Genomic DNA, 57,671 nt, shown 5'->3' with positions numbered 1-57,671 from the left:
ATTGATTCCTTTCTCGTCCGAGACAGGAGAGGGCGTCGATGCAGCGTGGGAAGCGATTTATCGCTTATTGTAAAGATTAAAGCCTACGAAATCTGCAGGATTTCGTAGGCTTTTTTACTTTCTATACATAAAAAGTGCTTTGTGAAAAATCTATTATTTCGTAATATAGTGTGTAAGAATAGCTATAATGACTATGTAATAAATGGGAGTGTGAATGGTTTGGATTTGCTTCGAAACAAATGGTTTAAGGCATTAATCTGGGTATTAGTGATTTTTCTCGTTATCTGGGTCGGTACAAAGATCTCATTTTTATTCCAGCCGATTAAAGTCATGCTGGCATTGATCTTCCCGCCGCTGATCATTGCGGGGATTTTCTATTATTTCACGCTCGGTATCGTAGATGCATTGCAAAAACGCGTCAAGAAACGTGGTCTTGCCGTGTTGATCGTCTTGCTTGGTTTCATCACGGTTCTGACGATTGCTGTCGCTTCGATCGGACCAATCTTAGTCGAGCAGGTGACGGATTTTGCGACAAGCATTCCGACGCTCGTCATCGAATTACGCGATCAGACGTTAAACTTACGCGATCAATTGATGGACAATCGTTTCATCTCGACATGGGTTCACGAGAATACGGACTTATTTGACAAGTGGACGAATGAAGCGACGTCGTATATCGGTACAGTCTTTAAGTCTGTCTCGACGTCTGTCGGAACGATTTTCGGTGTCATCTCTTCGACCGTCTTAATCATTATCTTAGTGCCGTTCATCTTAGTTTATATGTTGCTTGACGGCTATAAGTTTCCGGATTCCGTCGTGAAGCTGTTGCCGAAAAGCTATGAAACAGAAACGCGTAAAATCTTGCACGATATGCACGTGACAGTGAAGCATTATGTCAATGGACAGGTTATCGTCTCAATCTGTGTCGGTCTCATGTCATTGATTGGCTTCTTCATCTCAGATATTCAATATGCGTTACTGCTTGCCTTATTCTGTACGGTCACGAACATCATTCCGTATCTTGGACCTTACATCGGTGCTGTACCGGCGGTCATCGTCGGGTTCATCGATGATCCGATCAAAGCCGTCTATGCGATCGTCACGATCGTCGTCGCGCAGCAAATTGAGTCGAACTTGATTTCTCCTTATGTCCAAGGGAAAACACTCAAGGTTCATCCGCTGACGATCATCATCGTCTTGCTCGTTGCTGGGAAAATCGGTGGAATCATTGGTGTCATCCTAGCAGTTCCGACCTATGCGGTCACAAAAGTCGTCATTCAAAATATCGCTCGGATCTATCGTTTACGTCAGCAACGTCTCGACGTACCGGACGTGACGGTATCACCTGAATCCTTGAAGTAAAGTGTAACCCTCTGACCTTTTTAGGAGCAGAGGGTTTGTGATTTTCATGAGAGAGGGATAAGGTAGAAGAAGAGAAAAAATGAAGAAGATTTCACAACTTCGACTCATTTTAGTTTATAAATTGATTGGAATCTTTTTTATAATGGTTATAATGTAGGATAGAGAACGAAAAGATAGATCGGAACGAAATCTTTGGACGTAAGGGGTAGAGCGCATGCATATCGTAGTGGTCGGCTTGAATAACAAAACAGCGCCTGTATCAATACGCGAACAAGTCTCATTTGGGGAGCATGAGATGAAGGGAGCGGTCGTCGCATTGCGCGATGAAAAAAGTATTTTTGAAAGTGTCATCGTCTCGACATGTAATCGGACGGAACTGTACGTCGTGACGGATCAACCACATACAGGACGGTATTATACGAAACGTTTCCTTGCAAACTGGTTCGGATTGACGATGGAGGAACTGGAGCCGTATCTCTTCATCCATGAAGGGTTCGATGCGATGAAGCATCTGTTCCGCGTGACAAGTGGACTTGATTCGATGATCGTCGGTGAAACGCAGATCCTTGGTCAAGTGAAGACAAGCTTCTTCATGGCGCAGAAGCTTGAAACGACAGGAACGGTCTTCAATAAACTCTTCAAAGAAGCGGTCACGCTCGCCAAACGGGCTCACGCAGAAACTGGAATCGGTGAAAATGCCGTTTCTGTCAGTGCTGCTGCTGTCACGCTTGCCGAACAGTTACTCGGATCGCTTGAAGATAAATCAATCGTCGTCATCGGTGCGGGAGAAACCGGTGAATTGACGACGCTTAACCTATATGAAGCAGGGGCACGTGATATCACGGTCTTTAACCGGACGTTAGCTAAAGCAGAAGAGGTCGCGAATCGGTTCGAAGGATCGGCACATTCGATTAACGAGATGCAGTGCGGTTTGCTTCGGGCAGACATCGTCATCTCTTCAACAGGTGCAAAACGTGCCATCATCAAACGCGAAGACATCGCGGCAGCACAGCTGTTCCGGCACGATCGTCCATTCCTGTTGATCGATATCGCCGTACCAAGGGACATCGAACCGACCGTCGGTGATTTACCGGGTGTTCATTTGTACGATGTCGATGATTTGACATCGATCGTCCAACAAAATATGGCGGAACGGATGAAGGAAGCGGCGAAAATCGAACAACGGATCGAAGCAGCAATCGCTGAGTTCGAAGGTTGGATGACGACACTTGGTGTCGTACCGATCATCACGGAATTACGAGACCAGGCGTTACGCATTCAACAAGAAACGATGCAAAGTTTGGAACGGAAGTTACCGGAGATGTCGAAACGTGAAAAAACCGTCATTGGCAAACACATGAAATCAATCATCAACCAGTTGTTGCGTGAACCGTTGTCTTATATTAAAGATGCGGCAGCGAAGCCAGATGCCGATGAACGGATTGCGCAGTTCATGGATACGTTTGCACTTAACGAAGACTTGTTCGAAGGGCTCGAAGATGACGTCATGACATCAGAAGAGACGACACCTTCCGCAAAAGCTGTGAACCGGTGAACAAAGCACGATTTGTGTTACAATAGAAAATGCATGGGGCGGACTTGTGCCGCCCCTTTATCATTGTACAGGGGGATTTTAGCATGCGAAAAATCATTGTTGGATCGCGAAGCTCGAAGCTAGCGATGACACAGACGAAATGGGTCATTGACCAGTTGAAACAAGCCGGCGCGCCGTATGAGTTCGAAATCAAGAACATCATCACAAAAGGGGACCGCATTTTGGATGTGACGCTCTCGAAAGTCGGCGGTAAAGGATTATTCGTAAAAGAAATCGAGCAACAGATGATTGACGAAGAAATCGATTTTGCCGTTCACAGCATGAAGGATCTACCTTCTGAATTACCGGATGGTCTCATCATCGGTGCCACACCAGCACGTGTCGATGCGCGTGATGCCTTGATCACGAAAACAGGCGAAGGTCTTGCTTCCTTGCCAGAAGGTGCAGTTGTCGGTACGAGTAGCTTACGTCGTGGGTCGCAATTGCTAAAACTCCGCCCTGATTTAAAGATCGAATCGATTCGCGGAAACATCGACACACGACTCGATAAATTAAAGAATGGTCCGTTTGACGGGATCCTGCTCGCAGCAGCTGGTCTACAACGGATGGGTTGGTCTGAAGACGTCGTCTCGGAATATCTCTCGACAGATGACATGATTCCAGCCGTCGGTCAAGGAATCCTCGGTATCGAATGTCGGGAACATGACCAAGAAGTACGTGACCTTCTGCACCTGATCCATGATCAGATGACGGAAAAAGTAGCTTACGCCGAGCGCGCTTTCCTAGCTGCAATCGAAGGCAGCTGTCACGTTCCGGTTGGTGGATTCGCAACGATCAACGAAGACATGTCAACGACACTCGTCGGATTCATTGGATCCGTCGATGGAGAGCAAATCCTACTCGAGCGCGAATCAGGTCTTGACCCGATGCAACTCGGTCAAGATGTTGCCGAACGTCTGCTTGCTTCGGGCGGTCGCGAGATTCTCGCGACACTTCCGGATGACTTGTAAGCAGGTACTCTTCACGGGCAGCCGACCACCGACGAACGAGCAGATCGCGCGATTGCGCGCCGTCGCGATCGAGTCAGTGCACTATCCTGTCATTGAAACGCGACCGGTTTCGTTTACATTGCCGAAGGGAATTGATTGGCTCATCGTGACGAGTCCGAATGGTGTCTACCGGATTGCTGATGCGTTGCCTGAATTAGCAGCAACGCGTATCGCGGTCGTCGGACGAAAGACGGCAGATGCACTTGCGAAGTACGGTCGAACAGCCGACTTCTGTCCGTCGACCTTTACAGGAGACGCACTCGTCGCAGAACTCGGACCACACTTGTCTGACGGCGATCATATCGTCTTTGCGCGAGGGAACCGATCGCGGCAAGCGCCGGTCGATCAGTTACGAAACCTGAATCGATATACGATCGAAGATATCATCACCTATGAAACCGTCACCCGTCGGCTACCTGAAGCACTTATCAGAACTGCCGCCTATATTGGACTGCAGAGTCCTTCCGCTGTCGAAGCGATTGCTCCACTGTCCCCGCTGGCGACGTTCATCGTCATTGGGACAATCACGGAGCAAGCAGCAAAAACAGCCGGACTTCAACCGATCCATGTCGCCCGTGAATTCACGATGGACGGCATGATTGATCGTATCATTGAGGAGGAATCAGCATGAACACATTAGAATACGCACGTCACCGTCGTTTACGTCATACCGCATCACTCCGGTCACTCGTCCGCGAGAATCAGTTGCATAAATCAGATTTGATTTATCCGATTTTCGTCGCTGAAGGCGAAGACATTAAACGCGAAGTCAGTTCGATGCCCGGCGTCTTCAACTTATCACTCGATCATCTGACGGCTGAGATTGAAGAAGTCGTCGCACTCGGAATCGAATCTGTCATTTTATTCGGTGTTCCGCACGACCACTTGAAAGACGAGCAAGGATCAGGTGCGTTTCACGATCACGGGATTGTTCAAGAAGCGACACGTCTCGTCAAGAAGGTTGCCCCGCAGCTAACGGTCATCGCCGACACATGTTTATGTGAATATACATCGACAGGTCACTGTGGAATCGTCGCTGACGGTACGGTCGATAATGATGCGTCATTACCGCTTCACGTCAAGACAGCGGTCTCACAAGCTCGAGCAGGTGCCGACGTCATCGCGCCATCATCGATGATGGACGGATTCGTCGCAGCGATTCGTCAAGGATTAGATGAGAATGGCTTCAGCCACATTCCGGTCATGAGCTACGGTGTTAAATATGCGTCTGCTTATTACGGTCCATTCCGTGATGCAGCGAACTCGGCACCGGGAGAAGGCGACCGGAAAGGTTATCAAATGGACCCGGCAAACCGTCGTGAAGCGTTCCGCGAAGCAACAGCGGACGTTGATCAAGGAGCTGACTTCATGATCGTCAAACCTGCGCTTGCGTTCATGGATATCATTCGTGATGTGCGCGAGCGAATCGATTTACCGATCGTCGCGTATAACGTATCGGGTGAGTATGCGATGGTCAAAGCCGCAGCCTTGAACGGCTGGATCGACGAAGAACGAATCGTCCTTGAGACGATGCTTGGCTTTAAACGAGCAGGCGCTGATTTAATCATCACCTATTTCGCAAAAGACATTTGTCGTTACCTGGAGGGGTCGAAATGAGCTTAATTAACCAGAATTCAAAATCAAAAGAAGCATTCGAGCGGGCACTCCCGCTCATGCCGGGTGGTGTCAACAGCCCGGTCCGTGCTTATAAATCGGTCGGGATGACACCGATTTTCGCAGATCATGCGAAAGGATCGAAGCTCTATGATATCGACGGAAAAGAATATATCGATTACGTCTTGTCATGGGGACCAATGATTCTCGGTCATGCCGATCCAATCGTCACGTCAGCGATCCAAGAACAAGCAACGCGTGGCTGGAGCTACGGGACACCAACGGAAATCGAATCAGCGATGGCGGAAGTCGTCATCAGCCGGGTGCCGTCGGTCGAAGTCGTCCGGATGGTCAACTCAGGGACTGAAGCGACGATGGCTGCCCTTCGTCTCGCGCGTGGCTATACAGGTCGGACGAAAATCCTCAAGTTCGAAGGCTGTTATCATGGTCACGGTGACTCGCTCTTGATCAAAGCAGGTTCAGGTGTCGCGACACTCGGATTACCGGATTCACCAGGCGTTCCGGCGCAAATCGCGAGCATGACGCTGACGGTTCCATATAACGATTTGGACGCTGTCCGGATCGCGTTCGAAAAACATGGCGACGATATCGCCGGTGTCATCGTCGAACCGGCTGCTGGGAACATGGGCTTCGTGCCACCAGAACCAGGATTCCTCGAAGGCTTACGGGAAATCACGTCAGAAAACGGCGCCTTATTGATCTTTGACGAAGTCATGACCGGTTTCCGTGTCGGATTCCACTGTGCCCAAGGACATTTCGGTGTCACACCGGATATCACGTGTCTCGGTAAAGTCATCGGCGGCGGAATGCCAGTTGGTGCTTACGGTGGACGTCGTGACATCATGGAGCAGATCGCACCACAAGGTCCAATCTATCAAGCAGGTACGTTATCCGGGAACCCACTCGCGATGGCAGCAGGTCTAGCGACATTGACACAATTGAAACCAGAACACTATGCAGAGTTCGACCGGAAAGCGAGCCGTTTGTCAGAAGGCTACCTGAACGCTGCGGCGAAGTATAACATTCCGTTGACGACGAACCGTGCAGGCGCGATGTTCGGTGTCTTCTTCACGGATGAGCGCGTCACGAACTTCGAAAAAGCGAAAACATCGAATCTTGAGATGTTCCGTTCGTATTATCAAAAGATGGCGGCGCGTGGTGTCTTCTTACCACCGTCACAATTCGAAGGTCTCTTCCTGTCAATCGCCCACACGGACGAAGACATCGAGCGGACGATCGAAGCCGTCGAATTGACGTTCCAAGAACTCCAAGTTGAATTTGGTCGTTAAGCAGTTCTTGACGATTGCTTGAACTCTCGGCTAAAATAAGTAAAGAAGAAAATGGCAACAGCGATGACGGGAAGAGTAGTCCTGTATTCGTACCGGTGTAGAGAACACATCCTTGGCTGAAAGATGTGACGGGCGAACAGGAGGAAGGTCACCCCACGAGCTGGTATCGTGAGTCTTACGAGCGATATCCGTCCTCCACACGTTACGTGGCTCGAGGGCATCCGATTGTGGATGAACTAAGGTGGTACCGCGGAAAAAAGCAACGGCTTTCTTTCGTCCTTAGCATAGGACGAGAGAAGCCGTTTTTATTATGGACAAAAAGGGAGCGATCAGGATGCAGGAATTATCAATGCCAACGAAGTATGATCCGCAGGCAACGGAAGAAAAATGGTACGACTTTTGGGTGAAAGGTGACTATTTCAAAGCCGATCAGGATCCAGAAAAAGAGCCGTACACGATCGTCATTCCACCACCGAACGTCACAGGTAAATTGCACCTTGGTCACGCGTGGGACACAACGTTACAAGACATGCTGACACGGATGAAGCGGATGCAAGGATTCGACGTTCTTTACCTACCAGGAATGGACCATGCCGGTATCGCGACGCAAGCAAAAGTCGAACAAAAACTGCGGGCAGAAGGACAATCACGTCTTGAAATGGGTCGTGAGAAATTCCTTGAGCAATCATGGGCATGGAAAGAAGAGTACGCGTCAACGATCCGTGCACAATGGGCAAAACTTGGTCTCGGACTCGATTATTCGCGTGAACGCTTCACGCTTGACGAAGGATTGTCAGAAGCGGTTCAAGAAGTCTTCGTGAAACTTTACGAAAAAGGCTTAATCTACCGCGGCGAATACATCGTTAACTGGGACCCAGCGACGAAAACAGCGATCTCGGATATCGAAGTCATCTACAAGGATATCGAAGGTGCGTTCTATCACTTCAGCTATCCACTAACGGACGGTTCAGGTCACGTTGAACTAGCGACGACACGTCCTGAGACGATGCTCGGTGATACAGCGATCGCCGTGAACCCGAAGGATGAGCGTTATGCTCACCTCGTCGGAAAAACAATCACGTTACCAATCGTTGGTCGCGAGATTCCGATTGTTGCCGATGACTATGTCGACATGGAGTTCGGTACAGGTGTCGTTAAGATCACACCAGCGCACGACCCGAACGACTTCGAAGTCGGTAACCGTCACGAGTTACCACGTGTCCTCGTCATGAATGAAGATGGAACGATGAACGAGAACGCAGGGAAATACGAAGGTATGGATCGCTTCGAATGCCGGAAACAAATCGTTGAAGATTTAAAAGCAGAAGGTGTTCTAATCAAAATCGAACCACACTTGCACTCTGTCGGTCACTCGGAGCGTTCAGACGCGATCGTTGAGCCGTATCTCTCACTCCAATGGTTCGTCAAAATGGAACCACTCGCGCAAAAAGCACTCGAGGAGCAACAAGGACCAGACAAGGTCAACTTCGTTCCACAACGCTTTGAGAACACGTATGTGCGCTGGATGGAAAACATCCGTGACTGGTGTGTCAGCCGTCAACTCTGGTGGGGACACCGGATTCCGGCTTGGTACCATAAAGAAACAGGCGAAGTATACGTTGGCAAGGAAGCACCAGCCGATATCGAGAACTGGGAGCAAGACAACGATGTTCTCGACACGTGGTTCTCGTCAGCGCTTTGGCCGTTCTCAACAATGGGTTGGCCGAACAAAGACGCAGCGGATTATCAAAAATATTTCCCGACGTCGACACTCGTCACAGGTTATGACATCATCGCTTTCTGGGTATCACGGATGATCTTCCAATCGTATGAATTTACAGGACAACGTCCATTCCAAGACGTCTTGATCCACGGATTGATTCGTGATTCGGAAGGACGCAAGATGTCGAAATCACTCGGGAACGGAATCGACCCGATGGATGTCATCGAGAAGTATGGTGCCGATTCTCTTCGTTGGTTCTTAACGACAGGATCAACACCAGGCAACGACCTCCGCTTCTACTGGGAAAAGATCGAAGCGACATGGAATTTCTCGAACAAATTGTGGAACGCAAGCCGTTTTGCCTTAATGAACATGGATGGTCTAACGTTTGATCAGATCGATTTGACAGGCGAGAAGTCACTCGCAGATAAATGGATCCTGACACGCCTACAGACGACGATTGACGACGTAACGCGTTTATCTGACAAATACGAGTTTGGTGAAGCGGGACGTATTCTCTATCACTTCATTTGGGAAGACTTCTGTAACTGGTACATCGAGATGGCGAAGTTACCGCTCAACGGGGAAGATGAAGCAGCAAAACAGACGACGCGTTCGGTTCTTGCCTATACGCTCGATCGGATCATGCGTCTGATGCACCCGTTCATGCCGTTCATCACGGAAGAGATCTGGCAACACTTACCGCATGAAGGCGAGACGATCACACGTGCTGCATGGCCAACACGTGAAGCGTCACTCGACTTCCCGGAAGCCGTTCCAGCATTCGAAGCGGTTCAGAACGTCATCCGTTCGGTTCGTAACATCCGCGCGGAAGTGAACGCACCGATGTCGAAACAGATCCAACTGTTCATCTCGACGAATGACGCACGTGTTCAAGACGACCTGTCGTCAAACAGCTCGTACTTGCAAAAGTTCACGAACGCGTCTGAACTCCGGATTGAAGAGCAGATGCCAGCACCAGAAAAAGCGATGAGTGCGATCGTAACGGGAGCAGAATTGTTCATCCCACTCGCGGACTTGATCAACATCGAGGAAGAAATCGCGCGCTTGAATAAAGAACTCGTCAAGTATACGAAAGAAGTCGAACGGGTCGAGAAAAAACTCAACAACCCTGGCTTCGTTGGCAAAGCACCGGCACATGTCATTGATGAAGAAAAGGCGAAGGCACTTGATTATACGGAAAAACGTCAAGCTGTCGAAGCACGCATCAACGAACTCTCACACTAATTACAGCAGTGGCTCAAGTTTCCTTGAGCCACTTTTTTTAAAGGAGCGAACAACATGAGGACGCGAGAAGATGTATTGGATTGGTTATCGAGCTTACTAGCATTTGGCGTCAAACCAGGTCTTGAACGGATGCAGGCGATGTTACTGGAATTACAGATTGACCCGGACGCGATTCCGACGATTCATGTCGCTGGCACGAACGGGAAAGGATCGACGGTTGCGTTCTTACGTGAGATGGGAATTGCGGAAGGATTACGCATCGGGACGTTCACGTCGCCGTATATCATTCAGTTCGAGGAACGGATTATGTTGAACGGGGTACCGATCGCAGAAGATGATCTCGTCGCCGCTGCGATCGCTGTTCAAGCTGCCATCCAGCATATCGATCCGGCACTCGGTACGGTCACTGAGTTCGAGGCATTAACGGGACTTGCTTTCTATTATTTTAATCAGATTCGTCCCGATTTCGTCATTTATGAAGTCGGACTCGGTGGATTGTATGATTCGACGAACGTCTTCAAGAAGCCGGTCGCAGCGATCATCACGTCGATCGGGCACGATCATCAAGCGATTCTCGGAGATACGCTCCAAGAGATTGCTTTACAGAAGTTCGGGATCATCAAACAAGGGACACCGGTCATCGCCGGAAAACTGCAGGAAGAGCTGACGGTACCGTTAATGGCGTATTGCGGTGACCGAAATGCGACGTTGAAATGGAGTCAGGAAGCGATCATCCGTTACCGTCTGAAAGAGACAGGAACTTGGGCGACATATGATGGGATTCCGGAGACACGCTTAGGTCTCGAAGGTCATCATCAAGTCCATAATGCAGCGAACGCCGTCATTTGTGCGCGACGACTTGGATGGTCGAAAGCGGCGATCCGAAAAGGGCTACGGGAGGCAAAACATCCGGGACGGTTTGAGATCATCTCACGCAAACCACGGATCATTCTCGATGGTGCGCATAATCCGGAAGGGATCACGGCACTTGTTGAACGGTTAAAAGAGGAATCAAAACCGGTGACGTTGCTCTGTTCGATTTTACGTGACAAAGACCGGACAGCGATGCTAGCGCAGTTACGTAGCATTACACCGGATATTTACGAGACGACGTTTGATTTCCCACGAGCTCGGACGCGAGAGGAGTTGCAGCAAGAGGGCGCGAACGTAACGACGGTCAAAGCATTCTTAGGTCACTTAAGCGCAAATCGAACATATGTCGTGACGGGATCACTCTATTTCATCAGTGAAGTGCGTCAAATGTACACAAACTCTTTTACAAAATAGGGAAAATGCGATTTCGCTCGTTATAATGAAATTGGGGAAGTATAGTCCCGGATTTCAAAGACATGATGAGGAGACGATGAGCGATGAGACAGTGGGTCCGTTTGTTAGTAGCAAGCTTACTGATTTTTTCAAGCTTTACGTATATACATGAACCGCATTCAAAAGCGGCGACAGGCGAGAAGTTTAAGATTTTAGAGATTCGTGATGATTGGTCGGCGACGAACCGGATTGATCCGGGAACGACAATCACGTCGTTATCATTGTTAAAAGAGTTGAATACCAGTCAATACGAAATCAAGATGATGACGGTCAAAGAGTTGAATGCGTCTCGTTTCTCACTTGATGGTGCATTTGATGCGATCGTCTTTGATCCATCTATTTTTACAGGAACAGACCGTTATTCGATTACAGTATCTGATACATCCAAAAAACATAATACGAGTAAAATTGAGAATGATATTACGCAGTTAAAAGCGAATGAGATTTTGACGAACTATATTCAAAAAGGATTACCCGTCTTTTTACACGCTGATGTGTTAACACATGCAACGAGTAATTTCACTTCGATTTTTAAGCCAAGCATGACGTCTGGTGCTGCGATTGCCTATACGGATTCAAAACAGGTCGTCTCCCGATTACAATCCGAAAAAATTGAACGACCTCGTTTAAGCAAAGTAGCGGTTTCGCAGGCTGGTCAATCGTTAACATCGGTGGATAAAGCAGCACCGGCTTCACCAGATAAACCAATTGATTTTAATTTTACGCTTGATCAAACTACGGCTAATACACGCGTTCAATTGTATATTGATTTCAATAGTAATGACCAGTTTGAGGAATCCGAAAAGGTCGATGAAAAACCAGCGACGATTTCTGGCTCCTTGTCCTATCAATTTGATGCACCGAGTTATACAGGACCACGGAACTGGATGATTAAAGTCGTAAGTGAAGACGGACTTTCGGATTATAAGACCGGTAGCTTCTTAATGAAGGATCAGGTAGCCCAAGCGAAGATTTTACAAGTCACGCGTTCGGGATCAACCGGCTCTATTAATGGATTCATGTCGGGTACATTGTTGAAACAAGACGGATTATATGACTTTAATGTCGAAGTATTATCTGCAACAACATTCAACTCGGACTTTCAAAAGAAAAATTTAAATACAAATTATGACATGTTGATTTTCGGGTTTCAAGATTCATATGGTGCTGCTGCACTAAGCGATCCTGCATCGAATGCAATCCTTGATTTTACGAATACTGGTCAAGGATTGATGTTGACACACGACACGATTTTCAGACCAGCTCAAACTGATAAACCTGAATTATTCTGGGAAACGAAATTTGCCGATCTCGCTGGTCAAAAGAACTTTACGAATATGGGATACGGGGCGCAACGACCATCAGGGCAGGCAGTCAAACAAAATGCCGGAGTCATGACTTCTTATCCATTTGCTTTGGCAGATACAGTAGCGATAGCAACGACCCACAATCAATACTTCGGCTTGGATCTTGAGCAACCGGACCTTATTCCGTGGTATAACATCCGTGAAAAAGATCTGAATACCTCGAACCAGGCTGCAGGTCGAACGATTGGGGACGCACGCAACCACTACTATATGTACACAAAAGGGAACGTTACGTATTCTGGAGCAGGACACACAACAAAATTTGATCAACAACAAGAAAAAGAATTGTTCTCGAATACGATGTATCGTGCTTTCATCGGTGCGAACCACAAGCCATTAATCAAGAATATCTTGCCAACGGACAAATCGAGCTATCTTGAGAATGAGCCGTTGACGATCTCGTATCAAGTCAACGACTATGATCTGCAAGACCGTGAGCTAAAGACACGGATCTATATTGATAATGAGAAAGTCTTTGAAAACAATAAGTTGAAGAATAACTCGTTCGTCAGTCAATCCTTCGAATCAAAATTAAAAGGTAAAACAAGTGTTACGATTCGAATCGAAGCAGAGGATCAGCGGGGAGCTAAGGCAATCGAGACACGGACCGTTCAAGTTGTTCGACCTGCTGTTTCTGCTCCTTTCGTATTATCTCGTTCTATTGATCCGGCTACTATTCCTAATGGTGAGACGGCTGAAATTTCATATACCATTAAAACAACACCTATGAAGCAACAAGAAGCTATTGGTGAGAATGGCTATATCAAAGGGAAATTTTCTGTGACGATGGAAAATATACTGTTCAATGAAAAATTACCGAGTAATTTAGAAGTGGTTTCAACTAGTGGGTTAAAGGATGCTATTATTTCTGGACAGTCTATAAAAGGCTACGCACCAAACATTGAATACGATGAAGCACTTGACGGCATTTACCAAGGGCAGTGGGTAGCTAAACAATCAGAAATAACATTTAAAGTAAAAGTAAAAGCTAAAGAATCTGCGGGCATTTACACGCTCGATAAAAAAGATAATGTGCTAACATCAACTAAAAATGTCTATAAAAATGAAACAAATCGTTCAGATAAACTAACGACAGTAAATAATGATCCACAAGCATTTCCGACACTTGGCTACGCATTGACACCGGCATTTGCGACAAGTGCGAAGATTCCATCCGTCAAGATGGATATCACGACACCATCGTATAAAGTCTTGCCAGAAATTAATCCGACAGGTAGCCAATACGGAACGTTGAAATGGTCGATCGTCGATCCGACGATTGCCTCAATCGATGAAGCCGGAGTCATTAAACCGAAAAAAGTCGGTACGACACAAATCAAATTAGTCGTTCCTGTAGGTAATGGAAAAGAACTCACGACGACATCTGATCTCGTGATCAATGATGTATTTGGTGGACTGATTGTAAGAAACGTACCGGATACACTGTACGTTGGTGAAACGAAATCCATGACGGGACTCGCTTCGATGATTTCAGGAAACGAGACACCGATTCAATGGATCATCACGAATGATTCGCATGTCAAAACGAATGGTTTATCGAAAAACACATTAGATTTGACCGGGAAAACACCTGGAACGATCACAGTTAAAGCTGTCGTTCCGGCAGAAGCGGGAAGCTCGACATATCTTGCTCAGTCTACGACCTATACGATTCAAGTGAAGCTACCAGAACTAGCGGTCGCTCCAAGTAATCTCGAACTCTGGGTTGGATCGAAACAAGATGTGACGGCAACATTCAAGCCGAATTACCCGTTACCATTTACGACATCTACGCTGAGTAGTGCGATTGAACTGACACCAACAGCGAACGGTTATACGATTACAGGTAAGACCGGTACTCCGAATGGAGCTGTCGAAGCATTACTCACGTTGACGGATTTCCCAGATACGGTAGCGAAGACACTCGTTCGAGTCCGTGAGAACCCGATCAATGTAACAGCTGATGATTTAATCATGACGATGAAGGACGAAAACAAACGGCCACTCTTAGGATGGTTCCCGGAAACGACGACTGAACGATTTTACCGGATGGAAGTGACGCAAGGGAAAGAGTACGTCAGAGTCGATCCGACTGGTCAAGCGTTGCAACCGTTACGCCCTGGTGTAGCTCGCATTAAAGTAATTGTGCTAAAAGAAAATAAAGATGTGTTGGAAGTCTTGAAAAATGATCAGAAAACACCTTTGAGTACAACATTTAAGGTGACAATTGGTTCAGATTCAGGATCAACCGACTTGGATGGAGATGTATATTAAAAAGTGGGGAAGTTGGATATGAAACGAAAACGCATCGTTGTCATCCTGTTGATCGTGATTTTGACTGGAGTCGGAGTTACAAGTTACGTCATCCAATCGAATCGAAAAACTGAACTAGAACAGGCGTTACGTTCAGAAAAGCCTATGGAATTAGCATCCGCGTTAAAGAGTTCAGACATGACTACGTCGGAAAAAAATCGTTATATTGGTCGTTTTCAAGAGACTCTTGCATTTGAAAAGGCTGAATTGCTATTAGATTCTAAGACATCTCAAAATCAAATGAATTGGTTTTATGCGGCGCAATTTGCTCCTCGGGATACAGTGGCTACTTGGCTTAAAAAGGGAGCAAAAGTGAATCAGTTAAATCAGAAAAAACAATCTGTCCTTCATGTGGCAACGAGTGTGAATCGTTCCAGTGATGCGTATGCTTTACTTGTTAAGCGCGCAACGTCTAAAGATTTAAATCGAATCGATGCGTACGGTCATACCCCTTTATTTTATGCCACACTTGATCAAAATGAGACAGTCATCGAGTTACTTCTAGGGGCTGGTGCCGATCCAAACCTAGGAAAAGAACGTCCGATTTATGAGACAGTCAAGCAAAATCGAAAAGACTTATTTGAATTGTTAAAGCAGCACGAGGCAAAAGTGGAAACAAAACAAGTAAAGAAGATCGCAAAAATGTATCGCGCTACGACATTTTAAGCAATAACAAAAAGCCCCTCATCAACTCGATGAGGGGCTTTTATAATTACTGTTGAATGCGTTTTGGTGTTTCGACATACATTTGGACAGAGCGATTTAAAGGTAATAAAGAAGTTGGATTTTTCAAAACGGTTGCATCATAGGCCATGCGTAATCGAGAAGCTTCAACATCCGAAGATTTATTGGCAATCATGAGTCGTTCTAAATCCGTCACATTAGCAGGGAACTGATTCTCTTCTAAATCGAGTTTTCCACGATAGGCGTTTACTTCTAGTTTCCCTTTCGTAAAGATGCCACCACGTACGTTCATCGTCGACCCGACAGAGTAGATCGTATTGATTTGATCGTCATCGCTGTAAAGGAACGCATTTAAGTCAGGCGTAGTCGTTCGGGGTGTTGAAAATTTATTCACCCGGTTGATGACGAGTGTTCCTTTACTGAGTAGAATTAACGTGTTTTGTTTCGTTGAGGAAGTGAGACCTTGAATATTCGCATCATCGAGACGACTTGTACCTGTCGTATAAATCGTTGTCGCAAAACCAACATTCCCTCGAACGAGAAGGTTACCTAGGACGACAAGCGGCCGTTTGATTTCCAACGGCTGATCAACGGAATTCAGTGAAGAAATTGTCAGATTCCCATTGATGATCAAAGGCTCGAGCGTCTCTTGTACTAAATCATCCGTCAACGTGATCGTGTTATTTGTGTTCGGTGCGGGGCTAATCATCTGGCGTTTCGTATCAAGTGCCGTCAGAAACGGACCTGTTAAGACTGATTGTGGAATAGCCGAGTCCTTTAAGGAGGTAGTGATTTGTGTAATCGGTGTATTCACCGGCAGCTTCAAAAAGTCATTCAAAGCGTAGTTGAAGTCGAATGGCACAAGCGCTTCTTTCGTTGAGACGAGGTCCGTTGATCCTTTTGGATCAAAAATACTACGGTCACAAGATAAATAATCTTCACATTGCAGCAAAGGTAGATTTTTTTCTTGGAACACCCGAATTTGACCAGCGACATAGGGAAGTGCTTGTGTATTTGTGAACGTCCCATTTTCATTATTGTATTTAAAATAAGGAGTAGCGGTTGCTTTTAAAGGATTTCGCGAGAAGATATTACCTTCGATGAAAGGCGCACCTTTGATAATGACTTGGTTATCCGAACCAAGCGTATAGTACAAGAAGCTTGGAATAGCAGACAGATACACGCGTTGGCGATATGTCTTGCGAATCGCAGGCTGATCGCCCTTTTGTTTCTCGACTGTTGCGGTTAAATCTAATGCTTTAACTCGGATATTCGAGGCGGTCTCGTTTACTTCGACCGAGACACTCGGGACGATGGACTTTAAAGGTAAGATGATTGAGCTATTCAAATTACTGAATAGTGCTTGTGAAGATGTCGTAGGTGAAGTGCCCGTCGTCTTGACGACGATTTGCTGTAATGCAGCAACGGCTTGATCCAAATCATTTTGAGTAGATGTCTCGACATCTATATCCGTTTCACGGATTTCAGTTAATCGTGTGGACTGTAGACTGATACCAATCGTTGCTATGGCAAGAACGGAAAGTACCGTTAGCGTGACGAGTACGAATAATAAGGTGTAGCCTTGTTCAGATTTACGCATGATTAGTTCCTTTCTGAATTAAAATCCAATCGTACTCGTGAAGGTCTGTACTTCTTCTTGATCAGTTGACTGGATTCGAGTCGTGATGGTCAAAATACCATGGATGACATAACGACCAGGATACGTACTTCCGGTGATCGTTTGATATTCAGGACTAGATAATGTGAAGGTTTGAAAAAGTTCGGATTGCTCATCGATTGATTGTGGCTCTGACGTATAGACGAGTTTATCGCCTTGTTGCTGTTCGGTCAGGAATGTATATGTAACAGGCTTCACAGTAGATGCGGATGCTGAAGCTTCTTCTGTTGCATTGAACGGTTGAAATCCACTAGCTCGTTCAAGTAATCCCGTCTCATTGTTTAGCGTAGGCAACGTTCTTTTATAAAAAGAAAGTGTTTTAGATTCATCGATGCGAATCGCATCAAAGCCACTGACCTCATTTAAAATGATACCGATCCGACTATCCGCTTCACTACGTAATTCACTAATGATACCAGTTGCTTGAAAACTTTTCGTTCCGGAAATGAATACCGTCAAGATAACAGCACTGAAAATAGAAGCAACGACGATTGAGACAAGTAGTTCGACGAGTGTGAATCCTTCACTTTGTTGTTGGAAAACTTTGGTTGAGCGTCGCATTCGTAATCGATCCTTTCAAAGTCGTAATCGGTTCAGTCGTTCCTTCTACATACACGTATACATAAAGATCGAGTAGATTCGGATTCACTTCACCTTCCATTTTATGAGGTGTCACACTGTACTTCACATCAAATGAAATATTGTTGATTTCAGGATCAGTAAAAATTGACGTACAAATAGCCGATACACCACAAGAAGGAGTGGCGGGTTCTGGAATCACATAATTTCCATTCAGATAAACGGCCTTCAGTGCTTCTTGAGATAATGAAACGAAAGAAAAGGCTTCATTCGTTGTCGCTTCAATCGCTTCTCGCTTTATGTAAGAAGTAGCATTTTTAGCTAAATAGTTCGCAAACGTCAATTCCGTGCTAGTGCGTGATGCTGAAAGAGATTGCGAAAAGATACTGATCAATGAGACAGAGATAATCGACAGAATCGTAATACTGACAAGGACCTCGATTAATGAAAATCCATCTTGTTTGTGTTGCATATGCTCACCTCTTCATTTCTATCGGAAAAAACATCAATTGGATGAAGTTCAAAAACCTACAGACATTCACAGTTAGAGAAAAGAATTGTCAGGATAGACTTATGTTTCATCATGATATTCATTATAATGGAAATACTAGGCACCTGAAATGATTAATTCATACAGAAAGGAAACAGATGATGCTCAATACAAAGCGTTTTGCTGTACATACACTTTTACTCGTCTTACTCGTGGTTTTGATTTATGTGCCATCTTTCGCCTTAATTTCCTTTACCGGAAAGGCGACTGAACAGACGACTTTTTCTGAAACGGCTAAAGTTGGATCTGTTCCTGTAAGCGGGATGAGTCGTAAAGAAGCTGAATCCGCAGTCCAAAAAGCGATTACGGAATGGTCCAAAAAAACACCGTTGACGACGGGTACAGGAGAAGAAACGTTACCGGTACCAACTGAATTGGTGACATTTGATTCTGAGGAATCTGTTAAAAAAGCGTCTCTGAAAACGGGAGGAGACTTAATTCTCTCAATCGATGACGAAATGCTACAAAGTTTTCTATCTACGCAACCTGTCAGCTATTCACAAGAACAAACGGAAGCGTTTAAAACATGGTTAACGAATACAAGCAAGACATTAGCTGAAGGGAATTTTGATCCTTCACAAACGTCAGAGTCGTCTGCTGAAGGTGAGGTCGTATCAAGTATCACGTTTTCAACACGTTCAGCAGCAGAAGAACAGATGATTACAGGCATGGCAAACGTCGAAATCAAGCCAGATCAATTAATGAATGTGAAAACGTATGGTATGGATCCAATCGCTGCTTCTTACGTTGGAAGTAAATTATACGAATTGTTCGCAAAAACACCATTTGAAATCGTGGAACGTATGCCACATGCGACGCTTCCTGATGATATTACACTAGGTTACGATGTCAAAATTGACGAAAAAACAGATTTTGCTGTTCGAAATACGCAAGCATCAGTTTATCGCCTCGTCGCTACGCAAGAGGGAAGCGACGTAACGATTGAACTACGCGGAGCCCCAATAAAAGAGGCAGTGACTGTTGTGATGGAAGGAGAAAAGACAATTCCATTTAGAACCATTACTCGTTACTCAGCCACTCTTTCAGCCGGGACGACAAACGATACACAAGCCGGTGAAGAAGGAAAATCAATTGAAGTCTACCGTGTAATGAAAACAGCTAAAGGAGAGAAGAAAAAGCTACTTTCCTTAGATTTTTATGCGGCGGTCCCAGCTGTCATTACAAAGAGTAGTCAAGAAGAACAAGCGCCTGTCGTGGTTCCACCAACCGAAGAAACACCATCTGAGGACGGAATGGATTCTGAAACGCCGGATGAATCGAACCCTGAGGATTCGCAAACGGACGGTACGGTCGAAACGCCAGATTCTCCTACTTCCCCAGATAGTCCAGAATCACCAACGGTACCAGACGAGGACAATCAAGGGGATCCGGCTTCACCAGTAGACGATGAATCGACAGGTAAAGCGGTCGGTTAAACGAGGAGGGAAGAGTATGAATTGGACGACGATTGCAATTGAACTTGGAATCATCATCGGACTTGCGACAATCATTTGTGGATTGATGTTTGCGGTGACGATTCCATATGTGACCTCGATTCAGGCGAAGTCAGTATTATCCATCGCAGCGATTATCATGGTGACACTGATCTATTTTAGTGTTCAGTTGGATTGGATTAGTAATCCTTTTGTAGCGATCGGTATGGTATTACTGTGTGTCGTAACGGGAGGCGTTACGAGTCTGATTGATGAAAAGAAACAAAAGCGAACTGTAATGATTGAAGACGAATCATGGCATGCGGAAGGATGACGGACTAAATGGCGATGAAGCGAAAACGACTCGGTGAAATGTTAATCGAAGAGAGTTTAGTGACAGAGAGTCAAATCGATGAGGCACTTTCTGTAAAACGACCAACTGAAAAATTGGGTGACGCGTTACTCCGCCTCGGTCATTTGACGGAACAACAATTACTAGAAGCGCTCCATCATCAGTTAAAGATTCCGATCATTCAACTGTATAATTATCCGGTCGATGTCGCGGTGACGAAATTGATTTCAAAAGAGTTAGCACAGCGGCATACGTTAGTTCCGGTCTACCGTGAAGGAAATCGTTTATTTATTGCCATGGCGGATCCGATGGACTTGATTGCAATCGATGATTTACGGATGCAGACGGGTCTAGTGATTGACGTAGGTATTGCGACACGGGACGAAATCAGACGAACGATTTTGAAGTATTATGATATCGATTCATCGTTGCGCGATTTGTTGGAGTCAGATGATATGACGGAGATGGACCAGTCGCGCGACGTGGTGACACGTGAAGATGCGCCAATCATTCGTCTCGTTAATCAAATCTTAGAAAATGCGATTGCACAACGGGCATCCGATATTCATATGGATCCCCAGGAAACATCGATGACGATTCGAATTCGAATCGATGGAGAACTTCGAACGGAAAATAATTATCCGAAGCAGATTCAAAGCATTTTAACGACACGAATCAAGGTCATGAGTGAGCTTGATATTACGGAATCCCGGTTACCGCAAGATGGGCGAATCAAATATGTCTTTAATGGACTAGCTTACGACTTCCGTGTTTCTACACTACCTACCGTATACGGGGAAAAAGTCGTTATTCGAATTCTTGACAGTTCCAACTCAAATATTTCTATCTCTAAAATTGGTTTCAGCTCACGGAATGAATCACAGTTCCGAGAAATGTTAAAACGACCGAACGGTATTATTTTGATTACCGGGCCAACCGGTTCAGGGAAATCATCGACATTGTATGCAGCATTGAATGAGTTGAATGACGAGTCGCGGAACATCATTACCGTCGAAGATCCGGTTGAGTACCAGGTCGATGGTATTAACCAGGTTCAAGTGAACTCAAAAATTGGTTTGACATTTGCGAGTGGTCTTCGATCGATTCTCCGTCAAGATCCGAACGTCGTCATGGTCGGTGAGATTCGCGATATCGAAACGGCAGAAATATCGATCCGTGCTTCTTTGACGGGACACTTAGTTCTATCCACGCTCCATACGAACTCAGCAGTCAGTTCGATTACGCGGTTGATTGATATGGGCGTTGAATCGTTCCTCGTTGCAGCTTCGCTTAGTGGGTTAATCGCACAACGACTCGTCCGCCGTGTTTGTCGGGACTGCGGAGAAGCCCACTCGTTATCAACGCGGGAACAGGAGCTGTTTGATCAAGAAGGAATCGAAGCGACGACTGTCATGCGAGGTCGTGGCTGCTCATCTTGTAATATGACTGGATATCGAGGTCGTGTCGCGATTCAGGAAGTCATCATGATTGACGAAGTCTTACGGCGCATGATCATGAACCAGTCGACGGAAAGTGACATCACAGCGTACGTTAAATCGCAAGGACAACGTTTCCTTCTAGCTGATGGTCTATCGAAAGTAGCTGATGGTATCACGACGACAGAAGAAATTTTACGGACGGTGATTTCAGAATGAATCAAACGATGGAACGTGCCCAAATCGAAGATATTCTTCGTTCCTCGAAGGAACGAGGGGCATCCGATGTTCATTTGACTGCCGGATCCCCTCCTGTGTTTCGGATCAATGGAACACTGACACCATATGGATCCGAGAAGATGAAACCAGTCATCATTGATGGGTTCGTTCGTTCGTTGATCACGGAAGACATGTATCAGCAACTGAAGCAGGATCGAGATATTGATTTTTCGTTTGGTGTGACAGGTGTAGCACGATATCGGGTCAATTGTTTTTATCAGCGAGGCGCATTATCGATGGCCTTTCGAACGATCCCGACAGAAGTGCCTTCGCTTGAACAGTTAGGACTTCCTCCAGTCATCAAACGCTTTTTGACGAAGCCACACGGCCTCATTCTTGTCACGGGTCCAACGGGTTCCGGGAAGTCTACGACGCTTGCTGCGATGATCAATGAAATCAATCAAACGATGTATAAACGGATCATCACACTGGAAGATCCGATTGAGTACTTACATAGTCATCGAAAAAGCTTAATCGATCAACGGGAGATTGGAATTGATGCGCCACGTTTTTCGACAGGATTGCGTTCCGCACTTCGCCAAGATCCGGATGTGATTTTACTGGGAGAAATGCGCGACCTTGAGACGATTGCTACCGCGGTAACGGCTGCTGAAACCGGTCATCTTGTCTTTGCGACGGTGCACACGGCAACAGCAGCTTCAACGGTCAGTCGAATCATCGATGTATTTCCGTCGGAGCAACAAGATCAGATTCGAGCACAGTTAGCGAACGTCCTAGCGGGTGTCATCTCACAAAGACTCATGCCACGATCGGACGGAACAGGACGTGTCGCTGCTTTAGAAATCATGGTCGATACACCAGCTGTCTCCAACTTGATTCGGACAGGTAAGGAATATCAGATTCAATCCGTTTTGCAGACGGGTAAACAATATGGCATGCAAACGATGCAGATGGCCTTACAGGATTTGGTCAGTCGCGGTTTGATTCCGGCATCTGCTGCAACACCATACATATCGGGGTGAAGGGATGGCAGTATTCATTTACGAAGGTCGAACGATGACTGGAAAACGAAAGAAGGGCAAGATCACTGCCTTGTCAAAGCGCGAGGCGGCAGAACGTCTTCGGACGGATCAAATTGCCGTAACATTGCTTGAAAAGCAAGAATCAAAAGGGTTAAATACCGAGATTACGTTTTTAAGTGCTAAACCGAAAATCGAGCATCTTGTCATGTACGCGCGTCAGTTTGCAACGCTCGTTCGATCGGGTGTTTCGATTGTTAGAGCAACCGAAATTCTACGTAAACAAACAGAATCAAAACCACTCGAGCGAGCGCTTGTCGAGGTAGAAGATGACTTGCGTAGTGGGATTCAGTTTTCCCAGGCAATCGAAAAACATCCTCGTGTATTTGATACGTTTTTCGTTAGTATGGCGATGGCGGGGGAAGCGAGTGGTAATCTCGAAGAGGCGTTAGATAATATCGTGACACAGCTGCAAAAACAATATGAGATCAAACGAAAAGTCATTTCGGCCTTAATCTATCCGGCGGTCGTCTCGCTTGTCGCAATCGGCGTCGTTGTCTTCCTGATGATGAATGTCGTACCGACGTTCGCTTCGATTTTTGATCAGTTAGGCAGTGAGTTGCCCTTGATTACGAAACTCGTCGTCGCTGTCTCCGACTTTTTTGTCGCCTATTGGTGGGTATTACTATTGATTGCATTTGGTTTAATCGGACTGTTGTATTTTAATCTCAAGAATGAGCGGCAGCGTCTCTTTTTTGACCGTTTCTTGTTAATGATTCCAGTCTTCGGACCGCTGATTCAAAAATCACAAATCGCACTGATGACACGTGGTCTATCCGTATTGCTCAATGCGTCAGTACCGATTTTAGCTTCGCTTGATATTACCGAACGAATCGTTACGAATCGGATCATTCGTAAAGGGATTGCAGGTGCGAATGAAGCGATGTCGCGCGGTATTCCGATGCACGAACCTTTGGAGCGAAACAAATATTTCCCGCCGCTCGTCACACAGATGATTGCGATTGGGGAAGAGTCAGGTCGCCTCGATTCGATGTTGACGGAAGTCGCGAACTTTTACGAAACCGAAGTGGAAACGACGACGGATCGTTTGAAATCGATCATCGAACCATTATTGATTGTTGTTTTAGCCGCAATCGTTGGTGTCATTGTCATTGCCGTCGTCGTACCAATGTTTAAGATTTATTCCGATATTCAAGCAAGTTGACAATTGTAAAAACATTTACCTGTTGTTAAAAAAAGACATAAACTACAAAAAATGTGGTGCTACTATAATAGTATTCGTTTGGCTAGTAAGTCTTACTAACCAAGAACAGTAAAAAAGCACTAGGGAGGCATAATGAAATGATCGAACGGTTAAAAGAAATCTGGTTAGATGCAAAACAAATGCGCGATGAGCGCGGACTGACATTGATCGAGTTACTCGTCGTCGTCGTTATCTTAGGTATCATCGCAGCAATCGCTGTCGTTGCAATTGGTGGATTGATTGAGAACTCACGTAAGGATGCAGTTGTTTCCGATGCGAAGCAATTAGTATCTGCTGCAAAGTTATATACTTCTTCGAATCCGATCAAAGCAGGAGAAACAGTTGTAATGGGAATTGAGAAATCTGGAAAGAAATTTGCTACAACTGATGGTGTAGTGCTCGATAAATATATCGATAGCATGGAAGATCCATTCGATTCGCCTAAACCATATACAGATGCATTTGTATCTGTAACAGAAGCTGGTGGGAAGTATACTTACTCTGTAACTCTTAAGGGTGAGGACGATTACTTTGCAAATAAAGCTCCATCCGAACTGAAACGTTGGTAATTTTCACCCCCTCCTCGGGGGTTTTTTTCTGAACTTTTTTGAAAGGGAGGTCGTGTTATGACGATCGTCTTCACGGTATATTTTTTCTTGTTAGGTTTATTGATTACATCGTTTACGAATGTCGTTGGTTTGCGTGTTCCGGTCGGGGAGTCGATCGTTCATCCACGTTCTCATTGCCCGACTTGTGGACATGTGCTTGGACCACTCGAATTGACGCCAGTACTCGGATATGTAGTACTCGGTGGGAAGTGTCGTTCTTGTGGACAGTCGATTTCAATCAAGTATCCAGCGCTTGAACTACTCGGTGGACTGCTCTATGCGTATGCCTTTTGGCAGTTTGGTTGGTCGATGGAACTTGCGTTGACACTCACTCTAACTAGTCTCTTGTTTATTCTTACGATGTCTGATCTTGCCTATATGCTCATACCGAATAAAATTTTACTGTTCTTTTTACCAATTGCTTTGATTGTGCGCTACCTTTCTCCACTGGAAAACTGGTATAATCCAATTATTGGAGGAATTGTCGGATTCGTTCTATTGTTCGTCATTTTTCTTGCATCACGACGCGGTATGGGAGCAGGAGATGTCAAGCTCTTCGGTTTACTCGGGATTTTCCTTGGACCGCTTCACGTCGTCATCGCGTTGTTTGTTTCAGCATTTGTTGGTTCAGTGATCGGGCTGACGCTACTCGGAACGGGACGCGTCAGACGAAAACAACCGATTCCATTCGTTCCCTCCATTGCGATCGGGACATTACTTACATATTATTTTGCGGATGATTGGGTGTCGTGGTACCTCGATTTACTGCTTTAAGAAAGGAAGAACGTACATATGACGCAACGGCGTAAAGGTACATATGTTTATTTTAATTTTACGGACGTCGCTATTTTTGGTGCGGTTGTCAAAAAAGGGGTCTTGAAACGACGTGCTGTCGTATCTCTGCCGGCAGGTACGTTACAGGGTGGATGGCTTCAACCGGAAGCGTCGCTCGATCTGATTTTTGATAGTCTATTGACGAAGTTGAAAGTTCCTCGCGGATCTAAAGCCGTTCTTGCGCTGGATGGTTCACTCGTCCTTGCGCGGAAACTCGATATTCCGGAGACGATTGCGACGAATCAGATCCGGGGTTATCTATTCATGGAGATTGGTCATAGCATTGTCCTTCCTTTTGAAGAACCATACTTCGACTACACTGTCCTTGAAGATGGTGGAAAACGTGAAATCATGCTATATGCAGCACCGAACGAAGCACTGAAACAATATACGCAATTGTTTAAACAAAAGCATCTTCGATTAGTGGCAGCGGAGCCACAACCACTGTCTACCTACTTTGGTCTTGAAGCGCACTATCCGGCAGCAGATACCGATACGCTACTGATTTGGAATGCGAACGCGACGAACCATCAATTGATTATCATCGAAGATCGTGTACCACGCCTGATTCGCTCAGTGGATACGTTTTCAGCAGATGCTTGGGATGTAGACGTGATCGAGGATCAATTGCATTATCGCTATCGATCGGATGATCAGACAGTCGAACTCGTCTTGGATGAAATGCTGTTAGAATTTTCGCGTGTGCTAGACTTTTACCGCTTCTCGCTCGCTCGAGAAAGCCGCGAAATCAAGACGGTTGTCCTTGCGGGAGACTTCCCGTTTCGAGATGAATTAGCGACACGATTCCGAACGAACTTTGATCTTCAGTTAGATGAAGTACCGGACATGATGACGATCGATAGTCAATCGGTTCCACGCATTTACTTACCGATCGTCGGTCTAGCCACTGCGCGACCAGATCGTATCAATCTTTTACCGGAAAGTGACGAGGCACCGAAATATCCGCTTGTCGCTTCGCTGATTTTATTATTATTTGGTGGATTGATTGGTGGTTATTTATATTGGCAAACGGATCAGTTCGCTAACCGAGTGGAATCCGTAGACGATCAGATTCAAATCGTCCGACAATTACAATCCGAATCCGATCAGTCGTCTAAACAAGAAGTCGTTCAATTGAAACAGACGGTCGAGTCGCTAGAAGAAGCACCTAAGCCAGCTGTTCCAACACTTGAGCGAATCACACGTTACTTACCAGAACGCGGATACATTCTTCAGTACGCATATGGAGCGGATGATACCGTTGCTATGACGGCTCAGTTTGAGACACTCGATGAGCTGAATGATTTTTACCGAGAGTTGCTGACCGATAAAGTGTTCTCCGGTACGACACTGGCAAGCGTTACGACAAAAACGATGAATGAAAAAACAGATGTCGTGACAACGACAACGGTTGATCCGGCGACCGGTCAAGAGATTCCAACGACGGAAATTACTCCGAATGATGACACGAAGACAGAAGAACCGCGATATATCGGTCAGTTTTCTATGGAAGTCAATCCTGAGGAGGTTGTTAAGGGAGAGACCAATGAGGCAGACCCGGCAGTACCGAAAGAAGATAAGCCATCTGAGCCAGAAATTGAAGGGGACGGTCAAACACCGGATGATCCTTCAGGAGAAGTCATCTCGACAGAAGTTGAGGAGGTGCCTGAAAATTGAAGCGATATAGCAGTTACCTCCTTCTCTTTTTATCAATTCTCATCGTTTTAGGTGGCATTGGGTATTTTGGATATACGACGTATATGACACATCAAACCTTGCAACAAAAAGAGGCGACACTCAAACGAGAGCAAATGGCGTTAGAGCAAGCAAAAGCAAATGAGCAAAAAGTGGACGTGGCAGAATCGAGTTTCCTACAACAAAAAGTTCCGGTGACGGCATCGAATGATGATGTCATCGATGCGATCAACGCAGCAAGTCAGATTGCTGGAGTAAAAGTGCAGTCGATTACTTTCGGTCAGTCGAAAGAGAGTACACCACAATCTCCCGTAACGTCCACACCGGCTGTTGACGGAGCGATGGCGACCGAATCGGATCAAGCGACAACGCCTACAGCGACTACTCCCGCAGCAAATGCGACACCGTTACCAGCTTCTTTGACGATTGAAGCACCGTCATATCTTGAATTGATGGCCTTCTTGAAACAAATTGAGCGAACAGATCGCATTACGATTCTTCGACAGATTCAGTTGACTGGTCCAGAAGAACAAGGACCTGGCGGTGGCGCAATTCAATTGGAAAACGAAATGCTATCTTTCACAGTCGAAATTGAATCGTATTACCGTCCGGATTTAACGAAGTTGACGCCTGATAAACAGACGCCGCTTAAAGAAAAAACACCAAAGTCAGATCCATTTGTCGATGTGACAGGAAATTAAGATGAGTTTGGCGGTTCCTACTCTGTTAGGGACCGCTTGTTTTTTGTTAGACTATACGATGACTCGAATTATCCGATTCGAAATTAACGGGAAAGAACGTGATACTAATGGTAACGCAACCACACTTGATCCTTGCCTCGGCTTCACCACGCCGGACGGAACTTCTAAAGCAAATTGGAATCCCTCACGAAGTCGTACCTGCGAATGTCGTCGAAGAGGCACCATTTCCGATGTCACCGCATGAGTACGTCCGTTATCTATCGCAAAAGAAAGCGAGAGCGATTACGATAGACGGCGTCATTTTGGCTGCGGATACGGTCGTCGCGATTGATGACATGATTCTTGAGAAGCCAGCAGATAGTTCTGAGGCACGGGCGATGCTTGCGCGTCTGTCAGGACGCGCTCATGAAGTCGTGACAGGCGTGACGATTCGCTTTGGTGAAAAGGAGGAGACGTTCGACGTGACGACACACGTTCGTTTTGGTGCATTGTTAAACGAGTGGATCGAAGGGTATATCGCGACGAACGAGCCTTACGATAAAGCGGGTGGCTATGGTATCCAAGCGATGGGAGGGCTATTCGTCGAGGCGATTGAGGGCGATTATTATAATGTCGTTGGATTGCCCATACACGAGATCACGAAACGTCTCGCGTCGTTTAAAATCAAGCCGATGTTTGCGTAATTCTGAAACAGAGAGGTCGGATGCTGTGATTGAATGGCCGAAGGATATGGTTCAGTTGAAAGGCTTGGCACAAGCGACGACAGTCGAACTGCTCGCGTGTCTTGTCCGAAGTGGGACACGGGACCGGACCCCGCTTGAAATCGCGGAAGAATTACTGCATATCTATCCTTCGCTGATCGAACTCGAAGCGGCTGGAGTCGGAGGACTCGAAAAAGCACCAGGGGTCGGAAAGGCGAAGGCATTACAAATCATGGCGGGACTAGAACTGGGTCGTCGTCTCGTCACGGAACCGAAGTGGGTGCGACCAACGATTCGTTCACCGGAAGACGCAGCGGAGCTGTTGTTAGAAGAGATGCGTCTTTATCAACAAGAACACTTCATCTGTCTGTATTTGAATACGAAAAATGAGGTCGTTTCGAAAAAAACGTTATTCATTGGAGGATTGAACACGTCGATCGTCCACCCGCGTGACGTCTTCCGGGAAGCGATTCGTTGTTCGGCTGCGAATTTCATCGCTGTGCATAATCATCCGTCGGGTGATCCGACACCGAGTCGAGAGGATATCGAGGTATCAGAGCGGCTCGTTGAGGCAGGACGGCTCATTGGAATCAGTTGTCTTGACCACATCATCATCGGGCACGGACAATTTATTAGTATGAAACAGCGCGGATTTATGTAAGAATAACGTCTGAAGGGAAAGTTTCGTTTCTTTCCATCAGACGTTTTTTTGTGTGTTTTCTAAGGCGAACTGTAAACAAGCTGTAACGTTTTAACGCTTTCCAATGAAGGCTTTTCCGTTATAATTAGTGAAGTGTATTCTCAGAGAGGGGTTTTTTGAATAATGTTTGGATCATTCAGCCGTGAAATCGGCATTGACTTAGGTACGGCTAACACGCTCGTGTATGTAAAGGGGCAAGGAATCGTCGTCCGCGAACCGTCCGTCGTCGCTTTCCGTACGGATACAGGAAAAATTGAAGCGGTCGGTAACGCAGCGAAAAACATGATCGGTCGTACGCCGGGTAACGTGACAGCACGACGCCCGATGAAAGACGGGGTTATCGCGGATTATGAAACAACCGCTACGATGATCAAATACTTCATGGATCAAGCTTCGAAGAAAAAAGGTTTGTTCTCTTCAAAAACAAACGTCATGATCTGTGTACCAAGTGGGATCACATCGGTCGAAAAACGTGCGGTTGAAGATGCAGCGAAACTTGCGGGAGCGCGTGAAGCGTACACGATTGAAGAACCATTTGCAGCAGCAATCGGTGCAGGTCTTCCGGTTTCAGAACCAACAGGCTCGATGGTCGTTGATATCGGTGGTGGTACGACGGAAGTTGCTGTTATCTCACTCGGTGGTATCGTCACGAGTCAATCGATTCGTGTCGGTGGAGACGAGATGGATGAATCCATCATTCGTTACATCAAGTCGAAGTACAACCTGATGATCGGGGAGCGGACAGCTGAGACGTTGAAAATGACAATCGGTTACGCACGCATCGATGAAGAATCAGAAAATGAAACGATGGAGATCCGTGGACGCGATCTCGTGACAGGTCTTCCAAAACAGATTGAAGTCACAAGTGCCGAAATTTGTGATGCACTTTCAGATACGGTCGATGCGATTCTTGCGGGTGTCAAGCACACGCTTGAGCAGACACCTCCTGAATTATCAGCAGACGTCATGGACCGCGGTATCGTTCTGACTGGCGGTGGGGCTCTCTTAAAGAACCTCGATGCTGTCATCGAAGACGAAACACGTATTTTGACACTCGTTGCAGAAAATGCACTCGATTGTGTCGCAATCGGTACAGGAAAATCACTCGAGATGATGAATGTCCTTCGTTCGAAATCAGGCATCTCGCAAAAAAGATAAGGATGGGATGAGCGATGAAGCGATTTTTAAACAATCGAAAACTGCTCATCACACTCCTTAGTTTTCTCCTTTTGGTGATTTTGATCGGCATTTCGCTGCAAGGGCGTAACCAATCCCACTGGTATCAAAGCTTCGTGCGTGATACCGCGGGCGTCGGTCAACGCCTTTTCGCGACACCGATTGGCTGGATTGATGATACGGTCACTTCGATTAGAGAAGTGCGTGACGTTTACAAAGAGAACGAACACTTGAAATCACGATTGAATGACTATGCTGGTAATGCGGTCAAAGTCCGTGATCTTGAGCGTGAGAATAAAGAATTGAAGGATATGCTCGACCTGAACGGATCGATCCGCGACTACAAGTTGTTACCGGCAGAGATGATTGGTCGGACGGCATCTGAATGGCAACGGTTCGTGACGATCAACATCGGTGAACAAAAGGGTGTCAAGGCGAACATGGCCGTTGTAACAGCAGACGGACTAATTGGTCGCGTCATCCAAGCGAGCGCCTATACGTCTCTCGTACAGTTGATGTCGGATACGAGTCGGACGAATAACGTCTCGGCAACGGCTGACGATACGAAGGGAAAAGGTGTTTTCGGTACGATCGAGGGGTTTGATGAAGAAACGAAATTACTCAAGTTCACGAAAATTCCGAACGACGCGAAGCTGAAAAAAGGGCAGACCGTCACGACGTCAGGTCTTGGTGGAAAGTATCCGAGTGGGATCGTCATTGGAAAAATCACGGAAGTGAAATCCGATCAGTATGGGGCTTCAAAAATCGCATACGTCAAACCGGCAGCAGACTTCGAACAGTTCGGTCATGTCTTCGTGATTGAACGCGAAGCGAAGGAACCTTTCGCTGAGACCGATAAGGGAGGGGACACTCGTGAATAACGTTAAGTTGTTTTTCGCCGTGTTCCTTCTTTTCATCTTGGAAGGAACGCTGTTCGCAGGACCTCTCGGAGATGGATCGCCGTATGTCATTCATGCGACATTGATCGGTTTGATGTTCCTTGGTCGATATGGAAAACTCGAACAGGCACTCGGATTCGGACTCGTCTTCGGATTGTTGTATGATTTCGTCTATTCGGATATCATCGGCATTTACTTATTTGCGTTATCCGCCATTCCGCTTTTTAGTAGCTTCGTGCTAAAATATGTAAAGGAGAACGTATTAACGATTCTTGTCACGTTCACGTTCAGTGCCATTTTGTATGAACTCGATATATATTTCTTCACGGCTTCGGTCGTTGGTGTCGGGGTATCCTTCCAGGAACTCGCGACACAGATCATTCCAAGGAGTCTGGTTGCGCAGTTGATCGGGATCATCATCCTGTATTATCCGATGACCCGACTCGTGCAGTCGACCCTTGACGAGAAAAGAGGATGAGTCATGATTGAGCGTAAACGTTATGTAACGATGAAAGGTCATCGTGGTGGCCTCGCCGTCTATGTGAATGAAAGGTGCAGTGTGGATGAATTTCTTGACGATTTAGAGTTGACGCTTGCGGACAAATCCGTCGAGAACGGACGCGCCGTACCGATCACCTTCTTCTTCGGTCGACGTTATGTCGATGAAGGGGTGTTGACGGCCGTCGAATCTATCGTCGCGCGACATGATTCCTTCTCTTTCAAAGGTTATGACAGTGAGTGCATCACGAAGGACGAGGCAAAAGCCTTGTACGGAGAGCGAACGTTCCACTATTTCGGTGGCACGGCACGCAGTGGGCACGTATTAGACGTCGAAGGCTCGATCGTCATCATCGGAGATATCAATCCGGGGGCGGTCGTTCATGCGACAGGAAGTATCTATTGTCTCGGTGCGTTACGGGGGACCGTTCATGCGGGGAAAGGTGGCAATACGGAAGCCGTCATCGCGGCGAGCGTGTTGCAACCGAAGTGGATTGCGGTCGCTGGCACCGTCCATGAGGAACCGGAGGACGCGCCAATTCCTGCTCTCGATATGGGTTGTGCATTTTTAGGTGAAGACGGGGTCGAATTCTCCCGCCTTCAAACCGTTCCGCTCGCGCGGATGGATCAGTTTGCGATTGATAGTGAAAGAGGGTGACGGATATGGAACAAGTGAAAGAACAGGTACATATGGAGGCGAAGACGAACATGGGACGCGCCATCGTCGTCACATCCGGTAAAGGTGGCGTCGGAAAGACAACGACGACTGCAAACATCGGAACAGCACTTGCATTGATGGGACATTCCGTTTGTCTCGTTGATACGGATATCGGGTTACGTAATCTGGATATCGTGCTTGGTCTCGATAACCGGAGTATCTATAACATCGTTGACGTCGTGACAGGGCAATGTAAATTGCACCAAGCACTCGTCCGCGATAAACGTTTTGAAGAGATGTATCTGTTGCCTGCTGCTCAATCAAAGGATAAGTCCTCCGTCACACCCGAACAGGTGAAGGCAATCATCGATACACTGAAACTCGAATACGACTTCGTCTTGATTGATTGCCCTGCAGGAATCGAACAAGGCTTCATGAATGCGATCGCTGGGGCCGATGAAGCCGTCGTCGTGACGACACCGGAAAAAGCAGCCGTTCAAGATGCGGACCGGATCATCGGAATGCTCGAGCGTTCAGAACGTAACATCGTTCCGAAACTCGTCATCAACCGGGTGCGTTCACACATGATGGCATCTGGTGATATGCTCGACATCGATGAAATCATGCGTATCCTTTCGATTGATCTGCTTGGTTTGATCATCGATGATGAAGAAGTCATCGCCGCTTCCCACCGTGGTGTGCCTGTGACGATGAATCCGGATAACCGGGCTGGACTCGGCTACCGGAACATTGCCCGCCGGATTCTCGGAGAATCTGTACCACTGCTTGATTTAAATGAACAACCGCAAAAAGGGTTCTTCGTCAAATTGAAGAAGATGCTTGGGATGAAATAAGAATGGGAAATTAGACTAGGACGACATCGTCGCGCCTAGTCTAATTTTTTTGGAGGGATCAGTATGCGATGGATTAGTGAACAGACCGCTTCGCTTGAACGATTGGCATTGGTCGAAGGCGGTCGATTGATTGAATACCATGAGCGGATGCGTGACGAGATTCGGGTTGGCACTTTCGTCTATGCCAAGGTCGACCGGTTGCATCCGACGCTCGGAGCAGCCTTTTTGATTGCGACCGACGGTACACCGCTTTACTTACCGCTAAATGAGACGATTGAAGCGTTGCACCGTTATCCGGACGTACCGACGATCGGACAAGCCGTCCAGGTCGGACAGACGTTACTCGTCCAGGTCGTCAAAGAGGGCGTTGCACCGAAACAACACAAAGTGACGCAAAACATCACCTATGGTGGACGTTATCTCGTTTATTTCCCGTACGGTCGACGCATCCGTTTCAGTCGAAAGCTGGATCTCGTCGTCCAGCGTCAACTGGCGGAACAATTGACGACAACAGAAGAAGAAGGAATTCTCTACCGGACGGAGGCAGCAAAAGCATCAATCGACGAATTGAAGCAAGAGCTGCAGTCGTTACGGACACGACATAAAGAACTCATGCAGGCACCGCGTCTTGAACAAGACGAGGCACTGATCGTCCAAGAAGCGAAACGTCTTCCGCACGTCATGGAAGCACTCGTCATGACGCGTCAGGAAAAGGAACGACTCGAACTACTCGGTCTGTCCGTCGAACGGTCGCTACGAAAAGGGCGCTTACCCGAGATGGAAGCAATCGACGGGGCGATCGAGAAGGCGATGCAACGCGTCGTCTGGCTCGACGGAGGAGCGTATCTCTTGATTGAAGAAGTCGAGACGATGACTGTCATCGACGTCAACAGTGGGAAGACGATTTCCGTCAAGGAACAAAAGCGGACGTTTGACCAGATAAATGAAGCGGCTGCTGTCGAAGTCATGCGGCAATTACGATTGCGCAACATCAGTGGCATGATTGCGATCGATTTCTTACGTGGCTCAAGTAAAGGTCAGACACGGGTGACCCAACTCCTTAAAGAACGGGCAGCGCTCGAGACGAAGCAAATCGAAGTCTATGGGTTTACGAAGATGGGTTTATGCGAACTGACACGACAACGTCACGGGAAATCGCTACAGGAACGTTCACAGGAATCCGGGCAGTGGACGCGATTGAGTGTCTATCGCTTGATTGAACCGAAGTTACTTGAGATTGCTACCTATGCGGAAGCGGTCGTGATTCGTGCACCACGGCATCTGTTGCAGGACGAATTCGTTTCCCGTCAACCGCTCGAAGTCCATGTGCTCGAAGGCGATCCAGCGGTCCTGTTCACGGGGTCGTCACAAGACTGTCTCGATTTCATCAAACGATCGGAATAATCCTTCAGAACAGCATTGACAAGGTAGAAGAACGTTTGGTATTCTGAATAACGTTAGTTCGTTTGGAAGCACCCAAATGACTACAACCGCACAGACCGGGTTTTAAAGCATTCGCTGCCCGTGATGGCGAGTCTGAGTTCCTAAGAGGAGGTGCACGTAATGTACGCAATTATCAAAACTGGTGGTAAACAAGTCAAAGTCGAAGCTGGCCAAGAAATCTACGTTGAGAAATTAAACGCAGACGTCGACAGCACAGTCGAATTTGGTGAAGTATTGATCCTTGGTGGTGACGATGTTAAAGTCGGCGCTCCACTCGTAGAAGGTGCGAAGGTCGTAGCAACGGTCATCAAACACGCTCGCGCGAAAAAGATCACTGTCTTCAAAATGAAAGCGAAAAAGAACTACCGTCGTAAGCAAGGTCACCGTCAACCTTACACGAAGGTCCGCATCGAGAAAATCGAAGCGTAAGCCATGATACGTGTCAAGATTCGACGAGATGAAGCGGAACTCGTCCGCTCCATCGAAGTGACAGGACATGCCGAGTTTGCAGAACCAGGTCTCGACCTTGTCTGTGCCGGCGTCTCGTCGGTGATCTTCGGGGCATACAATGCCATAGAAGCATTACTCGGGCAGGTCCTGCTCCTTGAAATGGCAGAACAACAAGAGGGTGGCTACTTTTATGTAGAACCGTACGCTGACTTAGCACCGGATGTCAGTGAGCGCACCCAATTGTTACTGGAAGCGACTTTGGTCCAACTTGGTACCATCGCTGAAAGTTACGGTGAGTTTATCCAACTTGAACAAGTATAGGAGGTGGATTCCACATGTTGAAACTTAATCTTCAGTTCTTCGCATCGAAAAAAGGGGTAGGTTCGACAAAGAACGGTCGTGACTCGCAATCGAAACGCCTTGGGGCGAAACGTGCAGACGGTCAAACTGTTTCTGCTGGTTCAATCCTCTACCGTCAACGCGGTACGAAGATTCACCCAGGTATGAACGTCGGACGTGGTGGCGATGATACACTTTTCGCAACTGCAACTGGTGTCGTTCGTTTCGAACGTCTCGGACGCGACAAGAAACAAGTCAGCGTTTACCCAGCATAAGGATCGACGAAGCAGACTCTAGCCACTTTCGAGGGTTAGGGTCTGTTTTTTTTAGGAGGGAACGACCGATGGAGGAACAGCAGGTACTTGATCTTTTAAAGACTCTTCGTCACGAGTGGTTGAACCGGATACAACTCGTCCGTTCGTATGGCGCGATCGGAGACGAACAAGCAGTCGAGTCGATCTGTTCGGCGTACCGGGAGCAAGCATCTCGGGAAGGACGTCTAGCGCGAATCGGATTGCCGAAAACCGCACTGGCGTTACTGCAAGCTGAATGGTCAGGCAAAACTGTGACGTATGATGTCATCGGAGCACCCCACATGGAAGATGAGCGGCTGAAGCAACTCGTCGAAGCAGCCATCGCCATGATTGATGTAGGAGTAGGTGAAGTATCCGTGACCTTCCACGAGGGCGTGACCATCGAGATCTATCGGGATCTACTAGATATGTCGCGCCTTGAGGATCTAGTGACGCCGATGGAAATCGAGTCGCAGACGGAAAATGAGTGTGTGATTGAGATTGAAAGTCTTCCGTTTGAGGAAGAGAAGTAAGAGGAGGGATCCGACATGTTTGTCGATCAGGTAAATATTTATGTAAAAGCAGGTGACGGAGGACGTGGGCAAGTAGCGTTCCGTCGCGAGAAATATGTTCCGGACGGCGGTCCTGCCGGCGGTGACGGTGGTCACGGGGCACACGTCGTCCTTGAAGTTGACGAAGGACTTCGGACATTGATGGACTTCCGTTACAAACGTCACTTTAAAGCGGTTCAAGGTGAAAACGGCATGTCAAAAGGGATGCACGGTCGTAAAGCCGAGCATCTAATCGTCAAGGTCCCACCGGGCACAGTCGTCTACGATGACGATACAAATGCGGTCATCGCTGACCTCGTCCATCACGGACAACAAGCGATCGTCGCAAAAGGTGGACGTGGCGGACGTGGGAATACACGTTTTGCGACACCTGCCAACCCAGCACCTGAGCACGCTGAAAACGGTGAGCCAGGGGAAGAGAAGTACTTGAAACTTGAACTGAAGATGCTAGCAGACGTCGGTCTCGTCGGTTTCCCGAGTGTCGGAAAATCAACGATGTTATCCGTCGTTTCAGCCGCACGTCCGAAAATCGGCGCATATCACTTCACGACGATCACACCGAACATCGGTGTCGTCGAAACGGAAGATAGCCGTAGTTTCGTCATGGCTGACTTGCCAGGATTGATCGAAGGCGCAAGTGAAGGTGTCGGACTCGGTCACCAGTTCCTCCGTCACGTCGAGCGGACGAAAGTCATCGTCCACGTCATCGACATGAGCGGAATGGAAGGTCGCGATCCAATCGAAGACTACAACATCATCAATAAAGAACTCGCGGACTATAATCTGCGCTTAACAGAGCGTCCGCAAGTCGTCGTCGCGAATAAGATGGACATGCCGGATGCGGCAGAACACCTTGAAGCCTTCAAAGAAGCTTTCCCAGAGCTTGAAGTATTCGAGATTTCAGCGGCAACACGTCAAGGGCTACGCGATCTGTTATTCCGAATCGCTGACCTCGTCGATGCGACACCAGAATTCGGTCTTGAGGAACTCGAAGAGAAAACAGCGACACCACGTGTCGTCTACGGTTATGAAGCACCAGAAGCTGGCTTTACGATTTCGAAAGATGAAGACGATTGCTTCGTCATCAAAGGACCACGCATCGAAAAACTCTTCACGATGACGAACTTCATGCGTGAAGAATCGATTAAACGTTTCGCTCGGACACTGCGTCAAATGGGTGTCGACGAAGAGTTGCGTCGTCTTGGTGCGATCGACGGCGATGTCGTTCGTATCCGTGATTTCGAGTTCGAATTCGTCGAGTCATCATTCTAAGCGGTTCATTCCATTAGGAAACGGAGTGTGAAAGCATCGTGGACCCATTGCCCATGATTTCAGTCGTTTGGTTAATTCCGATTCTCATGTTATCTGCGTTCTTTTCCTCAGCTGAGACGGCACTCGCGAGTGTCAATCGGTTGCGGTTGTTGCACCAATCGGAAGCAGGGGACGCGCGTGCGTCCCGTGTGTTTCGCTTACTTCAACGCTACGAAGAGACACTGACGTCGATTTTGATTGGGAATACGATCGTCAACGTCGCCTTTATCTTATTTGGTGGTTGGTGGATCATCCAGTTCGTCGAGACGATCGCAACACAAACCGTTGCCTTTCTTGCGCTGTTTTTTCTGTTGCTGTTGTTCGGAGAATTGATACCGAAGTCGTATGCTCGTGAACATACGGAACGTTACGTGTTATTGATCGGACGTCCACTGCGTTTCTTCTTACTGTGCTTTCGACCGCTCGTTTTCCTGTTACTCCGCTTACGCCAATTGGCGCTACGATTGATTGGGGCTGATCCGAAAGGACCGCTCGTGACCGAACAGGAACTCAAGGCACTCGTCGATATTAGTCAGGAAGAAGGGATCATGGGGCTTGCAGAGGCTGAACTCGTTCATCAAGCAGTTGATTTTCAACATGCGACGGTCGAAGATGCGCTGACGCCACGGATGGATATTCAAGCGATCGATATTGATGCGCGGCTCGAAGACATCATTGCAGAAGTCCAAAAGGGTGGCTATTCTCGTCTACCGGTCTATAAAGATTCGATTGATCACGTCATTGGTGTATTATCGGAGCGGGACTTTCTGCGTGCATACGTGAAGAACGGCTCCGTTGATATCCGAGAATGGATTCGACCGGTATCGTTCGTCGTACCACAGACGCGATTGATGGATTTATTACCGGAACTCAAAGTCAAGCAGTCCCACATGGCAGTTGTCCTTGATGAATTCGGAGGGACGGCAGGTCTGATCACCCTTGAGGATATTTTAGAAGAAATCGTCGGGGAGATTTGGGATGAACACGATGAATCGTTGGAATATACGAAACGGATTGGTCCAGAGCAATACGAATGTCTAGCGGAGTATGACATTGAAGACTTCTGTCAGCAATTTCAATTGACGATGCCGGACACCGATGCCCAGTCACTTGGGGGATGGATCATGGAGGAGAGCGGTCAATTGCCAGACGTCGGAACGGCGATGCGTTATGAACGTGTCACGTTGACCGTCTTGCATATCGAAAACCGACGCGTCCGCAAAGTCTTAGCAACGTTTGATCCTCCTGCTACGATGCTGGAGACACCACTTGAACCGATTGAACGATAAAAAAACCGCTTATTCCTTAGGAATAGGCGGTTTTTTTATCGTTCAGACATCGAGTTCCGAAACGAGAATTCCGAGACGATCGAGTTTAGCGATAGCGGCTTCCAGTGCGTCTTCATGATCAGCCTCAAGCGTATGAATATGGACTCCGTCCGTCAGGCTCGAGAGTGGAGTGGCTTGCGTCTCATGTAACTGCTCTAGCAATACCCGGACATCCCGGCGGCTTTTTAGCATCAATTCTCCAGTGATGAAGCCGTAGACGGGATGTTCGATGATGACATCGCGGATGACGACCCCTTCGTCAACAATGGCGTCACACTCATCCTTTAATTGATCGATGCCGTGACGACAAACGATCTTGCGACGTAATTTCGATCCGTCAACTTCAGGATCATTGATTAAATAACCTCGAGCTGTCGCGATGACAGGATATCCTTTTGCCTTTAACAAAGATAAATCCTGCACGATCACTTGACGACTGACGCCTGCTTGTTTCGCCAGTGCCGTTCCTGTGACAGGTTGCTCACTTTCCTCAATCATACGAAGTAATGATTTCCGGCGTTCTTCTCCGGAGATGCGTTTCCCCATCATGTCTCCTACCTTTCTTCAGTGTCATGAGATCGTGTTCAACACATCAATGCACTGTTCGATTTCTTCGTTCGTCGTCTGTCTTCCAAAACTGAGTCGGATCAACCCGTGAGCCGCTGATTCGTCAAAGCCGATGGCACGTAATGTCGCATTCGGACCGTTTTCTCCAGCACGACAAGCACTACCAGCGGAAACCGCGATTCCAGCACGATTCAAGGCGAGCAATGCGTATTGACCATCCCTTTGCTTCGTATGAATGGCGCAGATGGAAGCGAGTTGCGTCGGCGACTCGATGATCGTGTAACGAGACGAAGACAATGTTTTTTTTAGCATACCACGAAATCGACGGCTTGAAGCTTGGATTCCTGGATTTTCGAAGCGAGACGCTTCACAGGCAGCGATGAACGCGGCAATTCCTGGAACGTCGACTGTGCCTGGACGGATTCCGAATTCGTGATGTCCCTCGTAATAAGGGCTGAAGAGCGGACGCCGTAAATACAAAGCGCCCAATCCTTTTGGTCCATACACTTTATGACTACTCATCGTGTAGGCATCAAAAGCGTCGATGTTGATTGCATCTTTTAAAAATCCTTGGACACCATCGCAATGAAACAGAATCTCGCGCGATTGACAGTATGCTGCAATCCGTTCGACCGGAAAGCGAAAACCCGTATCCGAATTGACATGTTGAATCGAGACAACACCGATTTCATCCGTACAAGCTGCAACGAATTGTTCCCAATCGAACGTTCCGTCCGGTAATAAAGAAAGGTGTCGTGTTTCTTGTGCCCAGCGCGCAAGCGGAAGCAAGACCGAGTCGTGTTCACATCGAAGTGTCAAGACAACTGATTTGTTACTCTGTCGCATCAGATGGGTCAAAGCGATATAGTTTGCTTCTGAACCGCTTCCTGTAAAGATGACAGTTCCTTCTTGTTGAGCCAATTGTTGCATCAGATACTGACGAGCTCGTTCGAGTAAACGTTCAGCGTTGCCACCGATGTCATGAAGAGAAGAACTGTTGCCGTAGAACGACTGAGCGGCTTGTTGATAATGATCGAGTGCTTGTGGATGCAGCGGAGTCGTCGCTGCGTAATCGAGATAGATCATGAAAAAATCCTGTCCTTTCGTCTTGTCACTCAGCTAAAAGTATGCCAAACTTATTGTCAAGTCAATAGTAAACATTTAGATATAGAGGTGTAAAACATATGTCTTTACATAAAAGGCTTGAGACGGATGTGTTAATCATTGGAACAGGGCTCGCCGCAATATCGGTCGCTCTGCATCTTCCACCCGGAACGGAAGCGTTGCTTGTCACAAAAGGCACGCGGTTTGAGACAAATTCCGTTCGAGCACAAGGTGGGATTGCTTCCGCTTATGCAGAAGTCGATCATCGTGATCACTTTGAAGATACATGCCAAGCAGCAAAAGGGCGTATCAATCCGTCCGTCGTCGATTACGTCACTCGATCGGGAACCGAGGCGATGGAATTCTTGTTACGACAAGGCGTTCCATTCGATCAATCCGAGGGAGAGTTTTTGCTCGGTCGTGAAGGAGCGCATCGTTTGTCGCGGATTTATCACTGTGGCGGGGACGAGACTGGTAAACGGATCATGGAGACGTTGATGCCGCGAGTACCATTTCCGATTCTTGAGCAGACGTGTATCACGGAGTTGATTCAAGTCAACGGGCAGGTAGTAGGTGCAGTCGGATATAGCGAGGGAGAGCCAATCGAGATTGTGGCGCGCGCGACGATTCTTGCGACCGGTGGAGTGGGTGGATTATTCGCGGCGTCGACGAATGATCCTTTGATTCAAGGAGACGGGATTGCGCTCGCCTTTGAAGCGGGGGCGACGATTCGTGATCTCGGTTATATCCAGCATCATCCGACGGTACTCGTTCATGCAGGTCGTTCGGAAGGTTTGATCACGGAAGCATTACGTGGTGCGGGAGCGACGCTTGTAACGAAAAATGGCGATCGAATCATGGCGGATCATCCGATGCAGGATTTAGCAGCGCGAGATGAAGTCGCAAAACGAATCCACGAGGTGCGAAAGCGTGAACCAGTCTATCTCGATACGTCAAACGTCGTCGACCGGTCGAAACGGTTTCCAACGTTTGTTGAAAAATGTGAAAAACTGAACATAAATCCGGATCTCGTTGAAATTGCACCAGGCATTCATTTCTTGATGGGCGGGATTGAAACGGATCTGACGGGGCAGACACATGTCGAAGGACTTTACGCGGTCGGTGAGACGGCATCGATTGGACTACACGGTCGAAATCGTCTGGCGTCGAACTCGCTCCTTGAATGTGTTGTTATGGGGAAAGCAGTAGCAGAACAGCTCGAGTTGTTACCGAAACTTTCAGTAAAACAAGTGAAACGACGCCCGGGAACACTTCGTTCCGTAACCGACCGTCTATCGCAGGTCATTGGTGTTGAAATGGATATTAAGCAAATAGAAGATAGTTTAGAAGAGTTAAAAAGCTGGACATTAGACGAATCCGGACAGGAAGCGGAAGAGAATCGATTACGTCATGTAACGGCATGTCTGTTGCTTGAAGGGGCGCGAAGTCGGTTGACAGGAGAGGATGAGAACGTTGAACAAGTGGCAGTTACGGCAACAACTGGAAGCATTTTTAATCGAGGACATCGGACAGTGGGATATCACGAGTGAAGGATGTCTGACGGGACAAGAACGCGGGACTGGTCGTTTTCTAGCTAAGGAAGACGGTGTTTTTTGCGGAGTTGACATCATTCGGGAGATGGCGCATCTCTTACAAGTCGACGTGACGATTTATGTAGAAGAAGGCACTGTCGTGACGCGCGGAACGTTACTTGCTGAGTGGTCGGGTTCGTTACAGGACATCTTAAGCGGAGAACGGGTCGCCTTGAACCTAGTGCAACGCTTATCCGGGATCGCGACGAAGACACGTCAAGCGGTCGAGGTAGCAGCAGGACGGATTCGGATCACGGATACACGAAAGACGACCCCAGGGTTACGAATGCTCGAAAAACACGCTGTTCGCGTCGGGGGTGGCTATAGTCATCGCGGACGACTCGATGACGCCGTCATGATCAAGGATAACCACATCACGGTCGCGGGATCGATCACAGAGGCGGTGGCGCGAGCAAAACGTGTCGCAGGTCATACGACACCGATTGAAGTCGAAGTCGAAACGGAAGCGGAAGTGCTAGAGGCAGTAGCTGCAAAAGTTGATATCATCATGCTCGATAACCGGACACCAGCAGAGATCAAACAGCTTCGGCAATTGATTCCACCGCATATCACGGTCGAGTTATCCGGCGGAATCACGATAGACACGTTATCAGACTTCGCGGATAGCGGAGCAGACGTCATCTCACTCGGGGCACTCACCCATTCAGCAACAGCGCTTGATATCAGTATGAAAATCGAAGGAGGAAAAAAAGATGTCATTTGACTTATTACGTCATGAGGGGATTCCGGCGTCGTACTTACAGCAATCGGAAGCAGAATTAATTGCGATCATTGAAGGGGTCAAAGCACGGATGGGCAGTCGCTTGTTCTTACCTGCCCACCACTACCAAAAGGATGAAGTTGTCCAGTTCGCGGATGCGACGGGAGATTCGCTCCAGCTCGCGCAAGTCGCGAAGCAGATGACAGAAGCGGAATATACAGTCTTTTGTGGTGTCCACTTCATGGCAGAGACGGCAGACATGCTGACGGATGCGTCACATACAGTTGTTTTGCCTGACATGCGTGCTGGCTGTTCGATGGCAGATATGGCGAATGATACGCAAACGGAGCGCGCCTTTACAATCTTGACGGAACGATTCGGGGAGTCGATTTTACCGTTGACGTATGTCAATTCGACGGCAGCCATCAAAGCATTCGTCGGTCGTCACGGTGGGGCAACGGTGACGTCGTCAAATGCTGTCCAGATGGTTGAGTGGGCGCTTGCTGAACGCGACATCTTATTCTTCCTGCCCGATCAACACCTCGGTCGCAATACGGCGCACGCACTCGGAATTCCGTTAGAACAGATGGCGATTTGGGATCCGATCAAGGACGAACTCGTTTTTGATGGAGAAGACCAGGACGTCCGCGTCATCTTGTGGAAAGGACACTGCTCGGTCCATGAAAAATTCACGGTCGGTCAGATTGAACAGTTCCGCAAGACGGATCCGGAGCGAAAGATTCTCGTTCACCCGGAATGTTCGCACGAAGTCGTGACAGCGTCTGATCTCAATGGATCCACCGCGTACATCATTCAACAAATCGAACAGGCTGCTCCCGGAACGAAGTGGGCGATCGGAACAGAGATGAATCTCGTCAATCGACTCGCGACGACGCATCCGGAACTCGATATCGTGTCGCTCAATCCATTCATGTGTCCGTGTCTGACGATGAACCGGATCGACTTACCGCACTTGGCGTGGGCGCTCGAACAAGTCGAAGCAGGTGAGCCGGTCAACATCATTACGGTAGATGCAGAGACGACGCGGCATGCCGTGCTGGCGCTCGACCGGATGCTTGCGCGTTCGTAAAATAGAGGATCGGAGCGTGGTCGTGCGAACGATCACGCTTTTTTGTCTTCGGATTGAGAGAGCGAACATATGTATTGATTTTTGCTGAAGAACGCTTTGAAGCCAAACGAAGATGTATGCTACAATAACACGAGAGTTTGTTTAAGGATGGGAGCGTTCCACATTGATAGAATTCGTACGCGGCGAAGTCGCTTATGTCTGTGCGGAATTCGTGACGGTAGAAGTTGGCGGGATTGGCTACAAGATCGTAGCACCGAACCCGTTTTTTTATCGGACCGGAGACGAACAGATCATCGTATATACGTATCATTATGTCCGTGAGGACCAAGAAGTCTTATTTGGATTCCGTTCCCGTCGTGAGCGTGCCTTGTTCACGAAGTTGCTCGGTGTCACAGGAATTGGACCGAAGGGAGCGCTCGCGATCGTCGCATCAGGGAATGTCGATGCGCTCGTTGAAGCAATTGAACAAGAGAAAGAGAGTTATCTCGTCAAGTTCCCGGGGGTCGGCAAGAAAACAGCGAAGCAAATGACGCTCGACCTAAAAGGAAAGTTAGCCGAGCTCGCACCTGATTACGTACCGAGCGAAGGCTTGTTCGCGCAAGGCAATGCTGAGCTGAATGAAGCTTGTGAAGCCTTGACGGCGCTTGGTTACAGTGACCGAGAAGTCGAGAAAGTCAAAAAAGCGTTGCAGGCAGAAGTCCTGTCGACGGATCAATATGTCAAACGGGCACTCCAGTTGTTATTGAATGTGAGGTGAGGACATGGAAGAGCGCATTTTGTCAGAATCCGCCCATGCGGAAGATCAAGAAGAGTGGAGTCTGCGTCCTCAGACGCTCGAGCAATACATCGGGCAGGAGAAAGCAAAAGGAAACTTAAGTGTCTTCATCGAGGCGGCAAAAATTCGTCAGGAAACACTCGATCACGTGCTTCTCTACGGTCCTCCGGGTCTTGGGAAGACGACGCTTGCGACGATCATTGCGAACGAGATGGGGGTCGGCATCAAGACGACAGCCGGTCCTGCAATTGAACGACCGGGTGATTTAGCGGCGATCCTATCATCGCTTGAACCGGGCGATGTCCTGTTCATCGACGAGATTCATCGATTGAGTCGATCGATCGAAGAGATTCTGTATCCGGCAATGGAGGATTATTGTCTCGATATCGTCATCGGTCAAGGTGAACTCGCCCGCAGCGTCCGAATTGATTTACCACCGTTTACGCTCGTTGGTGCAACGACGCGTGCCGGGATGTTATCGGCACCGCTCCGTGATCGTTTTGGCGTGACGCTGAAGCTTGAATATTATACGATGTCAGAGTTGTCTGCCATCGTAACCCGGACGTCACGATTGTTCGGATTCGAAGCGGATCGTCTGGCAGCAGAAGCCATCGCGCTTCGTTCACGTGGAACACCACGTGTCGCGAACCGGTTGTTACGGCGTGTTCGTGATTTTGCGCAAGTCGCGCATCAAACCGAGATCGATGCCGTGCTCGCGACAAGTGCACTTGATCGTTTGCATGTCGATGCGCTTGGGCTCGACGATGTCGACCATCGTTTACTACGATCGCTTGCAGAACGGTTTGCCGGTGGTCCGGTCGGTCTTGAGACGATCGCAGCGACGATCGGGGAAGATGCGCAGACGATTGAGGATGTATATGAACCATATCTACTACAACAAGGCTTTTTACAACGTACTCCGCGCGGACGTGTCTTAACACCGTTCGCCCGCCAACATTTAGGACTGAAAGAAGGAAATTGAACCAATGGATGTAAACTTATTTGATTTTCATTTACCAGACGAACAAATTGCCCAAGTGCCATTGCTCGACCGGACGAGTTCGAAATTGATGGTTCTCGATCGGGAGACGGGTGCGATTCAGCATCAACACTTCCGTGATATCGTCGATCACTTCCGCGAAGGTGATACACTCGTCATCAACGATACGAAAGTTTTACCAGCACGTCTCTTTGGTGTGAAGGAAGAGACGGGTGGGAAGATCGAATTGTTACTCTTGAAGCAAACGAGTGACGATGTGTGGGAAACACTGGCGAAACCGGCAAAACGCGTCAAACCAGGAACGATTTTGTCGTTTGGTGACGGATTACTTCGTGCTGAGTGTGTCGAAGCACTTGAAGACGGAGGACGCATCCTGAAGTTTTTCTATGACGGCATTTTTTATGAAGTGCTCGACCAACTCGGAACGATGCCACTACCGCCGTACATTCATGAACAACTCGAGGATCAAGATCGTTATCAGACGGTTTATGCTCGGGAACGCGGAAGTGCGGCAGCACCGACGGCTGGTCTTCACTTTACACCCGAGTTGCTTGAAGCGCTTAAAGCGAAAGGCGTTCGGATCGCACCATTGACGTTACACGTTGGACTTGGCACATTCCGTCCTGTCTCGGTCGACGACGTCGATAGTCACAAGATGCACAGTGAGTACTACGAACTGCCGGAAAGTTCAGCTGCTTTGCTACGCGAAACACGAAAACAAGGCGGACGGATCATCGCGGTCGGGACGACGTCGACACGGACGCTTGAGACGGTCATTCGCGACCATGGCGACTTCGTCGAAGCAACGGGCTGGACGGACATCTTCATCTTCCCGGGTCAGGAAGTCAAAGGGATTGATGGTCTGATCACGAACTTCCACTTACCGAAATCAACATTGATCATGCTCGTGTCCGCGTTATCGACACGGGAACACATTCTGCATGCCTACGAAGAAGCAGTCGCAAACGGCTATCGCTTCTTTAGCTTCGGTGATGCGATGTTCTTAACGAGAGAGGAACGAAACTAATGACAAAACACGCGGTAACATATGAACATATCAAAACATGTAAACAATCCGGAGCGCGGTTAGGAATCGTCCACACGCCGCACGGTAGTTTCGAGACACCAGTCTTCATGCCGGTCGGAACGCAAGCGACGGTCAAGACGATGGCACCGGAACAAATCAAGGACATGAACGCGAACATCATCCTCGCGAACACGTACCACCTCTGGGTGCGTCCAGGACATGATGTCATCAAGGAAGCGGGCGGTCTGCATAAATTCATGAACTGGGATGGCGCGATTCTCACGGATTCAGGTGGCTTCCAAGTCTTCTCACTTGCTGATCTTCGGAACATTTCTGAGGAGGGTGTTCATTTCCGTAACCACTTGAACGGGGACAAATTGTTCTTATCACCGGAAAAAGCGATGGAAATTCAAAATGCACTCGGTTCAGATATCATGATGGCGTTTGACGAGTGCCCACCGTACCCAGCTTCTCACGAGTACATGAAAGCATCTGTCGAACGGACGAGCCGCTGGGCGGAACGTTGTCTTGCTGCGCACGAACGTCCACACGATCAAGCGCTGTTCGGTATCATCCAAGGCGGAGAATACGAAGACTTGCGTCGCCAAAGTGCAAAAGACCTCGTTGCCCTTGATTTCCCGGGTTATGCGGTCGGTGGTCTATCGGTCGGAGAGCCAAAAGACGTCATGTACCGTGCGCTCGAATTCACGACACCACTCATGCCGGAAGACAAACCACGTTATTTGATGGGCGTTGGTTCACCGGACGCATTGATCGAAGGTGCGATTCGCGGAATCGATATGTTCGACTGTGTCTTACCGACACGGATCGCACGAAACGGCACATTGATGACATCACAAGGACGTCTCGTCGTCCGGAACGCGAAATATGCACGTGATTTCCGTCCGCTCGATGAGAAATGTGATTGCTACGCGTGTAAGAATTACTCGCGTTCGTACATCCATCACTTGATCCGGGCGCAAGAAACATTCGGTCTGCATCTGTGTTCGACACACAATCTTCACTTCCTCGTCAAGTTGATGGAAGGCGTTCGCCAAGCGATTCGTGAGGATCGTCTGCTCGATTTCAAGGAAGAATTCTTCGAAGAATACGGTTACAATTTACCGAACGCAAAGAATTTCTAACAAATCGTCTGACAAATCAATTCTTTCACGGTATAATGAACGTGATTTGAATGATAAAAGGAGCTGAATCAGATGGAAGGTTTATTCACATTCCTCCCGATGATCTTGATCTTCGTGGTGTTCTATTTCTTGTTGATCCGTCCACAGAACAAACGCCAGAAGCAAGTGCGTCAGATGCAAAATGAACTCTCACGCGGCGACTCGATCGTTACGATCGGTGGTCTTCACGGGGTTGTCCAAAAAGTTGACGACATGACGGTGACATTGAAGTCAGGTAATGCACAATTGACATTCAACCGGAGTGCTGTCGCAGAAGTGACGAAAAAATCAACGACTGTCATGGACGACGAAACTGTCGAATAAGGCATTGAAAAGGCGCTTTCCGGATTCCGGAGCGTCTTTTCTGTTTATATATGAGAAAAACGTTTGCTAAGATTACCATTTCTTTTGTAAGCTAGGATAGGAGAACAAAGTTGTCTGAAAATATACTGGGAACTAGAGAAAGGACAATGTAGCATGATCAAGAAAGGGAAACTTGCCACATTCTTCATCGTCGTCATCGCGTTGCTCGTACTGATTGGTACGACATCGTCATGGTTGTTGAAGGATACGAAGCTTGGCCTTGACCTTAAGGGTGGCTTCGAAGTCTTGTATGAAGTACAACCACTGAAAGAAGGAGACGTCATCGATCAAAATGCGATGAGTGCGACGCTGACGGCAATCGAGAACCGTGTCAACGTCCTCGGTGTCTCTGAACCAGACATCCGGATCGAAGGCGATAACCGGATTCGCGTTCAGCTTGCTGGCGTCAAGGATCAGACGGAAGCGCGTCAAATCCTATCTTCGACAGCACAATTATCATTCCGTGACATCAACAATAAGTTGTTACTGGATGGAGCGGATTTAAAAGCCAAAGGCGCAAAAGTCGGATACGATCCACAAACGAACCAACCGCTTGTAGAACTTTCACTTAAATCAAAACAAAAGTTCTATGATGTGACTCAAAAGATTTCACAAATGCAACCACCTGCGAATCGTCTCGTCATCTGGCTCGATTACGAGAAAGGTGATTCGTACGAAAAAGAGATTCAAAAGAAAAACTCGAAAATCGTTTCGGATGCATCTGTTCAAGAACCAATCAATTCGGACAAAGCGATCATTTCTGGTGGCGATATCGATGCCGCATACGGGAAACAATTGTCTTCGATCCTAAACGCCGGTGCGTTACCGGTCAAACTCGAGGAAATCTACTCGACGTCGGTCTCTGCTGCTTTTGGACAGGATGCACTTGATCAAACATTGTTCGCGTCAGCAATTGGTGTAGCCGCTGTCTTCTTGTTCATGCTACTGTTCTACCGGATCTCTGGATTCGTATCCATCATCACGTTGCTGTTCTACATCTATCTTGTCATGATCTTCTTTAACGGGATCAACGCCGTCCTCACGTTACCGGGGATCGCCGCACTCGTTCTTGGAGTCGGGATGGCGGTCGATGCGAACATCATCACCGCTGAACGGATCAAGGATGAATTACGAAGTGGAAAATCCGTCTTGTCTGCATTCAAAGCCGGTAACCGTCGTTCATTCGGTACGATTCTTGATGCCAACTTGACGACGTTGATCTCTGCTGGCGTGTTGTACTACTTTGGTACAAGTACGGTCAAAGGATTCGCCATCATGTTGATGGTTTCGATTGCCGTCACGTTCGTCACGAACGTCTTTGTCTCACGTTACCTGATGCAACTCCTTGTCAGTAGCCGATGGTTCGATAAGAAGAAATCATGGTTCGGTGTAAAGGAGAGTGAAATCCGTGAGCTTTAATCCTACGAAATTCGATTACATCAAACATCGAAAAATTTATTTCGCGATCACGATCGCGCTTGTCATCGTTTCTGTACTCTTGTTGTCGTTCCGTGGTCTGAACCTTGGGATTGACTTCACGCAAGGAACTCGCGTCGAGATTTCTTCTGAGAATCAAATTAAGGAAGCGGACGTTCGCTCCGTCATTGAAGATGCCGGGATCGATGCGGAAGAAATCGATGGCATTCAGTTCGCTCAAGGCGGAAAGTTAGCGAACGTCACGTTCGTTGGTGAATTTAGTCAGGATCAAATTTCTGAAATGAAACAAACGATTGAAGCGCAGTATGATAAGGAACCGAGCATCTCGACGGTTTCCGCACAAGTTGGTCAAGAAATCGCGCGTAACGCGATTTATGCCGTCTTGCTCGCGTCACTCGGGATCGTCATCTACGTCTCGTTCCGATTCCAACCGTTATACGGAATTGCGACAGTACTCGCATTGCTACATGATGCGTTGATGATCGTGGCATTCTTCTCGCTGTTCCAGATCGAAGTCAACTTGTACTTCATCGCAGCAATCCTGACGATCATCGGGTATTCCGTCAACGATACGATCGTTACGTTCGACAGGGTACGAGAAAATCTCGGACTCGCTGAAAAAGGTGGTCGGAAAGTCTCGTTTGATGAATTGGCGCATATCGTCAATGAATCAATCCAACAGACGATCATCCGCTCGATCAATACCGTCGTCACGGTCGTCATGACAGCAGCAGCGCTCTACATCTTCGGTAGCGAAGCAATCCGTGGATTCAGTCTCGCCCTGCTTGTCGGGTTGATCATGGGGATGTATTCTTCGATCTTCATCGCCGCGCAACTCTGGCTCGTCATGAAGGGTCGTACACTTGGTCGTACAAAACGCGCTTCTTAAAAGAGTATCCGCATCAGCTATCGCTGGTGCGGATTTTCAATTATAATGGGGAAGTTGATTGGAGGGTTTGAGATGTACCATGCTAAAAAAACATGGCTTGATAAAGTCATCGATTCAGAACAAATCGAACAATTGACGGCGGATGGCACAATCTCACCGCACGTCGCACAACTACTTGTCCAACGGGGATTCACGACTCGTGAAGCTGCCCGTGATTTTTTAGAGACCGATCAAATGGCATTTCATGATCCATTTGCTTTCAAAGACATGCCAAAAGTCGTAGAACGGATTCAACGTGCCGTCGACGAGGGCGAGATGATTTTGATTTACGGTGATTATGATGTCGACGGCGTGAGTTCCGCTGCGATTCTCTGGCATGCCTTGATTGAAATCGGAGGAATGGCAGAGTGTTATATCCCGAACCGTTTCACGGAAGGCTATGGACCAAACGAAGCCGCGTTTCGCTGGGCGGCAGAAGAAGGGTTCAGCCTCGTTATCACGGTCGACTGTGGGATTTCCGGCATTCATGAAGCCGATGTCCTAAAGGAACTCGGGGTCGATTTAATCATCACCGATCACCACGAAGCAAAAGAAACGTTACCTGATGTCTTTGCCTTAATTCACCCAGGTGTCGATCCAGACTATCCGTTCTCGAAGCTTGCTGGGGCAGGTGTTGCCTTTAAAGTCGCACATGCACTCCTTGACCGTGAACCCGTCGAGTTACTCGATCTTGCCGTGCTCGGAACGATTGCCGATCTTGTGCCGCTCGTCGGAGAGAACAGGTTGCTTGCGATCCGCGGCATCGAGGCGCTGAATGCGAGTGAACGTCCGGGTATCCTAGCGTTACGGGACGTTTGTAGTTTGACGGAAGACGAACTGACGGAAGAATCAGTCGGATTTGCATTCGGTCCGCGGATCAATGCGGCAGGTCGTCTTGATTCAGCGATGCCAGCGCTCGAGATGTTACTAGCGGAAAGTAAGGATGAGGCACTTCATCTCGCGAAACAACTCGACCAACAAAATAAACAACGTCAAGATATCGTCAAACAGATTGCAGAGGAAGCAACGGCACTTGTCGAAGAACGTTTTAAAGATGACCGCGTGCTCGTCGTCGATGCGGCAGACTGGAATCCAGGTGTCGTCGGGATTGTCGCCTCGCGACTCGTTGAAAAATATCACCGTCCCGTCATCATGCTGTGTCATGATGCTGAAAAAGGAACAGCGAAGGGTTCTGGACGATCGATTCCAGCCTTTGATCTCTTCGCTGAACTCACGAAATGTGAAGACATCTTGCCGCATTTCGGAGGACATCCGGCTGCTGCCGGCATGACGCTCTCTTCCGATGACGTCGAGACGTTACGTCAACGTTTGAATGAACAAGCAAGTACATTGCCAGACGATGCCTTCATCGCGACAATTGATGTCGATCTACGTCTACAGGTCAGTGATGTCTCAATCCAGTTGATTGAAGATATTCAGCGACTCGCGCCGTTCGGGATGGGAAATCCTGCGCCACGAATCGTCATCGAGCAGGCGAAGATCCGTGACATGAAACGGATCGGTCGCGATTTGACGCATGTCAAAGCACTACTATCAGGCGATGGGAAGGAACTCGATGCGATCGGTTTTGGCTTCGGCGACCTTGTCGATGAAGTCTCGACCTTATCCGAGATTCACTTGATGGGCAGTCTGAACATCAACGAGTGGAATGGCTTCCGTAAACCACAATTGATGATTCAAGACGTCGCTGTCGAAGATGTTCAAGTATTCGATTACCGTGGCGGTAAGCGACCGCTGAGCGAACTATTCGCCTTACCGCATGAGACGACGACATTCGTTGCCTTTACTGATGAGGTGAAGGAGAAGTACGCGGAACGTCCGTTGAACGGACCGATTCGTCAAAACATCGTCTTCCTCGATCTACCGGAAGAAGAAGTTGCGTTTCATCCATACGTCCAACAGGCAGAGAGGATTTATTGTGCCTTTAAGGACGAGGGATATTATTTCGAGACGATTCCATCGCGGGAGGACTTCAAGCATTACTTCCAGTATTTCGCGAAATGTCCGCGTGACGAGCTCCGGATCGGTCTTGTACGTTTGTCGAAATCGCGAAAATGGACGAAACGATCGATTAACTTTATGCATTCGGTATTCTCGGAACTTGATTTTCTTGTTACAATGGAGGACGGGCTGCCGGGTGTGAACCCAAATGCTGCAAAGCGAGATCTGACGGAAGCTCCGACGTACCAGCGTCATGAAGCGCGTCAAGAGCTCGAGCAACAATACATTTATTCGTCACTCGCTCAGTTGAAAGAGCGTTTTGATACTTTGGTAGAAGCGGCGAAGCAGGAGGAAAAGACATGGAGTTCAAACAGCATATAAAAGAGGTCGAAAACTGGCCGAAAGAAGGAATCAGTTTCAAAGACATCACATCACTCATGCAGAACGGACCAGTATACAAACAATCGGTTGATGCACTTGTCGAATATGCACGCAGTAAAGGTGCTGATGTCATCGCGGGTCCGGAAGCACGTGGATTCGTAGTTGGTTGCCCAGCCGCTTACGCGATGGAAATCGGATTCGTACCTGTCCGTAAAGAAGGAAAATTACCACGTGAGACAGTCCGTGTCGAGTATGGTCTTGAGTACGGAAAAGACGTCTTGACGATGCATGAAGATGCGATTCAACCAGGACAACGCGTCGTCATCCTTGACGACTTGCTTGCAACAGGTGGTACGATCGAAGCGACGATCCAAATGATTGAAAAATTAGGCGGAACGGTTGCCGGAATCGGATTCTTGATTGAACTCGATGGTCTTGGTGGACGTGAGAAACTCGAAGGATACGACGTTCTTTCATTGATTCGTTACGAAGACTAAAGCATATATACTCTCTTGGTACATGGAGACCAAGGGGGTATTTCTTTTTATTTTGACATCTTCTCAAGATTTCACGATAATAAGAACTATATATTAGGGATTCCGTTGCAGACGATCCCGGGGACTGGGTGAGGAAAAGGGATGACAAACAAACAAATCGTAAATGTAGAAGACCTTCTCGCTCGATGTGCGGAATACATGACGCAAGCTGAAGTCAAAGACATCGAACGGGCTTACCAATTCGCGAAAGACGAACATGATGGGCAATTCCGCCGCTCTGGGGAACCCTACATCATTCATCCGGTACAAGTTGCCGGTATCTTAGTCGATATTGGTTTGGATGCAACGACGATTGTCGCTGCGCTTCTTCATGATGTCGTCGAAGATACGGACATTACACTCGAAGAATTAACGGAACGATTCGGACCCGACGTCGCGATGCTCGTTGACGGCGTCACGAAACTCGGGAAAATCAAATATAAATCGAAACGCGAAGAATTGGCTGAGAACCACCGAAAGATGTTCATCGCGATGGCAGAAGACATTCGCGTCATTTTGATCAAACTGGCTGACCGTTTGCATAACATGCGAACGTTGCAACATATGGTCAAGGAAAAGCAGGTGCAAAAGGCAGAAGAGACGCTCGAAATCTTTGCACCGCTTGCGCATCGTCTCGGGATCTCGACGATCAAGTGGGAACTCGAAGACATCAGTTTGCGTTATATCAATCCACAACAGTACTACCGGATTGTCTCAATGATGAAACAAAAACGGACGGAACGCGAAGCGCTAGTCAGTTCGGTCATTGAAGAGGTCAACGAAGTACTCGATGATGTACAAATCGCAGCGGAAGTCGATGGACGTCCGAAGCATATCTATTCCATTTATAACAAGATGCAAAACTCGAAAAAAGAGTTCAGCGAAATTTATGACTTGATGGCTGTGCGCATCATCGTCGATTCAATCAAGGACTGTTACGCTGTTCTCGGAATCATTCATACGCAATATAAACCGATGCCGGGACGTTTCAAGGATTATATCGCGATGCCGAAGCCGAACATGTATCAATCGCTGCATACGACGGTCATCGGACCGAAAGGCGAGCCGCTCGAGGTCCAAATTCGGACACGGGACATGCACTTTATTGCCGAGTACGGGATTGCCGCTCACTGGGCGTATAAAGAAGGCAAGGAACAGGAAGCGAAATCAGGCTTTGAGGATAAGATTGCCCATTTCCGTGAAATTCTTGAGTTACAGAAGGATACGGCGGATGCTGAAGAATTCATGGAATCGGTCAAAGTCGATTTCTTTAGTGACATGTTGTACGTCTTTACACCAAAAGGCGACGTCATCGAATTGCCGAAAGGCTCTGTTCCGATTGATTATGCCTACCGGATTCATACAGAGATCGGTCACCGAACGATCGGAGCGAAAGTCAACGGACGGATGGTACCGATTGATTATAAGCTGAAGACAGGCGACATCATTGAAATCGTCACATCAAAACACAGTTATGGTCCAAGTAAGGACTGGCTCAAGATTTGTGTGTCGAGTCAGGCGAAGAACAAGATCCGTCAATGGTTCAAACGTCAGCAACGCGAAGAGAACGTCTCTAAAGGACGGGAACTGATCGAAGCGGAAGTCAAGAAACTCGGATTCGAGCCGAAGGAAGTCATCAATGAAAAGACGCTCGAAGACGTGACGCGGAAGTTCAACTTCGCGCAAGAAGAAGACATGTATGCTGCTGTTGGGTATCATGGTCTGACCGCTGCCCAAGTCGCGCATAAATTGACGGAAAAGTTACGCAAAGACAAAGAGTCCAAAAATCTTGAACTGAACGAAGCCATCAGTGAGATGAAGACGTTTGATCGTCCGAAGAAGGAAAATCCAGAAGGCGTTCGTGTCAAAGGAATCGATAACATGCTCGTTCGCATGAGTCGTTGTTGTAATCCAGTACCAGGGGACGATATCGTCGGGTATATCACACGTGGACGGGGTGTCTCGATTCACCGGACGGATTGTTTGAATGTCATTCATGAACAAAATCCAGAACGCTTGCTCGAAGTCGAGTGGGAACACGAAGGCAAAGCCGTTAAGAGTTATAACGTCGAAATCGAAATTTCTGGATTCGACCGGGCTGGATTATTGAACGATGTCCTGCAGTCGGTATCTGCGACGAATACGAACATTGTTGCCGTCAGCGGGAAAGGCGACGACAGTAAACAAGCCAAAATCACGATGACGATCGCGATCAACAACGTCAACCATTTACAAAAAGTCGTCGATCGGATCAAACAAATCTCTGACGTGTATGCTGTGCATCGCGTCATGATGACGTAAGGAGCGGATGAGTCATGCGAGTCGTATTACAACGAGTCAAAGAAGCAAGTGTCACAGTCGATCAGGAGGTCATCGGTCAAATCAAGCAAGGTTTTCTCTTGCTTGTCGGTGTCACGCACGAAGACACGATCGATCAGGTGAACTGGTTAGCTGATAAAATCGCAGGACTCCGCGTGTTTGAAGATGAAGAGGAACGGATGAACCGCTCGTTGCAAGATGTCGACGGTCAGATTCTATCCGTCTCGCAGTTCACGTTGTATGGTGATGTCAAAAAAGGACGTCGCCCAGCGTTTACGGAAGCAGCGAAACCTGATGTTGCCAACGAATTGTATGAAGCGTTCAATGAACGTCTTCGCGCGCAAGGACTGACAGTCGAGACAGGTCAGTTCGGTGCGATGATGGATATCGCGCTCGTCAATGATGGACCGGTGACATTGATTCTTGAAAAAGAAGCAAACGCTTGACAGGAACCGAGAGACGAGGCAATATTAGACGTAACCAAATGATTCATACGACCGAAGACGAAGAGGAGTAATCAAGACCTCGTCTGCTTAGAGAGTCGCCCCTTGGCTGGAAGGGCGAACAGACGAACTCGATGAAAGACCCTTCCGAGGTATCTTCCTGAACCGATAGTAGGGAAGGTCGTACGCAGGCGTTAACTGCACCGAGTGGTCAAATGTGATTTGACAACCAGGGTGGTACCACGGGATCTTCAAGTTCTCGTCCCTTTGCGGACGAGGACTTTTTTGTATTCAAAAAAGGAGGAATTTGAGATGAAATTACCACGCGGTACGTTTGATGTCCTTCCAGGAACAGTCGAACGCTGGCAGTACATCGAGCAACAATTACGTGACATTAGTAAGCGTTACAACTATAAGGAAATCCGGACGCCGATTTTTGAGGAGACAGAACTCTTTAAACGTGGCGTCGGTGAGACGACGGATATCGTTCAAAAAGAGATGTTCATGCTTGAGAAACGCGGAAAAGACCAGTTGACGTTACGTCCAGAAGGAACGGCTGCTGTTGTTCGTTCATTCGTAACGAACAAGCTGTTCGGTTCACCAAACCAACCGACGAAATTGTTCTACATTGGACCGATGTTCCGTTATGAACGTCCGCAAGCAGGTCGTTTCCGTCAGCTCCACCAATACGGAGTCGAAGCACTTGGCAGTGAACAACCAGCGATCGATGCGGAAGTCATCAGTCTCGCGATGAGCATCTACCGTTCATTTGGATTGAAGCACCTTAAGCTCGTCATCAATACACTCGGGGATAACGAAAGTCGCGCCGCACACCGGGCAGCACTTGTCGATCACTTCAAACCGGTCGTTCACGAGTTATGTCAGGACTGTCAGAACCGTCTCGAAACGAATCCACTTCGTGTCCTTGACTGTAAGGTCGACCGCGATCACCCGAGCATGGCAACAGCACCATCAATTCTCGATTACTTAAACCCGGCATCAAAAGCTTACTTCGACGAAGTATTGCTTCACTTAGATGCACTCGGCATCGAGTATGTCGTTGATCCAACGCTCGTTCGC

General features: G+C 47.7%; 52 protein-coding genes, 1 pseudogene and 3 other annotated features (2 of these 56 running past the window's edge). Of the genes and pseudogenes, 48 read left to right on the top strand and 5 right to left on the bottom strand.

The window, feature by feature from the left end:
- From yihA to N179_RS07900, 11 genes are all read left to right on the top strand, one after another.
- Positions 1–73: the 3' end of a ribosome biogenesis GTP-binding protein YihA/YsxC gene (gene yihA / locus N179_RS07950; RefSeq protein ID WP_023468975.1), read on the top strand. It extends 509 nt beyond the left edge of the window; the window shows 73 of its 582 coding nt (coding positions 510–582); the start codon falls outside the window, past its left edge; it ends in the stop codon at positions 71–73.
- 146 nt (positions 74–219) lie between these two features.
- A complete protein-coding gene (locus N179_RS07945) occupies positions 220–1,362 on the top strand; it encodes an AI-2E family transporter (RefSeq protein ID WP_083639925.1) in 1,143 nt (380 codons plus the stop codon).
- A gap of 214 nt (positions 1,363–1,576) precedes the next feature.
- Positions 1,577–2,917 carry a glutamyl-tRNA reductase gene (gene hemA, locus N179_RS07940; protein ID WP_029342279.1) on the top strand — a complete coding sequence of 447 codons (1,341 nt, stop codon included), beginning with the start codon at positions 1,577–1,579 and terminating at the stop codon, positions 2,915–2,917.
- Positions 2,918–3,000: 83 nt separating this feature from the next.
- Positions 3,001–3,927, top strand: coding sequence for a hydroxymethylbilane synthase (gene hemC, locus N179_RS07935; protein ID WP_023468972.1), 927 nt, complete (start codon positions 3,001–3,003; stop codon positions 3,925–3,927).
- Positions 3,917–4,597: a uroporphyrinogen-III synthase gene (locus tag N179_RS07930; RefSeq protein ID WP_075642592.1), complete on the top strand. Its 681-nt coding sequence runs from the start codon at positions 3,917–3,919 to the stop codon at positions 4,595–4,597. Before hemC ends, N179_RS07930 begins: the two co-directional genes overlap by 11 nt.
- Entirely contained in the window at positions 4,594–5,583 is a 990-nt protein-coding gene (gene hemB / locus N179_RS07925) for a porphobilinogen synthase (RefSeq protein WP_075642591.1), read from the top strand. Before N179_RS07930 ends, hemB begins: the two co-directional genes overlap by 4 nt.
- The gene (gene hemL / locus N179_RS07920; protein WP_055968728.1) at positions 5,580–6,890 is read left to right on the top strand and encodes a glutamate-1-semialdehyde 2,1-aminomutase; all 1,311 of its coding nucleotides are present in this window, start codon (positions 5,580–5,582) and stop codon (positions 6,888–6,890) included. The genes hemB and hemL overlap by 4 nt, the downstream gene beginning before the upstream one ends.
- A gap of 54 nt (positions 6,891–6,944) precedes the next feature.
- Positions 6,945–7,174: a binding site (T-box leader), on the top strand.
- Positions 7,175–7,224: 50 nt separating this feature from the next.
- Positions 7,225–9,861: a valine--tRNA ligase gene (locus N179_RS07915; protein ID WP_075642590.1), complete on the top strand. Its 2,637-nt coding sequence runs from the start codon at positions 7,225–7,227 to the stop codon at positions 9,859–9,861.
- Positions 9,862–9,915: 54 nt separating this feature from the next.
- A complete protein-coding gene (locus N179_RS07910) occupies positions 9,916–11,148 on the top strand; it encodes a bifunctional folylpolyglutamate synthase/dihydrofolate synthase (protein WP_075642589.1) in 1,233 nt (410 codons plus the stop codon).
- Positions 11,149–11,231: 83 nt separating this feature from the next.
- Entirely contained in the window at positions 11,232–14,828 is a 3,597-nt protein-coding gene (locus N179_RS07905) for a DUF5057 domain-containing protein (RefSeq protein ID WP_075642588.1), read from the top strand.
- A gap of 18 nt (positions 14,829–14,846) precedes the next feature.
- Entirely contained in the window at positions 14,847–15,533 is a 687-nt protein-coding gene (locus N179_RS07900; RefSeq protein ID WP_058713790.1) for an ankyrin repeat domain-containing protein, read from the top strand.
- A gap of 46 nt (positions 15,534–15,579) precedes the next feature.
- On the opposite strand, the gene N179_RS07895 is transcribed toward N179_RS07900, so the two are convergent.
- From N179_RS07895 to N179_RS07885, 3 genes are read right to left on the bottom strand one after another with little or no spacing between them, the layout of a single operon-like run.
- Positions 15,580–17,151: a type II secretion system protein gene (locus N179_RS07895; RefSeq protein ID WP_058713791.1), complete on the bottom strand. Its 1,572-nt coding sequence runs from the start codon at positions 17,149–17,151 to the stop codon at positions 15,580–15,582.
- An 18-nt stretch (positions 17,152–17,169) separates the two neighbouring features.
- Positions 17,170–17,790, bottom strand: a complete 621-nt coding sequence (locus N179_RS07890) for a PilW family protein (RefSeq protein WP_058713792.1) — start codon at positions 17,788–17,790, stop codon at positions 17,170–17,172.
- A complete protein-coding gene (locus N179_RS07885; RefSeq protein WP_023468963.1) occupies positions 17,753–18,280 on the bottom strand; it encodes a type IV pilus modification PilV family protein in 528 nt (175 codons plus the stop codon). Before N179_RS07885 ends, N179_RS07890 begins: the two co-directional genes overlap by 38 nt.
- Positions 18,281–18,456: 176 nt before the next feature.
- Here N179_RS07885 and N179_RS07880 point away from each other — a divergent pair, with 176 nt between their 5' ends.
- The 23 genes from N179_RS07880 (at position 18,457) to N179_RS07770 (ending at position 39,123) form a co-directional block, all read left to right on the top strand.
- Positions 18,457–19,794, top strand: a complete 1,338-nt coding sequence (locus N179_RS07880) for a G5 domain-containing protein (RefSeq protein WP_075642587.1) — start codon at positions 18,457–18,459, stop codon at positions 19,792–19,794.
- Between the two features lie 16 nt (positions 19,795–19,810).
- Positions 19,811–20,125, top strand: a complete 315-nt coding sequence (locus N179_RS07875) for a hypothetical protein (RefSeq protein ID WP_023468961.1) — start codon at positions 19,811–19,813, stop codon at positions 20,123–20,125.
- Positions 20,126–20,133: 8 nt separating this feature from the next.
- Positions 20,134–21,798 carry a GspE/PulE family protein gene (locus N179_RS07870; protein ID WP_035396624.1) on the top strand — a complete coding sequence of 555 codons (1,665 nt, stop codon included), beginning with the start codon at positions 20,134–20,136 and terminating at the stop codon, positions 21,796–21,798.
- 8 nt (positions 21,799–21,806) lie between these two features.
- Positions 21,807–22,841, top strand: a complete 1,035-nt coding sequence (locus N179_RS07865; RefSeq protein ID WP_200864060.1) for a type IV pilus twitching motility protein PilT — start codon at positions 21,807–21,809, stop codon at positions 22,839–22,841.
- A gap of 4 nt (positions 22,842–22,845) precedes the next feature.
- Positions 22,846–24,063 carry a type II secretion system F family protein gene (locus N179_RS07860; protein WP_075642586.1) on the top strand — a complete coding sequence of 406 codons (1,218 nt, stop codon included), beginning with the start codon at positions 22,846–22,848 and terminating at the stop codon, positions 24,061–24,063.
- Positions 24,064–24,200: 137 nt separating this feature from the next.
- Complete coding sequence (locus tag N179_RS07855; protein ID WP_075642585.1) at positions 24,201–24,671, top strand: type II secretion system protein; 471 nt, start codon at positions 24,201–24,203, stop codon at positions 24,669–24,671.
- Positions 24,672–24,728: 57 nt separating this feature from the next.
- Positions 24,729–25,484, top strand: coding sequence for a prepilin peptidase (locus N179_RS07850; RefSeq protein ID WP_075642584.1), 756 nt, complete (start codon positions 24,729–24,731; stop codon positions 25,482–25,484).
- Between the two features lie 18 nt (positions 25,485–25,502).
- The gene (locus tag N179_RS07845) at positions 25,503–27,221 is read left to right on the top strand and encodes a type IV pilus biogenesis protein PilM (RefSeq protein WP_075642583.1); all 1,719 of its coding nucleotides are present in this window, start codon (positions 25,503–25,505) and stop codon (positions 27,219–27,221) included.
- On the top strand, positions 27,218–27,940 hold the full coding sequence (locus N179_RS07840) for a hypothetical protein (protein ID WP_075642582.1): 723 nt from the start codon (positions 27,218–27,220) through the stop codon (positions 27,938–27,940). Before N179_RS07845 ends, N179_RS07840 begins: the two co-directional genes overlap by 4 nt.
- A 107-nt stretch (positions 27,941–28,047) precedes the next feature.
- Positions 28,048–28,623 carry a Maf family protein gene (locus N179_RS07835; RefSeq protein WP_023468953.1) on the top strand — a complete coding sequence of 192 codons (576 nt, stop codon included), beginning with the start codon at positions 28,048–28,050 and terminating at the stop codon, positions 28,621–28,623.
- A 46-nt stretch (positions 28,624–28,669) separates the two neighbouring features.
- Positions 28,670–29,302, top strand: coding sequence for a RadC family protein (gene radC, locus N179_RS07830; protein WP_050677672.1), 633 nt, complete (start codon positions 28,670–28,672; stop codon positions 29,300–29,302).
- Between the two features lie 162 nt (positions 29,303–29,464).
- On the top strand, positions 29,465–30,499 hold the full coding sequence (locus tag N179_RS07825) for a rod shape-determining protein (protein WP_023468951.1): 1,035 nt from the start codon (positions 29,465–29,467) through the stop codon (positions 30,497–30,499).
- Positions 30,500–30,513: 14 nt separating this feature from the next.
- Positions 30,514–31,398 (top strand): rod shape-determining protein MreC, encoded by an 885-nt coding sequence (gene mreC, locus N179_RS07820; RefSeq protein WP_023468950.1) that lies wholly within the window; start codon positions 30,514–30,516, stop codon positions 31,396–31,398.
- Entirely contained in the window at positions 31,391–31,894 is a 504-nt protein-coding gene (gene mreD, locus N179_RS07815; protein WP_023468949.1) for a rod shape-determining protein MreD, read from the top strand. The genes mreC and mreD overlap by 8 nt, the downstream gene beginning before the upstream one ends.
- 3 nt (positions 31,895–31,897) lie before the next feature.
- Positions 31,898–32,572, top strand: coding sequence for a septum site-determining protein MinC (locus N179_RS07810; protein WP_023468948.1), 675 nt, complete (start codon positions 31,898–31,900; stop codon positions 32,570–32,572).
- Positions 32,573–32,622: 50 nt separating this feature from the next.
- Complete coding sequence (gene minD / locus N179_RS07805; RefSeq protein WP_029342255.1) at positions 32,623–33,426, top strand: septum site-determining protein MinD; 804 nt, start codon at positions 32,623–32,625, stop codon at positions 33,424–33,426.
- Positions 33,427–33,489: 63 nt separating this feature from the next.
- Positions 33,490–34,830: a ribonuclease E/G gene (locus tag N179_RS07800; RefSeq protein WP_035396639.1), complete on the top strand. Its 1,341-nt coding sequence runs from the start codon at positions 33,490–33,492 to the stop codon at positions 34,828–34,830.
- Between the two features lie 74 nt (positions 34,831–34,904).
- Positions 34,905–34,974 (top strand) — a sequence feature (ribosomal protein L21 leader region).
- 15 nt (positions 34,975–34,989) lie between these two features.
- Positions 34,990–35,298, top strand: a complete 309-nt coding sequence (gene rplU / locus N179_RS07795; RefSeq protein ID WP_012370978.1) for a 50S ribosomal protein L21 — start codon at positions 34,990–34,992, stop codon at positions 35,296–35,298.
- A 3-nt stretch (positions 35,299–35,301) separates the two neighbouring features.
- Positions 35,302–35,640: a ribosomal-processing cysteine protease Prp gene (locus tag N179_RS07790; protein WP_023468945.1), complete on the top strand. Its 339-nt coding sequence runs from the start codon at positions 35,302–35,304 to the stop codon at positions 35,638–35,640.
- Positions 35,641–35,654: 14 nt separating this feature from the next.
- Entirely contained in the window at positions 35,655–35,933 is a 279-nt protein-coding gene (rpmA, locus tag N179_RS07785; RefSeq protein ID WP_012370976.1) for a 50S ribosomal protein L27, read from the top strand.
- Positions 35,934–36,001: 68 nt separating this feature from the next.
- Entirely contained in the window at positions 36,002–36,484 is a 483-nt protein-coding gene (locus N179_RS07780; protein WP_023468944.1) for a Spo0B domain-containing protein, read from the top strand.
- 15 nt (positions 36,485–36,499) lie between these two features.
- The gene (gene obgE, locus N179_RS07775) at positions 36,500–37,795 is read left to right on the top strand and encodes a GTPase ObgE (protein ID WP_023468943.1); all 1,296 of its coding nucleotides are present in this window, start codon (positions 36,500–36,502) and stop codon (positions 37,793–37,795) included.
- Positions 37,796–37,848: 53 nt separating this feature from the next.
- On the top strand, positions 37,849–39,123 hold the full coding sequence (locus N179_RS07770; RefSeq protein ID WP_075642581.1) for a hemolysin family protein: 1,275 nt from the start codon (positions 37,849–37,851) through the stop codon (positions 39,121–39,123).
- Between the two features lie 42 nt (positions 39,124–39,165).
- Here N179_RS07770 and N179_RS07765 read toward each other — a convergent pair whose 3' ends face one another.
- Together N179_RS07765 and N179_RS07760 are read right to left on the bottom strand one after the other, a co-directional pair.
- Positions 39,166–39,708, bottom strand: a complete 543-nt coding sequence (locus N179_RS07765) for a transcription repressor NadR (protein ID WP_058713797.1) — start codon at positions 39,706–39,708, stop codon at positions 39,166–39,168.
- Positions 39,709–39,732: 24 nt separating this feature from the next.
- On the bottom strand, positions 39,733–40,815 hold the full coding sequence (locus tag N179_RS07760; protein WP_023468940.1) for a cysteine desulfurase family protein: 1,083 nt from the start codon (positions 40,813–40,815) through the stop codon (positions 39,733–39,735).
- 98 nt (positions 40,816–40,913) lie between these two features.
- On the opposite strand from N179_RS07760, the gene N179_RS07755 reads away from it, so the two are divergent.
- From N179_RS07755 to hisS, 14 genes and pseudogenes are all read left to right on the top strand, one after another.
- Positions 40,914–42,383, top strand: a complete 1,470-nt coding sequence (locus N179_RS07755) for an L-aspartate oxidase (protein ID WP_075642580.1) — start codon at positions 40,914–40,916, stop codon at positions 42,381–42,383.
- On the top strand, positions 42,307–43,149 hold the full coding sequence (gene nadC, locus N179_RS07750) for a carboxylating nicotinate-nucleotide diphosphorylase (RefSeq protein ID WP_058264758.1): 843 nt from the start codon (positions 42,307–42,309) through the stop codon (positions 43,147–43,149). The genes N179_RS07755 and nadC overlap by 77 nt, the downstream gene beginning before the upstream one ends.
- Entirely contained in the window at positions 43,139–44,236 is a 1,098-nt protein-coding gene (gene nadA, locus N179_RS07745) for a quinolinate synthase NadA (protein ID WP_023468937.1), read from the top strand. The genes nadC and nadA overlap by 11 nt, the downstream gene beginning before the upstream one ends.
- A 163-nt stretch (positions 44,237–44,399) precedes the next feature.
- Positions 44,400–44,993 carry a Holliday junction branch migration protein RuvA gene (ruvA, locus tag N179_RS07740; protein ID WP_023468936.1) on the top strand — a complete coding sequence of 198 codons (594 nt, stop codon included), beginning with the start codon at positions 44,400–44,402 and terminating at the stop codon, positions 44,991–44,993.
- 4 nt (positions 44,994–44,997) lie between these two features.
- On the top strand, positions 44,998–45,993 hold the full coding sequence (gene ruvB, locus N179_RS07735) for a Holliday junction branch migration DNA helicase RuvB (RefSeq protein ID WP_023468935.1): 996 nt from the start codon (positions 44,998–45,000) through the stop codon (positions 45,991–45,993).
- Between the two features lie 4 nt (positions 45,994–45,997).
- The gene (gene queA, locus N179_RS07730; RefSeq protein WP_075642579.1) at positions 45,998–47,038 is read left to right on the top strand and encodes a tRNA preQ1(34) S-adenosylmethionine ribosyltransferase-isomerase QueA; all 1,041 of its coding nucleotides are present in this window, start codon (positions 45,998–46,000) and stop codon (positions 47,036–47,038) included.
- Positions 47,038–48,183: a tRNA guanosine(34) transglycosylase Tgt gene (gene tgt / locus N179_RS07725; protein ID WP_029342245.1), complete on the top strand. Its 1,146-nt coding sequence runs from the start codon at positions 47,038–47,040 to the stop codon at positions 48,181–48,183. Before queA ends, tgt begins: the two co-directional genes overlap by 1 nt.
- A gap of 72 nt (positions 48,184–48,255) precedes the next feature.
- Positions 48,256–48,546, top strand: a complete 291-nt coding sequence (gene yajC, locus N179_RS07720) for a preprotein translocase subunit YajC (RefSeq protein ID WP_023468932.1) — start codon at positions 48,256–48,258, stop codon at positions 48,544–48,546.
- A gap of 153 nt (positions 48,547–48,699) precedes the next feature.
- A pseudogene (gene secD, locus N179_RS17135) lies at positions 48,700–50,911 on the top strand (protein translocase subunit SecD).
- 72 nt (positions 50,912–50,983) lie between these two features.
- Positions 50,984–53,293: a single-stranded-DNA-specific exonuclease RecJ gene (gene recJ / locus N179_RS07705; protein WP_075642577.1), complete on the top strand. Its 2,310-nt coding sequence runs from the start codon at positions 50,984–50,986 to the stop codon at positions 53,291–53,293.
- Positions 53,272–53,790, top strand: coding sequence for an adenine phosphoribosyltransferase (locus N179_RS07700; protein WP_023468928.1), 519 nt, complete (start codon positions 53,272–53,274; stop codon positions 53,788–53,790). The genes recJ and N179_RS07700 overlap by 22 nt, the downstream gene beginning before the upstream one ends.
- Before the next feature lie 141 nt (positions 53,791–53,931).
- Entirely contained in the window at positions 53,932–56,130 is a 2,199-nt protein-coding gene (locus N179_RS07695) for a RelA/SpoT family protein (protein ID WP_023468927.1), read from the top strand.
- Positions 56,131–56,144: 14 nt separating this feature from the next.
- A complete protein-coding gene (gene dtd, locus N179_RS07690; RefSeq protein ID WP_035396647.1) occupies positions 56,145–56,594 on the top strand; it encodes a D-aminoacyl-tRNA deacylase in 450 nt (149 codons plus the stop codon).
- Positions 56,595–56,639: 45 nt separating this feature from the next.
- Positions 56,640–56,861 (top strand) — a binding site (T-box leader).
- A gap of 42 nt (positions 56,862–56,903) precedes the next feature.
- On the top strand, positions 56,904–57,671 hold the 5' portion of the coding sequence (gene hisS / locus N179_RS07685; RefSeq protein ID WP_023468925.1) for a histidine--tRNA ligase. Its footprint extends 513 nt past the window's final position; 768 of the gene's 1,281 nt are visible here — the first part of the coding sequence; its start codon is at positions 56,904–56,906; its stop codon lies off the right edge, out of view.

The organism is Exiguobacterium indicum HHS 31 (genome assembly GCF_001939065.1).
GTDB classification, from domain to species: Bacteria; Bacillota; Bacilli; order Exiguobacteriales; family Exiguobacteriaceae; genus Exiguobacterium_A; species Exiguobacterium_A indicum.
The sequence above is the reverse complement of the archived record's forward strand: the minus strand, read 5'-3'. Positions and strand labels throughout refer to the sequence as shown.

What these genes read in the sequence shown, in the direction of transcription:
- N179_RS07910 (WP_075642589.1), top strand. Translation starts at nt 9,916, where the DNA reads ATGAGGACGCGAGAAGATGTATTGGATTGGTTATCGAGCTTACTAGCA.
- N179_RS07915 (WP_075642590.1), top strand. Translation starts at nt 7,225, where the DNA reads ATGCAGGAATTATCAATGCCAACGAAGTATGATCCGCAGGCAACGGAA.
- hemA (WP_029342279.1), top strand. Translation starts at nt 1,577, where the DNA reads ATGCATATCGTAGTGGTCGGCTTGAATAACAAAACAGCGCCTGTATCA.
- N179_RS07895 (WP_058713791.1), bottom strand. Translation starts at nt 17,151, where the DNA reads ATGCGTAAATCTGAACAAGGCTACACCTTATTATTCGTACTCGTCACG.
- N179_RS07875 (WP_023468961.1), top strand. Translation starts at nt 19,811, where the DNA reads ATGAATTGGACGACGATTGCAATTGAACTTGGAATCATCATCGGACTT.
- hemL (WP_055968728.1), top strand. Translation starts at nt 5,580, where the DNA reads ATGAGCTTAATTAACCAGAATTCAAAATCAAAAGAAGCATTCGAGCGG.
- N179_RS07865 (WP_200864060.1), top strand. Translation starts at nt 21,807, where the DNA reads ATGGAACGTGCCCAAATCGAAGATATTCTTCGTTCCTCGAAGGAACGA.
- N179_RS07695 (WP_023468927.1), top strand. Translation starts at nt 53,932, where the DNA reads ATGACAAACAAACAAATCGTAAATGTAGAAGACCTTCTCGCTCGATGT.
- tgt (WP_029342245.1), top strand. Translation starts at nt 47,038, where the DNA reads ATGACAAAACACGCGGTAACATATGAACATATCAAAACATGTAAACAA.
- N179_RS07905 (WP_075642588.1), top strand. Translation starts at nt 11,232, where the DNA reads ATGAGACAGTGGGTCCGTTTGTTAGTAGCAAGCTTACTGATTTTTTCA.
- N179_RS07790 (WP_023468945.1), top strand. Translation starts at nt 35,302, where the DNA reads ATGATACGTGTCAAGATTCGACGAGATGAAGCGGAACTCGTCCGCTCC.
- N179_RS07845 (WP_075642583.1), top strand. Translation starts at nt 25,503, where the DNA reads ATGACGCAACGGCGTAAAGGTACATATGTTTATTTTAATTTTACGGAC.
- hemB (WP_075642591.1), top strand. Translation starts at nt 4,594, where the DNA reads ATGAACACATTAGAATACGCACGTCACCGTCGTTTACGTCATACCGCA.
- N179_RS07700 (WP_023468928.1), top strand. Translation starts at nt 53,272, where the DNA reads ATGGAGTTCAAACAGCATATAAAAGAGGTCGAAAACTGGCCGAAAGAA.
- rplU (WP_012370978.1), top strand. Translation starts at nt 34,990, where the DNA reads ATGTACGCAATTATCAAAACTGGTGGTAAACAAGTCAAAGTCGAAGCT.
- N179_RS07835 (WP_023468953.1), top strand. Translation starts at nt 28,048, where the DNA reads ATGGTAACGCAACCACACTTGATCCTTGCCTCGGCTTCACCACGCCGG.
- rpmA (WP_012370976.1), top strand. Translation starts at nt 35,655, where the DNA reads ATGTTGAAACTTAATCTTCAGTTCTTCGCATCGAAAAAAGGGGTAGGT.
- yajC (WP_023468932.1), top strand. Translation starts at nt 48,256, where the DNA reads ATGGAAGGTTTATTCACATTCCTCCCGATGATCTTGATCTTCGTGGTG.
- queA (WP_075642579.1), top strand. Translation starts at nt 45,998, where the DNA reads ATGGATGTAAACTTATTTGATTTTCATTTACCAGACGAACAAATTGCC.
- N179_RS07780 (WP_023468944.1), top strand. Translation starts at nt 36,002, where the DNA reads ATGGAGGAACAGCAGGTACTTGATCTTTTAAAGACTCTTCGTCACGAG.
- obgE (WP_023468943.1), top strand. Translation starts at nt 36,500, where the DNA reads ATGTTTGTCGATCAGGTAAATATTTATGTAAAAGCAGGTGACGGAGGA.
- N179_RS07870 (WP_035396624.1), top strand. Translation starts at nt 20,134, where the DNA reads ATGGCGATGAAGCGAAAACGACTCGGTGAAATGTTAATCGAAGAGAGT.
- ruvB (WP_023468935.1), top strand. Translation starts at nt 44,998, where the DNA reads ATGGAAGAGCGCATTTTGTCAGAATCCGCCCATGCGGAAGATCAAGAA.
- N179_RS07800 (WP_035396639.1), top strand. Translation starts at nt 33,490, where the DNA reads ATGCGATGGATTAGTGAACAGACCGCTTCGCTTGAACGATTGGCATTG.
- radC (WP_050677672.1), top strand. Translation starts at nt 28,670, where the DNA reads ATGGTTCAGTTGAAAGGCTTGGCACAAGCGACGACAGTCGAACTGCTC.
- N179_RS07760 (WP_023468940.1), bottom strand. Translation starts at nt 40,815, where the DNA reads ATGATCTATCTCGATTACGCAGCGACGACTCCGCTGCATCCACAAGCA.
- N179_RS07880 (WP_075642587.1), top strand. Translation starts at nt 18,457, where the DNA reads ATGATGCTCAATACAAAGCGTTTTGCTGTACATACACTTTTACTCGTC.
- N179_RS07765 (WP_058713797.1), bottom strand. Translation starts at nt 39,708, where the DNA reads ATGGGGAAACGCATCTCCGGAGAAGAACGCCGGAAATCATTACTTCGT.
- hemC (WP_023468972.1), top strand. Translation starts at nt 3,001, where the DNA reads ATGCGAAAAATCATTGTTGGATCGCGAAGCTCGAAGCTAGCGATGACA.
- N179_RS07855 (WP_075642585.1), top strand. Translation starts at nt 24,201, where the DNA reads ATGATCGAACGGTTAAAAGAAATCTGGTTAGATGCAAAACAAATGCGC.
- N179_RS07810 (WP_023468948.1), top strand. Translation starts at nt 31,898, where the DNA reads ATGATTGAGCGTAAACGTTATGTAACGATGAAAGGTCATCGTGGTGGC.
- N179_RS07885 (WP_023468963.1), bottom strand. Translation starts at nt 18,280, where the DNA reads ATGCAACACAAACAAGATGGATTTTCATTAATCGAGGTCCTTGTCAGT.
- N179_RS07890 (WP_058713792.1), bottom strand. Translation starts at nt 17,790, where the DNA reads ATGCGACGCTCAACCAAAGTTTTCCAACAACAAAGTGAAGGATTCACA.
- N179_RS07770 (WP_075642581.1), top strand. Translation starts at nt 37,849, where the DNA reads ATGATTTCAGTCGTTTGGTTAATTCCGATTCTCATGTTATCTGCGTTC.
- mreC (WP_023468950.1), top strand. Translation starts at nt 30,514, where the DNA reads ATGAAGCGATTTTTAAACAATCGAAAACTGCTCATCACACTCCTTAGT.
- N179_RS07825 (WP_023468951.1), top strand. Translation starts at nt 29,465, where the DNA reads ATGTTTGGATCATTCAGCCGTGAAATCGGCATTGACTTAGGTACGGCT.
- dtd (WP_035396647.1), top strand. Translation starts at nt 56,145, where the DNA reads ATGCGAGTCGTATTACAACGAGTCAAAGAAGCAAGTGTCACAGTCGAT.
- N179_RS07755 (WP_075642580.1), top strand. Translation starts at nt 40,914, where the DNA reads ATGTCTTTACATAAAAGGCTTGAGACGGATGTGTTAATCATTGGAACA.
- N179_RS07930 (WP_075642592.1), top strand. Translation starts at nt 3,917, where the DNA reads ATGACTTGTAAGCAGGTACTCTTCACGGGCAGCCGACCACCGACGAAC.
- minD (WP_029342255.1), top strand. Translation starts at nt 32,623, where the DNA reads ATGGGACGCGCCATCGTCGTCACATCCGGTAAAGGTGGCGTCGGAAAG.
- N179_RS07900 (WP_058713790.1), top strand. Translation starts at nt 14,847, where the DNA reads ATGAAACGAAAACGCATCGTTGTCATCCTGTTGATCGTGATTTTGACT.
- N179_RS07850 (WP_075642584.1), top strand. Translation starts at nt 24,729, where the DNA reads ATGACGATCGTCTTCACGGTATATTTTTTCTTGTTAGGTTTATTGATT.
- nadA (WP_023468937.1), top strand. Translation starts at nt 43,139, where the DNA reads ATGTCATTTGACTTATTACGTCATGAGGGGATTCCGGCGTCGTACTTA.
- recJ (WP_075642577.1), top strand. Translation starts at nt 50,984, where the DNA reads ATGTACCATGCTAAAAAAACATGGCTTGATAAAGTCATCGATTCAGAA.
- N179_RS07860 (WP_075642586.1), top strand. Translation starts at nt 22,846, where the DNA reads ATGGCAGTATTCATTTACGAAGGTCGAACGATGACTGGAAAACGAAAG.